Source organism: Burkholderia sp. Ac-20353 (assembly GCF_017104785.1).
In the GTDB taxonomy this organism is placed as follows: Bacteria; Pseudomonadota; Gammaproteobacteria; order Burkholderiales; family Burkholderiaceae; genus Burkholderia.
On sequence record NZ_JAAGPL010000029.1, the window covers coordinates 1 to 57,671 of the forward strand.

The following is a 57,671-nucleotide window of genomic DNA, read 5'->3' on the forward strand; positions in this document are numbered from 1 at the left end:
GAGATAGTTTCGTCCCCAAATGCGCCTGCAGGACGAGGCCTAAGATGACAGGAAATGTACTGATGGCATCAAAAGCCCGGAAGCCAAAAAAGCCTTGACTATTTTCTCCTCATAGAAGGCAACTGCTCGTCGTACAGCAGGTCCGCTCGATGAATCGGGAAACCATTGAAGCTAGATTGGCTCAAACTCTTTAACAACTTCTGAGACTAACGTGCGAAACCAGATATTTCCGGCATCTTGATCGTAGTATTCGTGCCAGTGCAGAGTCACCTCGGCTTCATTGAGCTCGACCGGGAGTTCATAGACTTTGAAAGTATTATCCTTATTAAATATGGAAGCCAGTCGGCGCGGCAGCGTGACATAGAGGTCTGAGGTTGCCAGCAAGCTCGGCAGGGCAACGAAATGCGCAATCTCAAGCACAACTTCCCTGCCCGCTCCTTTAGATTGAAGCGCCTTGTCAATGTCCATGTGACTTTGTTCGATCGACTTGACCCGCGCGTGCTGCACCTTCGAGAAATGTTGAATACTCAGGCTTTCCCCTTTGGGTATGCCAGGTCGCAATCTCGTCATACAAACGTATTTCTCTCGAAACAAGACGACGTGCAGCGTTGCTCCAATGAGTGACGGCAGATTCCCGATCGCGCAATCCAATCTGCCGGTACGCAGAGCGTCCTCAACCAATTCAACTGGCATTGGTTCGACGCTCAGTTTCACGTTTGGCGCAACGTTTCGCATTCGTTCCCAGAGCACTGGTATGTAGCCCATTTCACCTGCGTCAGAGACAAGGATACGGAAGGTTTTGTTACTGGACGCCGGATCGAACATCTCGGTGTACCGCAAAGCCTCCCTGACGGCATCCAGCGCCTTGTCGATGATAGGTGAGATCTCCAGAGCCCTCTCCGTCGGTTGCATCCCCGTCCGAGCACGAACGAAGAGCGGATCATCAAAAATCGTTCGCATCCGACCGAGCGAATAACTAATCGCTGGTTGCGAGAGCTTGAGTCGCTCGCCCGCACGCGTGAGGCTCTTCTCCTCAAGGATTGCGCTAAAGACGCGGAGCAAGTTGAGATCGATGTCTTCGATGGCGATCACGGCACTATCCATGGAATTTATTGTGAATCCATTTTAGATCTATTTGACCGATACTCAAGGGCTTCGCAGAATTTGTTGGCCGCAACCAACATGGTGAACCAAATGCCCCACACTAACGAGCCCAGGAGTCTGTGCGACCTCGTTCAGACTGACCGCGTGTCGCCCACGCTCTACAACGATGAGAAGATCTTTGAGGCGGAGCTTGATCGGATCTTTTACAACACCTGGGTCTGGGTGGCTCACGAGAGCGAACTTCCCAACCCAGGCGATTTCCGTACAACCACGATTGGCCGCCAGCCGGTTATTGTCGTCCGCGATAAGACCGGCCAAGTCAATGTTCTGCAGAATCGATGCCGCCATCGCGGCGCAACGGTTTGCGAGCAAGCCAAGGGCAACGCAAAAGGCTTCACATGCCCGTATCACGCATGGTCGTATGGTTTGGATGGCGCGCTTCGAGCACTTCCATTCGGGGACGGCTACGAGGGCATCGCGGAGAAATCAGAGCTGCCCCTGGGGAAACTCAAGGTCGGCATCTACCAAGGTTTGATCTTCGCTAGTTTCAACCACGATGTGGAACCGCTTGAGGATTATCTGGGTGGCGCTAAGCCGTGGATTGATCTGTTCATGAAGCAAGGCGCTGGCTTTCCGCTGCGCACAAACGGCGAGCACAAGTTCCGGTTCAAAGGCAACTGGAAGATCCAACTGGAAAACACCACCGATGGATACCACTTCCCGGTCGTCCATTCGTCGTGGTTGAAGTCGGTGGATCAGGAAACTGCTGACACGATTACCAGCTTCATGTCGAGCGACGCGGCAATCGTCCGATCATTGGGTAATGGTCACGGCATCTGCCTCATGGTGCCAGAACTGACCGATCTCGACGATGACAACGGCGCCCCTCTGCCGGAGCGTTTCAACGAACTCGCGGCATCTCTGGAAGCCGACTACCCCCCCGAACAGGTTCGTCGCATCATTCGGTCGGTGCTTGGAGTGGGTTTTAACGTGAATCTTTTCCCGAACCTCGCGTTGTCAATGTCGTTCTTGCGGGTATTGCGACCAATCTCGGTAAACGAAACCGAAATTCGCCATATCGCTCTCGCATTGGACGGCGGCCCGGAAGCCGTCAATCGTGAGCGTCTGCGTATCCACGAGCACTTCCAGGGCCCGTTCGGGTTCGGCAGCACTGACGATGCCGAAGCGTGGGAGCGTGTCCAGCGAGGTGCATCGGCCGGCCCTGACCTGCCAATCCTCGTCAATCGCGGCCTCAACCGCGAAGTGACGGAAGATAACGGTGAAAAAACGGCTCACGCAACGGATGAAACTGCGATGCGTGGCGCGTACGCCCAGTGGCTTAAAGTGATGGAGCAATGATGCAGACTCAACCCATTAGTTCGCCTCGACTCGGAGCGGCTGCCGAATTCATTTGGCGCGAGAGTGCCCTTCTCGATCAGAAACACTATGACGAGTGGCTCGAGCTCTGGGAGCCGAGTGGCATGTACGTCGTACCGATCGACCCGAAGACTGAAGACTTTGCATCGTGCTTGAACTACGTGTACGACAATGATGAAATGCGTCGCAAGCGCGTGCAACGGATGACATCCGGATATTCCGTGTCCTCGAACGACTCCGCTTCGACGGTTCGCACGGTTTCCCGATTCACCGTGTTTGCGGAAGACGGTGATGTGCTAAAGATTACATCCGCACAGATCCTGATCGCGTACAAGCGCGAGGTTACGACAATTTTCGCCGCCAACCTGTCCCATACTCTTAGCTTCGCGTCGGGTCAGCCGCAATTGAAGGAAAAGGTCGTTCGACTCATCAACGCCACAGATGCGCTGAACTCGACCGGGTTCCTTCTCTAAATCCAGACCGCGCACCAATTAAGCTCGGCATGCGAGCGCCGGCCTGGACATTCCCGGATGGAACTGCGCCCAGGTCGGCGCCCACGTAATCGACGCCCCTCCGGTTGCGGCGGACGGTTTTTTTGCGGTCGGTTCGTGCCGAATGACCTCGACTACACGTCGTCAATTCTGTAGGTTTCCTTAAGGATAGTACTACACCGCCCCAACATCATCCGGTTGGCGGTTTAGTCAAATCCATTGCACAAAGAACATCTCAGTCTCAACCAAGAAAGTTCCTCGTACGCTTTTTACGACCGCCACCCGCGGCAGGTCAGGCGGCGGTTAAAGTCCTAGCCCGGCATCGTCACGGCCGAATGCCTGACCACGCGCGCGTCAGCAGATTTTTGATGCCACTCTCTTCCAACGGCCTGGGATTCGGGTATTGATTTTTTAACGCCGCCTCGGATGCTGTATTGACGCCGCTCTCGGGCATGCCCAGATCGCGCAACGCCATCGTACATCCCAGATCATGCGCGAGGTCGTACAGTCCTGTTGCTGCGTCTTCAGCGCCCAATGCTCGTGCGATTCTGTACATCGCATCCTTAGCAAAACCACTGTTGTACGAGACAGCATGTGGAAGAACGGCAGCGTGAGTCTCGGCGTGCGGCAAGTCGAACGTTCCGCCCAGCACATGACATAGTTTGTGATGTAGTGCCATTCCGACCGATCCGAGGCAGATACCACTCAGCCACGCTCCATAGAGCGCTTTACTTCGTGCCAGCTGGTCACGAGGATTCTTTGCAATCGCTTTCAGTGCGCTACACAACGAGGAAATTGCGGCCTCTGCGTACATCGTAATGATTGGATTTCGATCAACCGCGTACAAGGCTTCGACAGAGTGTGCAATTGCGTTCAAGCCGCTTGTCACGGACACGCTCACGGGAAGCGCGAGCGTCTTGTCGACATCGTAGATAACCACTTCCGGAAGGATCCTTGGATCACTTCTTGTAATCTTTGCGCCATTCTCGGTTTCGCCCAGAATGGGGGTCATCTCTGAACCGGCATACGTGGTCGGAATTACAATCTGCGGCAAATCAGTTCTGTACGCAATCGCCTTAGCGAGGCCCGTGGTTGAACCGCCACCAATCGCCACGATGCCGTCAATGGCGTTACCTGTAACGAGTCGCATGGCGTCCTCGGTAACGCTCACAGGTGTGTGCATCCTTGCACCGAAAAATGATGCGACAGTCCTGTCAGGGAGCATCTGCATGACGCTCTCTGCTTGATCTCGTTGTTGCGATGTTGAAACGACGAGAAGCCTCGAGAGGCCGAGTCGGTCAACTTCAACACCTAACTGACTGATCGTTCCAGATCCAAATACAACCCGGGACGGCCAAGATGTGAAGACAAACGGGGAGAGCATGTCTACTTCGGCGATGTGTGCAAGCGGAGTCGTCATAAGTATCGCCTACAGTTATCGAATCGCGATGGCATTCGCAGGCGAGCCGACTCCCCCAACAATCGGCAAAGGTGCGATCGTAATAAGAAAACTGTAGCGACGGTCTTCCGCACACGCAGCCGATAACGCATCCAAGTCCCACAGTTCGCCGATCGGCATTCCCAGGAGTGGAATGATGGATCGGTGCATGATGCCGGCGTGAGGGCCGCATTGGCACGGATCGCTCTCGTCACTTGTGAAAAATGGACTGTCCGGTTGCGCCGGCCAACACTCCAAAGCGAAATTGTCAGCTGCAATCAGACTGATTCTGTTGTCCCAAAGCCACGCGACAGTTTCATGAGATTGCTTCAACCCGGGATGAAACTGTTCCTTAACCAGATTCTCTTTCACCTCCTCTGACGCAACGTGGCGATAGTAGTCAAGCCATCCAAATCGAAGAAGCACAATGTCGCCGTGATTAATCTCGACTCCCTGCGCCCGACGAGCCGCTTCCACCACGCTGATGGGTATGGCCTGCCCACCCGCCTGATCTATCGGCGTACCCTGACCCTCCATGTATCTAGCGATATCGATCAACACACCGCGACCCGCAATCGGCAGGGCTGCAAAATTCTGCATTCCTAGTGTTTCTGTACCAGGAAGGAAGAGCGATGCGCGATGCCCGTTGTAGAAGCCGTATTCCGGGTGACCAATATGACGAAAGCCATCAATTTGCGATCCATACTGCGTATACAGCCCATCGATCCACTCATCGCGGTGAAAATCATTACGTTGGAAGATGTGGTGATGCATCGGCTTTCGCGTTGGAGCCAGCGACGGGGAGATCACGTCAGATCTGAGATCGAGCGAAAACGCCCGCCCCTCATGAACCTCTTTTACTGCGGCCGCCCGGGTCTCCGCCGAAAGGAAGTTAAGCGTCCCGATCTGATCATTCTTACCGAATAGCCCCCAGCTTGACCCTGGAGGAGCATCGCTTCGCTGCAGGAGTTCGGCATAGCGTGGCAAAGCTTTCACATCGGATGGACTCATTTTGAATTCCTGTCTCATGGTGTACGGGCTGCCTCTAGGCAGCGACTCAATTGAGCTAGCGGAATTCGGTGGCAATCATTCATGATCGCGACCTCAGATCGTACGCATATCGTACGCCGCGTACGCATATTGTACGCTCCTAGTGCGTGGCGTCGCAACCCGGGTGAGAGAAGCATTCGACCGCAACACCAAGGACACCTGACCTTCTGGAGTTGCCGAACTAGGGGTCGAACTCAGGTCGGCTGATAGCGTCCAGCGCCGAGCGCATCACTGATCGTCCGAGCAGTCGCTAGCACGTGCGGTAGTACATCATCGATTAGCTGCTGGAAACGAAGCTCCCCGGTCCCACACGAAACGGAGAGAGCCGCAACCACTTTTCCGTTGACATCCTTGATCGGGGCCGCAGCCGATCGCCGCCCAATCTCCAGCTCCTGATCCACAGCGTCCCATCCGCGCGACCTAACCATTTCAAGTCGCTGGGTCAAGGCAGCGCGCGTGGTCAGAGTGTGCTCAGTCATAGATTTAAGTTCCGCGATGCGGAAATATTCGCTTAACGCTTGCTCTGACAAGTCCGCAAGCAATACATGTCCAGACGACGTTGCGTGTGCGGGCAACCGAGTACCAACTGCCAGCGTGATGCTACTAATTCGGTGTCTGTGAACGCGATTTATATATACGACGTCGGCGCCATCAAGTGCGACAAGCGCCGTACTCTCACTCAGAAAGTCGGTAAGAGACTCCATCATCGGCGTCGCTATTTCAGTGAGATTGAGGGACGAAAGATAGGCGTAACCGAGTTCGAGCATCTTTGGCGTGAGCCCGAACCGCGTACCTTGCGCTTGTGCATATCCGAGTCGCTGCAAAGTCAACAAAATCCGGCGCACTGTGGGCTTGCTCAGGCCCGTAATGGCTGCAATCTCGCTGAGACTCATCTGCGCGCGCTTCGAGTCTTTGAACGTGCTGATCACCGTCATACACCGCTCGATCGACTGAATGTAATCGCGATCCTGTGCATCTTCACTCATCGTTCCTCCTATTGACAGACCTGGCGCTACCATGCATATTGAGTACGCAATACGTATACGTCGTACGCATATCGTACGCCAGGTATGCGTACGATGCAACCCTCAGTAGTGCGGGAAGGCGCACGTACATCAATGAAGCGGCGGCTCAGCTTTCCACGTCGGCCGCAGGAGACAACCCATGAACAGCAATCGCCTCAGAACCGTTGTCGAGGATCTTGAGCAAGTACTTCTCACTTTCATGCGTAAGCACCGCATAACTCACGAGGAGTACCGGATCGCTACCGATCTTTTGGTAAGCACTGTCAAGGCAGGAGAGGAATCGCTTTTGTACGATGTATTTCTTGAGGCCCAAGCAACTGACATCGGTAATGAAGGTCGATCGGGCAGCCCGGAAGCGATCGAAGGGCCGTTTTACCTCAAAGGTTCCCCAAAATTGGAGCGTCCGTATGTCATGCCTCACAGGCGTGACGAGGCTGGCAACGTGCTGTTTTTCAATGGCACTGTAACCGATGAGGATGGCCGTCCGCTTAGCGGAGCCGTGCTTGATCTGTGGCACGCAGACGCGCTCGGCTTGTACTCCAATATTCACCCGGACATCCCGGACTGGAATCTCCGTGGTAATTTTTGCACCGATGAGAACGGTTGGTTCGAAGTCAAGACAATCGTCCCTCCTCCGTATGAGATCCCGAAAGATGGCCCAACGGGATCCCTCTTGAGCGCGCTGGGACGACACTTCTATCGCCCCGCCCATTTGCACCTCAAGGTTGAGCACGCTGGCTTTCGCAGTCTGACATCGCAACTGTATTTCACGGGCGACCAATATCTAGATAGCGACGTGGCCAACGCGGTTCGAGACGGGCTCGTGGTCGACCTTATCCAGCATGCGTCTGAGAAAGACCAACTTAATCGAAGCTTGAGCGTGCCGTTCTACGAACTCACCTACCACTTTGTACTGTCGCCCTCGGTGTCCCACGTATGACACAGACCTCGTCATTTTCCATCGCCCGCGTCCGGGTCCATCGGCTCGATATCCCTCTACGGCAACCAATCTCCATGTCCTTCGGGGTTGTGGACAAGCAAAATGTAGTACTTTTAACCCTTATCGACCGCGATGGAGTGGAGGGACACGGAGAAGCCGTCGCTTTGGGGGGGCCGTTCTGGGGATCGGAGAGTGCCGAGGGTATTTATGCGGCGGTTGAACGTTACATTGCTCCGGGTCTCTTGGATGTCACGCTGGGTGGAATCGAGGATGTTTCCCGTCGCCTAGATATGAGTGTCAGGGGCAACGCCGCCGCTAAGTCAGCGTTTGAGATGGCCGCGATTGACCTAATCGCACGCCAAGCGTGCGTGCCTGCCTCGACACTGCTTGGCGGCCTGTGCCATCGAGAGTTGCCCGTAGCGTGGACTTTGTCTACCGGTAGCGCCGAGAGCGATATCGAAGAGGGAGAGCGCGCGTTAGCGAGGCATGGCCACACACGCTTCAAGGTGAAACTCGCAAAGACTCGGATCGCGGACGACGTCAAACGTGTTACCAAGATTGTCGATACGTTTGCGGGACGCGCGTCGGTGATTGCTGACGTCAACCAAGGATGGGATGAATTGACAGCGTTGCGCTATCTTCCTGTGCTTCAGGAGGCAGGACTCGAGGCGATTGAACAGCCACTTCCATCCTCTGATCTGGCAGCGATCGCACGGGTGAAATCTAAACTGCATATCGACGTAATCGCAGACGAGGCGCTGGTACATATCCGCTCCGCACTATCGCTCATCGCTTGTGGCGGGGCCTCCGCTTTTGCCCTCAAACCGAATCGCGACGGTGGGCTTCTAGCTACAAAGCGATTGGCCAACCTTGCATACGCAGCTGGAGTAAGACTCTACGGCGGAACAGCGCTAGAGACGTCTCTAGGCACTGCAGCACTCGCGCACCTCTATGGAGGCATGCCGGAACTCCATCTCGGCACCGAGTTGTTTGGTCCAATGCGGCTCGGATGTGATTTAGTGACCACACCATTTGAAGTCCGTAATGGGTCCATTCGTGTGCCCGATGGGCACGGTTTCGGAGTTGTCCCAAGCAATGAAATCGTCAGGGAGCTATCGATAGTGAGCGCGGAAATAAATAGCTGATATAGCATCCTGCGCTTTCGGCATCAGCTCGAGAAATCCCCGCAGGCAATGCATCTGTTGAGAACCACGAACGCGGGACTCGATGTCGATCACTACATGTTCAGGAAGGCGCGGTAGTCGACATCGCACCGATTGTCGCGCATAGTTCGATTAAGATACGCGGTCGAGACCACCAATTCGGTATGTTGCGCGACCGACAACCAACAATAGTGCGAATGATTAATCCCCCCTTTTCTGTCTATTTGACGGTGAAAGTGGCTCCATCCACACTTCGCGTTCGATGTGCCGTTTTCGGACGGTATGCACATGCGACTTAGCTGTCGTGCATTTGCTGCCACGCCAGCTGCAGTGCGTCCAATTTGGACCGGAACGGGAAGACCGTGCGCTGACTGGAGGCGCAACTATGCCGCGCAGAGCAAGCTTGACGTCCTGGGATGCTTCGCAATGTTGTCCCCCGCGTTTCTCGTCGCGCAAGTGCTGCCGCGGTCCACGTCCGACTCGAGGTTCAGGCACCTACCATCTATCGCGAGTGTCACGGTTGTCGGAATCGATTCCCGTAGCCGCCACGACTCTCTGGAAAAATGTGGTGTGCCGCGGTGAGCGCGCGTCGCGGGGAAGCACGTCTGCCGCTTGTTCGAGTCGTCTCGCTCAATTGCAGCGACGGGCTGCCGACACGTACTTGGAGCGCAACGCTCACCGCCCCTCCACCTCACGTACTCGATCGAATACCGACGCCAGTCCCAGATGGTCGAGCAGGTCGGAAAACTCGCCCAATCTCTGCTTCGTGTACGCATCGATATCCACATCCGAGTAGTCGTGAAATCCGGCCCCCGTGCGCACGCCGTCGCGCCCTTCGTTCATGTTGCGCACTACGCTTCCAGCCGGCTGGAAGCGCGGGCCGAGCTCACGCGCCAGATACTTCGACCCATAGTAAAGGATGTCGCAACCGCCCCAGTCGATGAATTCCAGCAGGCCGAGGATCGCAAACCGCGGCCCGAAACCAGTCCGAATCGCCGTGTCGATGTCTGCTGCGCTCGCGACACCCTCTTCCACCATCCGGGCGGCCTCGTTCATTGCGAGCGCCTGAATGCGTGGGACGATGTAGCCTGGCGCAGGTCCGCAAATCACTGGCTTCTTGCCGACTCGTTCGAGCAGTCCCGCCATCGCGTCAACCACGCTCGAATCGGTGATGTCACTGCGGCTGATTTCGACGAGCGGCATCAGCAGCGCCGGATTGAGCCAGTGCGCGTTCAGCAGCCGAGACGGATACGTGACATACCGCTGAAGCTCAGTGACGACGATCGTCGAGGTCGTAGAGGCAATCACAGCATCGGCATCGATGTGATCGCAGAGCCAGCGAAACGCGTCGGCCTTCACTTCAGACACTTCCGGCAGGGCCTCAAACACAATGTCGCAACCATGCAGTGCCGCGGCAGCACCACTGCAATCGACGAGCTCGATACGCGACGCCACGACGGCCGCCTGATTGGCACTGATACGGCCGAGCGCGACCTGCACTTTCAGTTGCCGATCTATTTCGCCGCGTGCGCCCGCGACAAGATCAGTCCACGAATTGTGGTCGCGAACCTTAATATCGATCAGTGTTACATCGAGCCCAGAGAACGCGAAAACAAGTGCGATGCCCAATCCGATTCGCCCCGCGCCCAGCACGTGCACGCGTGTCACATCGCTAGCGGCCTTCATGCAGCACACCCGCCGTTAAGCAGCGAGCTCATTGCGTCTTTCGACAGCGTCGCGAGCCCCAACCGCTCGAGTGTGCGCCCTTCGGCGTACAGATCGCGCTCAGCAACGGCACTGGCTACGCTCAGCAGTCCTTGTGCGATGGGTGTCGGTACGCCGGCCCAGCGTCCACACGACACAATGAGTGACAGTCCGAGTCGAGTATCTTCGAGCATGTAGCGATGCGTCCTCAGATCAATCTTTTCACGCCAGTCGCCACTGTCTGTCGCCTTTTCGTGTGCACCTCGTCCGTACATCCATTCGTCGCCATCGGCAGAGTAATGATCAGCGAGCGGGAAATGCGGCGCTCGGTAGCCGAGCGCCTTGCGAACCACGACGCGCTCTGCGTCGAGTGCATTTGTCACACGGCGGATCGCTGGCTGGGTCCCCTCGTTGTGAATATCCCAAGAGTCAAAGTGCTCGAGCGGTCCTGCGTTCATCATGATGAGCGGCGGATGAATTATCGGCCCAGCGTTCATCAACGCGCCGGACAGCACATCCTCGACCGGCTCAACGGACTGATAGCCGGCCTTGAGTATCTCGAATGCCCACTCACCGGCATTGGCCGGAAACACGCCCGTCGGCAGGCGCGTCGCATAACCGCTGATCACTACGTCACTCTCGCCATGCTTGCGCACGAGATACGGCAGCGTACCCGTCTCGGCGAAGGCGACCCGTGCGCGATTGCCGGCGTCGGCTGCCGCACGTGCGAACACGTAACTTCCGAATGTGCCGGGCGGCAGGAACACTACCTGGCCATCTTCGAGCAACGGCCCGACTTGTGCAGCAAGCGATTCGTGCGCCGTGGCCGGCAGCGGAATCACGATCAGACGCGCGCCGCGCAGCGCCGTACCGAGATCGTCGGTCAAATGGATTGCCCCCGGCGTCTCACCAAGTGGGATCGTTCGCGATCCGCGGTAATCCTTGACGGTCAACGCACCGTGTTCACGCAGCGCGGCATGCCGCTCACTATCGCGACGCCACCACGTAACGTCGTGGCCTTTCGTCAGCAGATCGATCGCCGCAGCATAGCAGCCGTGGCCGCCGCCCAATACACATACTTTCATTGCCATCTCCGGCTAAGTTGGTCTTCCGGAGACTACGCGCCATCCTATGCGGCGTCGCTTCAAATTGCGCAACGCAGATCCGATTCGCGCAACGGAATGGCGATTAAGCTTCCCGACATGGCCGGCGAGGCTGGCTTCAGCAATGTCGTCGCAAGTGTTTCCAACACGAGGCAATAGAATGCATAACACTCTCTCCCGCAACGCCCTCAACCGCCTCGGCACACTGTACGCACGGGACGACATCGAACGAGAAGTCAAGCAATGGCTCGGACCGCATCGAATGGACGTGCGTGGCCACGATCCGATTCGTGCAGAGCTCTACACCATGGCGCTTCACCAGGGGACGCTGCTCGAGATCAGCTACGGCCAAGAAACGCATATCGACTTTGGTGAAAACGCCGATCAGTTCCTCTTCCGTCTGACGCTAACTGGCGGCTGCGAGTTACAGATCGGACGCAACGTGGTGCGGGCCGGTCCGGGCGAGCTGACCGTTTCCTCGCCAGCGCCTGCCGGCCGTCTAGTTACTAGCCCGGATTGCCGCAACCTCGTGCTGCGGCTCGATCGCCTTGCCCTCGAACGAAAGTTGCAGGACATGCTACAGGCGACGCTCAGGCGGCCGTTGCAATTCGAGCTCGCCGCTGGTACCCGGAACTCGAGCGCCGCGATCGTGTTGCCGACATTCGACTACCTGCGCCAAATCAGCACGCTTCCGGGCGTCCATGCGGGCTCCGCGCTTCGCAACGATTTGACAGAATGGCTAATGGCATTGCTGTTAACACACGTGCCGCATACTTACAGTGACGCGCTCGCACTTGGCACGCTGCCACCGCTTCCGACACACGTGCGTCGTGCGCGTGACTACATTGATGCTCATCTTGGCGAATCGATCGCGCTAGCCACTCTCGCGAAGGCGGTTGGAGTGTCGCCGCGCACACTGCAGAACGGCTTTCAGGCATTCATGCTGACGACACCGGCCGCGTACGTGCGTGACCGCCGCCTTGAGGCGGTACACGCTGCACTACAACGCGGCGAAGCCAGCAATGTTACCGACGTGCTGGTCGCCCACGGAATCCGCAGCTTTGGGCATTTCGCGAAAGCGTATGTGCAGCGCTATGGATACTCGCCATCCGCTACCCCGAAGCATTCGCGGTAATCCTCGCGCACCTCCCGAGGGCGACGTCCTCACCTCGCTTAGCGAATCGAATGTGCCGTCCTCAAATGGCTACATGCTGTACACATCGTCGACGCCATCAACCGGCCACTGAGTGGCAAGTTCCCGCATCCACTTAACGATCTCGACAGGTTTTCCGATTCACTACATGCAGCGTACCGGCGCGTACCTGACTTGGGGGACGACTGCGCACGTACATTGGGTAAGCATTTTCTTTATCCAAATCGGGAAATATCCTTACGGCGCTGCTGTCACTCCGCCTTTGTGTGGGGAAATTGATTGACTACGCTATCCCATCGATCGCCTGCCGCGACCTTTTCGATTGTTGAGCCGTCGTCCCGGGCTCACCGGCTGCGATCTCCACCGCCCCTTTCTGGAGAATCCGCATGTCCGCACCCACGGCCAACTCTTCTGCCGACAAGCGCTACACATACGAATGGTATGTCGTTGTAATCTGCATGCTGGCGTACATCTTTTCGTTCGTCGATCGTCAGGTGCTCGTCCTGATGATCGAACCGATAAAGCGTGATCTCCAACTCAGCGATACACAGTTCAGCCTGCTAAACGGATTTGCATTCTCGCTCTTCTACGCGGTCATGGGCATGCCAATCGCCTATCTCGCCGACCGCTACGCACGGCCCCAAATCATCTCGTTCGGCATCGCGCTGTGGAGCATCGCGACTGCGACGTGTGGGTTGAGCCAGCATTTCCTCCAGATGTTCCTCGCCCGGATGGGCGTCGGCGTCGGCGAGGCAGCGCTGTCGCCGGGCGCGTACTCGATGCTCGCCGACTACTTTCCGCAAGAGAAGCTCGGGCGGGCGATCGCCGTCTACTCGCTCGGCTCCTTCATCGGTGGCGGTACGGCGTTCCTGGTCGGCGGCTACGTGATCGCGCTCCTCAAGCACGCGAGCGCGTTCACACTACCGCTGGTCGGCCAAGTACACGCGTGGCAGGTCACGTTCCTGATCGTCGGACTGCCCGGACTGCTCGTCGCGCTGCTGTTCGCCGCGACCGTGCGCGATCCGCAGCGCAAGGGGCTTGCCCAGGATCACTCGGGCAGCATCCGGCGCGTGTCGATGCGTGACTCGCTGCGCTTCGTTGCGATGCACCGCAGCACGTTCACGTGTCATTACCTTGGCTTCTCCTGCTACGCGATGGCCCTGTACTGCCTGCTGAGTTGGACGCCAGCGTTCTACATCCGCCACTTCGGCATGACGGCCGTCGAAGCCGGCTACACGCTCGGCTCCGTGCTGCTGGTCGCGAACACCGCGGGCGTCTTCTGCGGCGGCTGGCTGAACGACTGGCTGCTGCGCCGCGGCTACGCCGATGCACCAATGCGCGCCGGCGCGATCGGCGCGGCATGCATGGTGCTTCCGGCTGCACTGTTTACGCAGGTCGATCATTTGCCGGCGTCGCTTGCACTGCTCGTTGTCGCAATGTTCTTCGGGTCGTTCCCAATGCCGACCTCCACTGCTGCAATGCAAACGCTCGCGCCGAATCAGATGCGCGCGCAGATTTCGGCCCTGTTCCTGCTGGTATCGAACATTATCGGGCTCGGTATCGGCACGACCGTCGTCGCATTGTTCACCGACCGCGTGTTTGGCACACCCGCGGCGGTCGGTCATTCGATGTCGCTCGTCAATCTGACAACGGCAGTACTGGCGGCGCTGCTGCTTTTTATCGGTCGCAGGCAGTACTGCCTCAGTCTTGAACGCGAACGCGGCCACGCTCAGGCGACCGACCACGCGCGCGGCCCCGCTGAAGACACGATGGTGGCACCCGGGTCATCAACGAGCTGACGCTTTGCGTGTTGCCTGGCGGACTCGCCCGGCCGACCAATCGCATGCCGGCGGCTTCGCCGCCGTCCGCACCCTCCCTGTCCTGTACGCATGGGCGTCACCACAACACCCAAAACTTTCACCTGAACACGACACGCCAATATTCTCCCTACTGGTTCCTTTCTTACCCGGTCTCGTGATGACTTCCGCAAGCGCCACATGCCTTGCACCTCCCATCGTCTCGCGCTAGTGCCACGCACGCTCAAATCTGTCGCGAATCGCCGTGCCAGCGCACGCAAGACCCCGTTCCACCCTCCATCGCGTGAAATGACAAGCAGTGTGAGAAAGCAATCACACTATCAACCAGACTGATGTTTACGTCATTTTTAGTCTATTTGATTTATGTGGCGCAAGCCCCTATCCTCAATCTCAGGCTTCCCCGCGGTGCATCATCGCCGCGCTTTTCCCCCATACATTCGTCACGAGATTTCCAATGCAAGCGAACCGTCACAAAGTCCGGATCGACGCGCTAATCGACGAAGCGCAAGACATCCGCTGTTTCCGGGTCTCACGCGTCGACGGCCAGCCGTTCGATGCTTACGAGCCCGGCGCCCACATCGACGTCACCGCGCCGTCCGGCGTCACGCGGCAATACTCGCTGTGCGGTGACCCCGACGAACGCTCGAGCTATCTGTTCGCTGTGAAGAAGGAACCCCAGTCGCGTGGCGGATCGCGCTCACTGCACGATGACGTGCGGGTCGGCACGGAACTTTGGATCGGCTCGCCGCGCAATCTGTTCCGGCTGGCCGTCGACGCAAGCGAGCACGTGCTGGTCGCGGCGGGCATCGGTATCACGCCGCTGCTATCGATGGCCTACCGCCTCGAGCAAAGCGGCGCACGCTACCGGTTGCACTATTTCGCGCGCAGCGGCGAACACGCGGCGTTCCGCGCGCAGTTGTCGGCCGCGCCTTTCGAATCGCGTGTCACCTTCCATTTGGGCATCGAACCGGACCGGCTTGCGGCGGAACTCGATCGTTGTGTCGCGACGCTCCACGCGGGCGCGCACGTGTACACGTGTGGGCCATCGCCGTTTATGGACCAGGTGGTAACCACCGCATCGAAGCGCCTGCCGGACGACGCGATCCATTTGGAGCGCTTCGCGGCTGAGCCGCCGCAGTCCGCCGATGCAGCCGCCGACGGATTCGAAGTGCGCCTGAAACGCAGCGGTCAATCCGTGCGAGTCGAGCGCGACACATCGATTGTCGACGCGCTCGCGGGCATCGGCATCGAAATCGACACGTCGTGCGGCGAAGGCTTATGCGGCACCTGCATGATTCCGGTCGTGGAGGGTGAACCGGACCATCGCGACCATTGCCTGAGCAAGGCGGAACGCGCGAGCAATGCGGTCATCTGCTGCTGCGTGTCGCGCGCCCGTTCGCCGGTGCTCGTGCTCGATCTCTGACGCATGCCGCCGGCGTAAAGACCGCCACGCCGGCGCCCCCATCACATCTGCTCGAAGCGCTGTACGATCCCGGGCATCAGGTCGCGCATCCACGCGATGCCGTCGTCCTTGTGGAAGTGCTCATGCCAGTGCATCGTCACGGGCGCGTCCGGCAACGGCACCGGCAGTTCATTGCAGCGAAACGCGTTGTCGCGGTCCAGGATCTGCGCGAGGCGCTTCGGCAGCGTCGCACACAGGTCGGTGACGGTCAGGAAGTTCGGCAGCGTGATGTTACGGCCGACGCTCTGCGCGGAGCTCGTCGTCGAGCGCGTGATGGCTGTGCTCGACCGATTTCACCTGCACGCATCCGCTTGACGCTAGCTCACAGATCGTCGGCCGCATCGGCGTCGACGAACAGGCTTGTGCGATCGCGGCGCGTTTCGAAGCGACAGTCGACGGATTCCATTTCTGCGCCTTCGCAATACGGTCACGTCCCTACGGATGCAATCGCGTAAGGTCTTCAAAACGCATGGCCACCGGCGTGCATATTGACCTGGCCGAAGAAATTTAACGTCGTTAGCAACTTGACCGCAACTAGACATGATTGAAAAAGCCTCGTGCCCTTAGTCACCGGACCTTTCCTGAATCGTCTCGATGCCAGAATCCGACTTTCGATCTCCCTCAGACGGCGGACAGACAGTCTCCGGTAGTAAAGAACTGCATCGCGAGTGCTAGCCTGCTTGCCTCTTCCTGCAATGCGTTCGCTGCGGCGGAGGCCTCCTCGACAAGTGCGGCGTTCTGCAATGTCGTCTGCTCGATCTGTCCAAGTGCGATCTTGGTACGGTTAATGTCGCTGTTCTGTTCGGCAGACACCTCTGCAATTTCTCTCATCATGACACTTGCTCCCCGAACTGCTTCCGCGATCCGATCCATCCGTTGTCCCGCCGCGCCTACGAGTTCACTTCCTCGGCCAATTTCATTCGACGAATTGCGAATCAGATCACTGATTTCACGCGCGGCCGCTGCGGAACGCTGAGCCAGACTCCGTACTTCGGAGGCAACAACGGCAAACCCTCTGCCATGCTCACCCGCGCGCGCCGACTCGACCGACGCGTTGAGAGCAAGAATATTGGTTTGAAAGGAGAGAGACTCGATGGTGCTGATGATTTCGTTCATTCGCAACGAGCCTTGAACGATGACGTTCATCGTAGAGACGACCTTATTCATTTCCTCGTGTCCGCTGGTCGCTATTTCGGCAACGTCTGAAACCACGTCCATGGCCATGCCCGCGCGCTCCGAGTTCTTCTCAACCCTCATCGCAAACTCCTGCAAATCTGCAACCACCCCCTGTAGTACGGCAGCCTGCTCTTCTGTGCGCTGAGACAGATCAATATTCCCCAACGCGATCTGTCCGGTGGCGTTCGCAACTGACTCGCTTCCACTTCGAACCCTTCCCACGATTTCGTTCAGACTCACCTGCATGTGCGTAAAAGCATCAAACAGCCTCCCGATTTCCCCCCCATGAACCGACGTCGGTCGAGTCATACACAGATTTCCTGAGGCGATTCGTTCGCAATCGGCTGCGGCATCACTCAATGGCCGGATCACCTTTCTCGACAACGAAACGTAGCTAACGGACGCAACCAAGAATCCGCACACGCTTATCAGAATAAGAAGCACGAGCAGGCGCCTCACCTGCAATTGAGTCTCCACAAACCTGGCGTCGGCATCATCCTTTCGAAGGCTTATCAATTTCTCGATTGATTCCTGAAAAGCGACATACGTACCCAGTCCTTTTGACATCTCCGTGGCTAGCGCAGCCGAATCGCTGATCGCCTGTGTCGCCTGCATTCCGTCCAGGAACGACCTCACCTTGCGTAGATTACGAACAAACTTATCTTGTTCAATCTGGTGTGCCCCCGTATCCGCTAAACCCAGATACGCATCACGATTTCGCTCAATTCTCTTCATGTCGTTCGCCACGCTTTCGAGCAATCCTTTTTGCTCCGCACGACTAAATGAATTAACCGATGAATAGGACGCGACGACATCGAGTGTGTCCGCCTTAATTCCCGTCAGGAGTTCAACTCCAAGAGCATCGTTGCGATAAATCTTCTCCATCGCGACCAATCCACGGTACCCTCCCCAAATCCCGAGTACATTTCCACCAAGCATCAGCGCCGACAGTAGTGCGAGCGTACGCAACAGATGAGCCTTGACGGTCTTTCCTCCGATCATTATCTCCTCCAGTCCTGTTCTTCTATATCACCGCAAAACGACACTTACACACTACACTGGCAGCGTCAAAGAGGAAGTCAGCGAGAGTGTTTGAAAGAGCACCTATCCGAATCGCGATCACGGTTAGCCACAAGCAGAAATCGAGAAATATTTCGGCTGGCTTATACCCGTAGCAGACGATCACGTACGAACCGAGTCCGCTCTTTCAATCGAGCAATGGCATTTGCGCCATCAGAGCTTGTGACCATTGTGAAATCGTCACTGGTCAACCATGGGAGTACATTGGCAACATCCTCATTGACTAAAGCCGGTCGAACGTCCAAGGCAAGACGCGATCCAACGGCGATTGCCTCGAAACGTGCACGACGTGTCGCCTTACCTTTTCTATTTTTTCTGAATCCGTATGGAAAAACACGTCCGATAAAATTGATTGTCTCGTGGAAGCGTACGCGGTAGAGGTTGATCAACGCGGGCGACTTTCCCATTTCAATGTTCATATTCTTCACATAGTTGAAAATGAACTCCGACGGGCGATCTCGGTAACCGTCCAGCCCGTCGGTATACGCAAAAAAGCGAGCCACAAGCTCTTCGCGTTCCCACCGGCCATGTCCCATCGCAGAGACGGGAGCGAGCACTTCAAAATTCGGGAGGATGGCGAGTTCGATAATGAGATCCGTGAAAGCTCCCTCCAACGTTTCTCTACGAACTTCCTGCATATTTCCGATTCTGCCGCCGGTGTTGATACGCTCAAAAACGTCGAATCGAGTCTGCTCATGCACATTTTCGCTCAACACGATCCCGTACATCGGGTGCTTTCTTATTTTTCTCTGCCTCGGCTTTGGTAGATCGGCGAATCTGAACCCCGACAAAGCAGTAAGGCCGTCCAATCTTCCGAGTCTCATGTCACCAAGTAAAAACTCTTCGATCGAACGCAGTCGCTGGAAACCGTCGATAATTTCTAGCCTGCCATCCTTCATCTCACAGAAGAAAAGAAGTGGAATCGGAAATCCCAGCACCATTGATTCAATGAAACGTGACTTGCGCCCGTGCTCCCAAGAGTACTTGCGCTGATAGGCTGGGGCGACAAAGTCACCCGTCCTCATTTTATTGGCCAAAAGCTCGACGGAATATTCCGTCGGGCAGAACTCTGTCCGCTTCGAAAGCTCCTCAATCTGGGCCTCGCTCCGCGTGATCTCTTCTACTGTTTTGGGCAGTATATCCTTCGGCTTCTTCATGGGTCTTTAATTAATACCTCGATCCGCCAGTCCGAAGTCGCAGCTTCCGACACTGCGGCGCTACACGTCTTTCCCGTCTCCGCAGTTTCTTCACTCCACCTTGCAGGTTGTTGCTCCCGTTGGACAAGGCAGCATGCGCAAATTGCGTGGAAAACCACCTTACCAATTCTCACCGATCACAACTCTCAAGTTCAAGGCCGAACACCAGCTCAGCGTCGGCCAACCGCATTCGGCTCGCCAACTCACAATGCCACGGCTCGAATGAGGAATGTCGTTTGACCGCCGTGTGCGAGATCGAGCACAGCCATTCACGCCCCCATCTGCGGTGCTCTTGGGACCAGGCGATAATCCATTCGGGGGGCAAAATGTACGCTGCGTGACATCATGCGAATTGTGCATGACGTCACGCGGAGGCCTTACACCACGACCGTCACAACTTTCTCTTGCAGATAGGCGTCGAGCGCAGTCTTCGAAAGATCGTGTCCAAGACCGCTGTCCTTACGCCCGCCCCATGGCAACCTCGCATCCAGTGGACTCCATCCGTTGATGGCTACCGCCCCAACATCGAGTGCCTTAGCGGTGCGGTGCGCAATCGAGAGATCCTGCGTCCAGATCGTGGCAGACAAGCCGTAGGCCGCGTCGTTAGCAAGGGCGACCGCGTCCTCCCAGTCCTCAAACGGAATAACCATGCCCACCGGCCCGAAGATCTCCTCCTGGGCGATGCGCATTCGATTGTTTACATTTGCAAAAACAGTCGGTCGCACGAAATTTCCCACCTCGGGTACCGGTTCGTCACCCGCCACAAGTCTTGCGCCCTCACTTTTTCCGATCGAAATGTATTCCTGAACGCGGGACTTGTGCCGCTCATTGATCAACGCGCCCATCGACACGGCGCCATCCAGAGGATCGCCTAGCACAATCGACTTTGCAGCGGCAGCAAGCCCCTCGACTACCGAAGCCTCGATCGATCGATGGACCAGCACTCGCGAACCGGCCGCACAAGTCTGCCCCTGATTCACGAACAGCCCCATTGCGATACCAGGAATAGCCGCGTCCAGATTTGCATCCGGAAATACAATCTGAGGCGCCTTCCCTCCGAGTTCTAAAGTCAGTTTCTTGAACGTGCCCGCCACATCCGCTGCGATGGATCGACCAACCGCGGTACTCCCCGTGAAACTAATTTTGTCCACGCCCGGGTGGTTGACCAACGCTCGCCCAACACTCGGCCCAATACCATTGACAATATTGACAACCCCGGCCGGAAAACCTGCTTCTTCGATCAACGCGCCGAGGGAGGTCACACTCAATGGTGCGTCCTCCGATGGTTTGATAACAACCGTGCATCCCGCAGCGAGCGCCGGCGCCAGCTTCCAGATGCAGATCATCAGCGGGGCATTCCACGGAATGATCTGTGCTACAACGCCGACTGGCTCAAGCACCGTGTAATTGACAGTTTGCCGTCCCATATAGCCGGCCGTCGGAACACTTCGACCTTCCAGCTTGTCAGCCCACCCTGCGAAATATCGCAACGTATCAATCGAGACAGGCAAATCCATCATCCGCATCTCGTAGATTGGTCTTCCCTGTTCCCGCGCGAGGCTGATCGAAAACGCATCCGCGTTTTGCTCGAGCAAATCAGCGAGCTTGAACAGCAATCGCGCCCGGTGCGCGCCACTCATAGACCGCCAAGGTCCATGATCGAACGCTTCGCGAGCTGTACAAACGGCTTGGTCGACATCTTGAGAAGTTGATGCCACGACGTGAGACAGCACTTCCCCGGTCGCTGGTGCTTTTTTTTCAAAGTACTCGTTTGATACGGATCGGCAGTGCGCGCCACCGATGAAATTTCTAGTTTCCACAGGTTCCGTCAATTTCATTCTCTCCACCATTTAATCTGAAATTCCCATCTCATTCGACAGAAACTTAATTTTCAAAAAAATTAACGCAACTACATGATGGCGCGCAAAGTTTCCATCGATGCGGAAGTCACTAAATCCATAATAAAAATATAGACCGCCTCGCCGCAATTCTGGATTTACGGATGAATTATTACTTCACGCTTCCGCCAACGCCAATATCGCCGTAACCGCCTCCTCCTCGATCCCTCGAATGTCAGAGGGAAATCTGTTGCGCTGCGGAATAAGCAACATTAATCCTTCGATTTGACAGCCAATGAGAGCCGCGCGACACATTCTTTGGCGTTTGTCCAACTTCGGATTCACTTCTTGCACGAAACGCGCGAGCATTTTCCGCTCCTCGACATACATTGCATCCATCAAGCTTCTGGCAAAATCGTGCGTTTGCGCAAGTGCCCAAATGGCACCAAAGAGACTCTGAACCTTAGGCTGCTTAATATCATTTATGAGAAAGCGAACCATCGCTTCGAGGTTCTCGCGAGGCGATCGAGACGGATCGAAGAATGTCGAGGCAGTAACAACGTACTGCTCGATCGTCGTCTGGATGACCGTCGCCATCAGATCGTCCCGAGTTTTGAAATAATGCTGAAGATTGGAAAGTGACATGCCAACCTTCGCGGCCACTTTCCGCATCGTCAATGCGTCATACCCTTCATACACAACAAAATCAATCGCCGCCTCAATAACTCGAGCCGCTGTGTTTCTCCCCTTCTCGGTCAATACGCGGTTTTCACCGGGCGTCGCTCCAGCAATGTCAATGAGTTCGTCGGAACCATTCCGGTCGCCTTCTTTATCTATGACGGTAGCACTACTCCGAGTTGCCATGGCACACCCTTACAATTAATTGACAGGGCATTGTGGCCCAACAAGGACCAAGTTGCAATCCGATCTAGGTCGGGCGACCTTCACAAGCCACCGTCCGAACCGCGCTCGAGCGACGAGGCGGCGTCCGAATGGTCACTTATTTCCGCTGAGACACGTAAGCTTCATCTACTTCCGCCTCGGTAATCACTCGTCCAATTCAACGCCGCTCTTCGCGAACACCACCCGATGACCGCTCCCGGTCACCACAATCGCCGTGAGTGCCTGGTGCCCCTTCAGACGGTGAGGCACGAACGCCGAAGCGCCATTCCTCATGAGCGTGACGAATCCGTCGAGCGCGACCCCCGCCACTCCAGCCGATGATGCCGTCAGGTCCGTGATAGATCCCATAACACCAGAATCCACCGAGTGCCAGTTCGCTCCGTCATCGGTACTTGCGAACATATGCCCTCTCAACCCACCAACATAGATCGCCCCATCGTCCGCCTGTACTCCCGTCCACAGCGTTCCGCTATAGCCCGTGTGGGTCGCCCCCCAAGTTACCCCATCGTCGGTTGACTTTAAAACGACCCCTTGCTCGCCTACCGCGTACACGGTCCCTCTTGTTCCAGGGAATACGCCATACAGATTCAGTCCATCCTTACCAGCACCAGATGCCTTATCAAGCGTACGGGTTGCCCACGTGTGCCCACCATCATCGGTAGTGAGAATCAACGACCACAGCCCGACCGCCCATCCATGATGCGCATCCCGGAACGCTACCGAGAACAGCGGTTGATCAACTGTTGTGGCTGAGCGTTGGAGAGTCCACGACTCTCCGCCGTCGCTTGTTTGAAGAACTACTCCCCAATGGCCGACCGCCCAACCGTGTTGCGCATCAATGAAAGCAACCGATGTCAGCGTCGAGTTTGCGGGTACCTTCTTGGCTTGTCGAAAATGTTGCCCGTCATCGTCTGACAAGATGATCAATCCGTGTTCGCCAACCGCGACGATGCGACGACCGGCAAGTGCTGCGCCAAGCAACATCGCGCCCGTAGGGTCCGACTGCTTTTCGGCGTCAGACAAAGTTACGGTACCCACCGGTGCTGAAACGCCAGATGCTGCTTGCGCAAACGCATCGATGTTCGCGGTAAGCGCTCCTGCAAACAGAGCGACGCCGAACAATGCGGTAAAAGCCCTTTTCGATCCCATCTTCATCTTCCTAGTGACTGAACAGGCTAGACGTTTTCACAGCCTTCTTGCGGGGGAAAGCTTTCTCGAGTACTACTGCGAGTGCTGGCAACGCTGTCATCGCCATGACGAGATTAACCACGAACATGAATGCCAAGAGTTTCCCCATATCAGCCTGGAATTTCAACGCCGAAAAACTCCAAGTCGCAACGCCAACCGCAAGCGTGATCGCAGTAAAGATTGTTGCAACACCAACTTCCAGTATCGATTGCTCGACCGCCTTGACGATAGGAATATTATTCGCGAGATGAACTTGCAACCGATTGTAGATATAGAAGGCGTAGTCCACGCCGATACCCACCGCAAGCACCATCACCGGAAGCGTCGCGACCGTCAACCCGATTTCCAACTCCTTCATGAACCAATACCCAATGAATGTGGCAACGGTCAAAGGGAGACAACACGCAATTACCGCACGCATATCACGATATGCGATGAACACGAGCACAACGATTGCAGCATAGACATAAAGCATCATGCTAAGTTCGCTATGAGCGACTTCGTCATTCGTCGCCGCAAGCACGCCCGCATTACCGGCCGCAAGGCGGATCGCTAGCCCCGGCGGCGGGGTCTGAGTCGATCGGTAGGCCTTCACCGCATCGATCACGCGCGTAATCGTCGTAGCCTTGTGATCTGCGAGATACAAGTGAACGGCGGTCATCTTGCAATCTTTTGTCATGTAGCCGCGGACACGATTAATCTCCGCGCTTAACGCTGCGTAGTTCGTCGAATCAATCGGAATCACCGACATCTTGGGATTCCCCTCGTTGTAGCCCTCGCTGTAGTTCTTTAACATTTGAGGATACGAACTCACAGAAACCACGCCGGGCACGTGGCCCATAGTTGAGACAAACTTGTCCTCAAATAAGCCGACACGCGGATCCGTACAACCGGTCGAATCCTTGGATTCGAAGACGATAGTCATCCAATCCAACCCAGCGTCGTACCCATTGGCGATGGCAACCGCATCACGATTAAAGCGTGAATCGGCACGCAGCTCCGGTGCGCCAGGCTGCAGCGTGCCCACGACACGATCCCGGCTTTGCCATGCGGCCACGCCGAATACGAGTACCGTCGCCGCCAGGGTCAAAACTGCATTCTTTGGTTCGGCAATTTTCGCCAGCATGCGCAACCAATGTGCTCTCCGCTCGCGAGTTGCCAATGCAGCGTCGGCGTACCCTTTCGTGAAATGAAGGCACGACGCGACGACCGGCAGCATCACAAGATTGGTAACAATCTTGTATCCAACGCCGAGCGACGCAGTGATTGCCAGTTCGCGAACCATCGGAATTGGAATCAACAAGAGAGTGACAAACGATACAAACGCAGTGATCAGTGCGAGTGTGCCAGGAATCAGCAGGCTACTGAAACTGTGCCGCGCCGCGTCAAACGAAGTTCTTCCGTAAGAGAGTTCCCGGACAATAGAATTGATCTGCTGAACACCGTGCGATACCCCAATCGCAAAGACTAGAAAAGGTACGAGAACCCCTAAAGGGTCCAATCCAAATCCGAGCAATCGCAGTGTGCCGAACTGCCAGACGAGCGACGTTAGCGAGCACGCAATCGGCAGAATCGTAAAGCGAACAGACCGGCTATACCAGTAGACTGCCGCTGCAGTTAGCACGAGCGCCAGGCCACAGAATGCAAGCACGCCCGATGCGCCATCCGCAATGTCACCAATCTGCTTCGCAAAACCGATCATCTGGATTTGGAAGTTCGAATCCTCGAATCTTTTTCGAATTTTTCCTTCGAGGAGACGATTGAAACTTACATAATCCAGAGATTTCCCTTGCGCATCTCGCTCATTCAACTCGGCAGTGACCATCGCACTGGTTTGATCTTTGGAAACCAGTACCCCGATGTAGCCGCCTGCTGAGGTAGACTGTTTGATCGCTTGAATTTTGTCCGCGGTCAGGGCATCGGGCGTAATCGTTCCCTCGATCAACGGATCGGCTCTGAAGCCGTCCTCGGTGATCTCGTTTACGAATGAATTTGGCGTCCACAATGACTGAACGCTCCCTCGATCTACAAAAGGAAGATAGCTCACCTCTTGCGTTACTTGAAAGAGACGTCGAAGTCCCTCTTGCGACCAAATGGAGCCATTCCTTGCTTTGACCACTACCGTGATCCGATTTGCACCAGGCAACGCATCACGATACTGCTGGAAGGTTTTGACGTACTCGTGACCGATCGGGATTTGCTTCTCAAACCCTGCATCCATTCGCAATTGGACTGCGAAAGCAGCCATAAGCGCCGTGAAGATTCCAATTACGGTTAGAGTTAACACACGATGGCTGAATAGCCACGCCTCTATCTTGCTTACCATCCGGTTTAGCACGTCGCACCTCGTTGATATACATATTTAAGGGAAGCACTCTAATCACCACGAGGCTCCCTTTTTGCACTTTCTAGATTAGAAATTTCGTGTCACGAACACCCCGACGAAATTCCGGTCCGCGAATGGCTGGCCGACCGTCTCGTGCCCACCCCAGAACATCGTGTAGTTGATGCCCGCCTGCCATTTCGTCGGGTTCTGGTTGAATAGCAGGTAAAAATTCGCCGACTTTGCACCCTGCGAATAGTTTGCGCTAAGCGTCGGCGTATAGCCGTAGAGACCCTGCGTGTATGTAATGCCCGGCGTGACTTGCCAGCCGGGAATCACCGTCCCGTCATAAGTCCAGTTGAAATCGATCGTCATGCCGACCGAACTCGCAGTGCCCTTTGATTCGGCAATCGGGTAACCGAGGCCCGAATTGTTGTCGAGCCACGGGAAATAGCCGGCGGCCGGCGCCTGCTTCACCGGGACCCCGTTGACGCTTCGTACGAAAGTGCCGTTTGACGGTAAGCCCGGATAGTAGATCCATGTCAGCTCAGCGGTCAGGACCGCCATGTCGGCCTTGATCAGCTTCAGGAACGGGTAGTCGCTTTGCGTCAGGTTAAGCTGACCGTTGATGTCGTACTGGAACTTTTTGCGATCGATCCACTGGTCGCACTCGAAACCGGACACACCGTTCGTTATCAGGTCGAGCGGTCCGTTCGCACCATAGCAACTCGACAACGACACTGCGTCGCGCGGTCGATAGGACAGCTCAGTGCCGATAGCCCAGTCTCCGAGTGCAAAGTTGGCGCTCACGCCAAACAGTTGACGATTCTGAAGATAACGAAACTGACTGCTGCCGTCGGCCAGCGTCGCGAGTACTGGCGACTTGTCGGTGTAGTTTTCGTAATAGAAGCCGAAGTTCACATCGAGTGACTTTGGCTTGTAGTTAAGCTTCACGCCAAACTGGGGATGCGTCGATTGTGGCAACACGACCGAGACAGGCACGCCGATCGAGTTGAACGGTGGGCCGGCATACACCCCGTTCACTAGTCCATTGCTGACGTTGTTGACGGCAGTTAGATTGCCCTGGTTGGGTCCAGCGATCGTGCCAGCGTCGACGCCTCCCACGTTGGGATTCACGCTGCTGATAGTGGTCGGCAGCGCGCCGCGGCCAAAGTTGTTCGTCAATGACCAGAAGCTACCGACGGGCGGATAGCGGTTGCCATTCCACTGGAACTGATAATAAGCCTCGACATTAAACCCGTGTCCGAGTCCGGACGCGAAGCTCACCATCGGTGCAGGCAGCAGCGCCTGCTTTAGCTGCGTTCCCGGGATCAGCAACTTCTGGATGTCGACCGAGTTAGTCGCATTGATGCCTCCCGTTGCGAAATAGCTCTCACCCCAATTGATCACCTGGTTGCCAAGCCGTACATGCGCCGCCTCGCCATTCAGCGTGAAGTCCTTCTGCGCCCACAGGTCCAAGAGTTGTGCGTTGTAAACAATTTGGGCTGCTGCGGTACTGGTCAGAGGGGTTCGCGCAGTGTTCCCCGCGAGAAAATCATACATGCCGGTACCACGGATCATGAACTTCAGTCCCTGGCTCGGCATCGCGAGCAGCAATTCGCTTGTCGCGCTGACATACGTGGAGAACGGTTGACCCTTGCGGTAGTTCAGGTCACCCATATCCGCGAAACCCCATTGATTGACGTTCGCAGCAGCGCCACAGCCATAGGAATTCGGGTCACCCGTTAGCGAGCAGCTCGGGCTTTTCGTACGAATTGCCGCTCCGGCCGTCAGGTTTGTCACCCACGATCCCGTGATAGTCCCGTCCGAAATGGAAAAGTCATAGGCATATGCATGAGCAGATGCCAATAGCATTCCAAACTGAACAGCCCGCTTCGATACATACGCTGACATTCTCCCCCCTGCCGTGTGCACTATTCGATGATTACGGGGTGGATTTCACCCCGCGATGTCTTATCGTTCACTTACATTCTTGAGACTTTCAGCCGTGTAGAAGTCGTCCTTGAATCGAGGATCATCGCTCGATTCGAACCAATGGACGTCCGTCCCCGTTCCAATAGTTTCCTGGTCGGTGACATAGCGGCCATTCGCCAGGTCATATTGAGTAAAAGGCTCGACATCACACGCGCCATGAAGCTCGTAGACCGGAATCGGGTATGCTTCTTTGACCTTCCACATCTTGCCTTGCGCATCGTAGTCTTCGCCAGCAAGCGCCAAGCCACTGTCTTCGTCGATGTAGAACACTTTCTTCGATGCGACATGACGCACGCCTGATTTGACCGTCGCCTCAACTACGTAGACACGATGCAGTTCGTATCGACGCGCATCGGCGTTGACCTCGGTAGGCTTGAAGACGTCGTCGAACTTTCTTTTGAAGTTGAACATGCCAAAGCCGTTGTACGGCACGTAGATCTCTTTCTTGCCGATGAGCTTCCAGTTGAAGCGATCGAGAACCCCGTTAAAAACCCAGGGCTCGTCGACAAGATACTCGTTCTCATAGCCGATCTGCGGCGCGTCATAGGCATACGACGGCATTCGGCGGACTCGGCGCTGACCGGCAAAGTAGTAATAGGAGTCGCTGGCTTTGTCGAAGTAGTCGCGCTGGACCAAACCTTGGCCCGCCAACGCGGCCGGTGTCTCATAGCCAAAGTAGATGCCGAACAACATACCTGCTTGTTCCGGCGACATGCTGCCTTTCTTTCCCCACGGCATGAAGAGGGTCTGCTTTGACTGCGCGAAAATCCATTCGCTCGAACCCGGCCTCGGCGACACCGCCGTATTTACCTTCTGGAATTCAATTGCCACTCCTCGATAGCGAGCAAGGTGATTCCACATTGCTTCGGCACCGTTCTTCGGTGCCGGGAACGGCATCCCAGGAAGGCTAGCACTCTGGAGCGACTCACCAGCGGAATCAAGCTTCGCACCAGACGCATTCTTTTCCATGTTCGCCGCGACGAAATCCGGGATGCCGCACTCGCGATGCGTCGGGTACACATCCATGCGGTACCCCTTCTTCGTTTTGATCAGTTGGATCTGCCCGGGCGTGAGGTTGCTCGAGTATTTGTCAACATTGCTCGCGTCAATCGAGAACAGGGGCTTCTCTTCCTTGTGCTTCCAATAGTCACCTCTCACTTTCCCGAAGGACCAGCCTGGCATCGGCGATTGCGCGCCGACATACGCTGGAATTTTCCCGTCAGGGCTCGCGCCCTTGTCTGCTCCGACAGCTTGCGCATAAGCATGGAACGACGCCATGCCAAAAATGCCAGTGAGCGCGAATGCTGCATTGATGGCTGCCGCCTTTGCCTTCCTGTTCATCGTCAACGTCCTGATTTCTGGTGGATGGGTCCATATCAGCCGCCTCCCGCCACTCCCCTCGGGAGTTGATGCATCTGGAGCCGCACGCCGATCCCGCGCGGGGTGATATCGTGAATTCATTGTATAGGTCGCTTGACCTTATCTCAATGGTTCAAAAGTCCGTGAAAACACCTAGCGCCTCGCTGCGGCTCGCTAACACCGATCCCGGCTCGAGGATTCTTCACAGAACCCCATATGGGCCGGGGATTCCACGGTACACACACGCACCGCGGCTCCTCAACGCTTCCCCCGCGGCCTCAATCGAAAGCGCTTGCGCACGCGTATCTGGTCAGATATAAATGCACATAAGGTCACTCGACCTATTTAATTCCGGAGATGATGGGTATGAACATTGATGATGGCGGCGTAAAGTCGCGCCGGCACTTCCTTAAGGGCGCGGGGGTCGCGATGGCGGCAACAGCCATTGCGCCGCTCACCGCCAGCGCCACGGAGAAGAAACATTCGACCTCGCCGACTGGGGCACGTGAGTTTGACGTCATCGTCATTGGCGGCGGGTTTGCAGGCCTAACAGCTGCGCGCGATTGCTCGCAGAAGGGTATGAAAACCCTACTTTTGGAAGCTCGGACCCGTATAGGGGGACGGACATTCACCAGCCAATATCGGGATCACCACGTTGAGCTGGGGGGCACGTGGGTACACTGGGCACAGCCACACGTGTGGGCTGAAATCACTCGGTACGGGCTCACGCTTGCGGAGACCCCAGGCGCATCGCCTACGGATTTCGCTTGGCGATCCGAGGGTGCTATTAAGCGAGCCGATGGGCAGAAGGCGTTTGCGATGCTGACGGACGCAATGGTGAAGTACTGCGACGTCGATGGTCAGCTTGGAAGGTCCGTATATCCGCGAGCGCCGGAACCGTTACTTCGTGCGGATATCGTGGCGAAATACGATCGGATGTCCTTGAACGATCGCCTCGGTCAGATGAAGTTTACCCCCGAGATCCGCGATCTGCTCGCACCGCAGTACACCATTAATGCTCATCGCGATCCCAGCACCAGTTCATTCGCCGAGCAACTTCATTGGTGGGCACGTGGTGATTTCGACATTGGCCTCCTTTTTGACCGCTGCGGTCATTACAAGATCGAGCAGGGAACTGCCGGTTTGGCCAACGCGATCCGCCAGGATGGTGACTTTCAGATGCTGACCGGTACACCGGTCAAATCTGTGATGCAGGGCCGCGGCAAGGCTTTGGTCGGGACAGACCAGGGCACGTTTTCGGCCGGAGCGGTGATTTGCGCGGCCCCCATCAATACGCTCAAGGATATTCGTTTCGAGCCAGGGCTGAATGCGGCAAAGATGGCAGCGTCCAAGCTTGGCGTAACGGGTAAGGGAAGGAAGTGTTACATCCACGTAAAACAGAAGCTCGGGGTCTGGATGGGTTGTGCCCCCTATCCCTATCCCATCACTCTTGCGTTCACCGAACAAGAACGCGACGACGGCACACTCATTGCGTGCTTCGACTCGTCCGGCACGCTCGACGTCAATGATGAACAAGCGGTTCAAAGTGCACTTCGCGGCCTGATTCCGGGTGCCGAGGTCGTATCGGTCATTTCCTATCCGTGGACGGACGATCCCTTCTCGCAAGGCACCTGGGCCTTCTATCACCCCGGCCAGCTTACGGGAAGCCTAACTGCGCTGCGTGCAAATGAAGGGAACTTCTTCTTTGCAAGTTCGGATAGCGCAATGCTTTGGCGCGGCTTCATTGACGGCGCAATCGAGAGCGGCATTCACACCGCGACGCAAGTGTTTAACAAACTAAATACAAAGGCTCACGTATGAAAAAGCAAGTCCCTCTACAGCGTCTTGCTGCGGTCGTTGCAGCGGCCGCCATTTTCTCAGCGATTTCCCCGGTTTATGCGGCTGGTGAAGCCAGTCAACCGATGACCAACGGGAAGCATGAGTTCGAGAACAAGTGCGCAATGTGCCACGCGGTGGAACCGAGCAAAGGAACAATTGTCGGACCCAATCTTTTCGGCGTATACGGCCGAAAGGTCGGGAAGTTTCCCGGGTTCTCCTATAGTTCCACTCTTCGGAGTTCGAGTGCCACCTGGGATGCCGCAACACTGGACGCGTTCCTAAAATCACCCCAGACCGCGATGCCAGGTACTGCTATGCCTTTCTCGGGAATCAAGGGCGACCCGGATCGAGCAGCCCTGATCGATTACTTGAAGTCATTGCATTAACTCCTTCTGTCCTGGAGAGCATATGAAATCGTCCGGAGCATGTTTTTTGCGCATCCTCGCGCTGTCCATTCCTCTTACGTTGCTTGCCGCCCAAGCGTGTGCCGCAGGCGATTCGATTGATCTTCAATTGCGACCACGTCTCGATGCCATACAAGACGCCTGGTCCCATCAAAGTGCCACGGGCGTCGCAGATGTGTATTCAAGCGATGCTCTTGCGACAGGCGAAGGTGTAGCCGACGTCGCCGCCGGCCGCGCAGGCATTGCGAAGCTTGTCAAAGAGTTGATGAATGGCACGAAAGACGTACATATCGACATTTATCGCGCAAAGCAACTTAGCACGAACGCGGCGATGAGTTGGGTGACGTGGACGGTTACGCCTTCCGATCAGACGAAACCGGTTTTTAAAACAAGAAGTCTGTTTATTTGGCAGAAGGTAGATGGGCGATGGCACATTTCCTCCGATATGTGGGCAATGGGAGGCCTACCGGAGAAGTGAGCGATGCCCGGAGCAAGTGATTAGCTGGACACCAGACGCCTATCGCCCTACTCGCATTTTTAGGTGTCTGGATTGCGACTCTGCGTGGCTTTTGCCGAGATCTGCATGGTGTACTCAATCCACACCAGCCTGGAATTTGCTGGCTGGAAAGACCGCGACCCGTCGCTCAAACGCTGCGTACGATCTAAGCGGCGATTGGTGAAGGCGCTCCACAGCAGGCTCAGCAAGCTTGCTCCGACGTCGGCGACTCCCGCGTCGTTCGCACTGAATAAATGTCACTGATGTCAGATTGAATTTTAATCAATTTGAACAACCAGGGCCGACGCCTTATCCTGCCGAACGACGCCAACTTCCTTCTGGAACCAATGAAATTACCCACGTTGGCGCATCGACAGGCGTGTCGATCGTTGCCTCGCTCGTAGTGGCGGGCATCAAAATTGAGACTTACTGCAGTGAAAGTCTCCGCGGGGCATTCGTAGTCGATTTGATCGTGGAGTCTGTCCATCCCGAACATTGACTTAGGCGCAGCAAGAAGCAAGCGCCAAAGTGATCGCCTGCTGCATTTCTCGCTCTGGATTGCGGAAACTGGAACTGGATTCCTCGCCACGAGCAGCGACGATCGTGGCGCATTAGCCCGGTGCCTCGTCGCATTGCCGCGATTTGCTCACAGGGCTCAGCCCAAACACAAGAGGAATGATCATGCCTACAGTTCAGATACACCTTCCTGCTGGTCAGGAAGAGGCGACAAAAGCCAGTTTGATCCAAGGACTGACGAAGGCCACCGTCGATGCGCTATCCGCGCCGATCGAGGCCGTCCGAATCATGATTGAGGAGTATTCGGCAGCCAACCAAGCCCTAGGTGGCGTGCACGCATCGGCGGTACCACCTGTCATGTTCGCTATCCTTATCGCCGGCCGCACCGACGCCCAGAAAGCGGCTCTGGTTGCGCGTCTGACCGAGGCTTGCACTACCTCGCTGGGCGTGCCGGCGGCTGACGTCACGATCTTCGTGAAAGACATCCCCAATACCGATTTCGGCTTGGGAGGCAAGACGGCCAAGTCACTCGGTCGGTGACCGCGATACCGTTTCTCATCGCACCACGAACTGGACACCGGTCTTATCATGCAATGCTTCTCATAACGGGCACATCGGACATTACTGGTGAAAAATCGAGGTCTTCGCCGGACGAAACGATATACTGCGCCGCGCTTGAATATTGAGTTGCGGCTTTCCCATAGTCACGATCGACCATTTGAGAATTTGGTTGGTCTCAATTTTTCGAAGGGACACCAATGTCAATTCCCGACAAAGATTATGACACTTTGATTCGCCGTATAGAGACATTGGAGGCCGAGTCAGAAATTCGAAAAATACAGGCCCGCTACATGCTCCTTTGCGACACCCCTCTACCGGAATACGGTGTTAAAAACGACGCCGAACGTATCGATCTGATCATGCAACTCTATACGGATGATGCTATCTGGGAGGGGGTCGGCGAGTATTATGATAATCAATTTGGCCGAGCTGTCGGTTCCGCAGCTATTCGAGAGCATTTTGAGGAATTCTGGTTCAAGAAAAAAGATCCTGAATTAATTTTGAATTGCCACTATTTGACGTCGGAACAGATTCACGTTAACACAGACGGAAAAACCGCGGATGGTCAATGGGTACATATGCAGCCATGGCTTTTTTCAAATGGAAAGGCGCTGCTTCGTTCCTCCAGACTGAACAACACATTCCGCAGGGAATCGGATGGTCACTGGAAAATCACCCGTACTCGCACAGAAAATTTGTTCGTCGCGCCGCTGTCGCCAACATGGGCATCCGACTATCCGTCAACATCCGTTCTTATGAAGCCTTAACGCGACTCGCTCCGAATCAGTCGCCGGCTCGCGCTTCCGCCATTCCCGGCCTGCATGTATCGAGGACTCCTGCAGGTGGGGATCGGCTCAACACCATCGTCTCTCCGGTTTCACGGATGAAGTCCAATCGGGAGTTCGCTCATCAATACGACTGCGTTCGATCATTCCCGCCCAGCGATGCGGGCAAGATCTGACCGGTCAGCCGCCCGCTCGCCGCGCGACGCGGCGACTGCGTCCATTTGTTACGCGAGCTGGCGGCAGAGCGAAACGGCAGTCGAGGCCACCGCCTTCGACCGGACTTGCCACGATCCGGCCACCGTGCCGCATCACGATGCTCTTGCACAGCGACAACCCGATCCCGTTTCCGCCCGCCTTCGACGACGAAAAGCCATCGAACAGGCGTTCGTGTGCACCGTCGGCAACCCCTGGGCCGTTATCGATTGCCCGCAGCTCTGCCTCGCCGTCAACTGTCAGTGCGGTGCCCAGAATCAGCGTGCGCGGCGTGCGCTCGACCCCGGAGAACGCCTCGATCGCATTGAATGCAAGGTTCAGAATCACCTGGCCAATCAGCACGCGCTCGCAGCGAATCGGCAACGGAGAGGCGGATTGCGCAATCGAAATCGCAACCCCCGCTTCCTTGGCGCGCAATTCGATGAAATACGCGACGTCTGCGAGAATGTCGCGCAGGTCCACCACCGCCTCGACCTGCTCGCGCTTGACGATGTATTCGCGCACGCTCTTGATGATCAACGCCGCATGCTCCGCCTGACGATCCGCGCTGCGCAGTCCCCAGATGGCGTCGTCGACGGCACCGCCCACCTTCAGGCGCTGAATCGCACCCTCGATGAAATTGCGCACCGCCGCGAGCGGCTGGCTCAATTCATGCGCAATCACGGTCGCCATCTCGCCCATTGCATTGTAGCGGCCGGCGTATTCAAGCATTCGCGCCTCTGCGCGCCGCGCGTCCTCGATCGCGACTTCGTCGCTGATATCGCGGAAGTGGATCAGAAGGCCGTCGAGATCGCCTTCGATTTCGACTTGCCGGCACGTGATTCGCAACCAGCACACCGTGCCATCGCGCCGTACGATCCGATAGCGTTGTGGCCCCGAAGGCCGCACGCTCGGTGCGTCGTGCAGTTGCGTGATCAGCCTGTCGCGATCCGCCTCGGTGCAGTAGTCCAGTACGTCGCCGAGTGCTTCGCCGGGCGCGAGTCCGAGCACGCGGCGGCCCGATTCGCTGATGAACTGCACGCCGCCGCCCGGTGTCACTACCGCCACGCCTTCGTCAAGGTCCTGCATGAATTCGCGGAGTCGCGCCTCGTAGCGCCGCAACTTCTGGCGAGTGGCCTCTTCTGCACTGATGTCGCGAAACTGCACCATCACCACATCACGCCCGCGCAGCGGCACGTACGTCGCGACCGCCTCAGACAGCATATCGACACCCGTGCGCGACCTGTAGCACCACTCGAACACCTGCGGTCCTTCAGTGATAGCGCGGTCCATCGTGCCCACACCAATCTCCCGCCGGTATTTGAGTTCGGGACGCGTCATGTCCGGCGCCTTCAACGGCAGCAACTCCTCAACAGAAAAGCCGAGCGCCATGCACGCGGCACGGTTCGCCCACACGATGGACTTGGTTTGCGCATCGTGCAGCAGCACGCACGTCGTCAGCGCGTCGAACAGGCAATGGAAATCGTCTTCGTCGGGAAAACTCATGATCAGACTCGAAGGATCGCATGCGGAATCTGCATGACTGACTCTACTCGCACCATAGCACCGAGGAACTGCGGCCGCACCTGAAGATTTCTTTAGTAAGCCGCGGAACTTCACCAGTTGCGCCACCCAACGCACCAATTGATGCCCGTTATTGGTGTTCCTAAACTGGGTTGGTCATTGTGCTCCATATCCAAAGCGGAGCATCTGTTATCCGATACGCAAACGAAATCTATTTTTGACCAGGAGCCTGCCATGTCCACCGCCACACACGCTTTCGACACTGCCCCGTCGTCGTCGCTCCCCGCAGACCACGCGTCGGGCGGGTCACATTTGCCGCTCGAGGCGGTGATCGATATCGTGGCGGCTCGACGAGAAGAATTCGACCGCCTGTCGCATGTGCCGCGCGACGTGATCGACCTGTTCAAGCAGGCCGGCATCTTTCGTGCGGGCACACCGCAGCGCTTCGGCGGCGATGCGCGCGCGCCAACCGAATTCCTCAACATGATCGAGCAGATCGCCACTGCTGACGGTTCGGCTGCCTGGGTCGCGAGCTTCGGCTCCGCGAACGTCTATCTCGCCGCGCTGCCGCTCGACACGCAGGCCGAGCTCTACGCGACCGGCCCGGACCAGGTGTTCGCGGGCGGCCTGTTCCCGGTGCAGGTGGCACAGACCACCCCTGGTGGCTGGCGTGTCAATGGTACGTGGAAATTTGCGAGCGGCTGCAAGGGCGCAGACTGGCTCGGCGTCGGCATCAGCGTGCCGGGCGCACAGGACGAGGCGCCGGGCAAGCCGCGCATGGCCGTGTTCCGTCCCGAGCAGGTCGAAATCGTCGAGAACTGGAGCGTCGTCGGCATGCAAGGCACGGGCAGCCACGACCTGCGCGTCACCGATCAGTTTGTGCCCGAGGCGTGGACCTTCGTACGTGGTAGCGCGCCGACCGTCGACGAACCCCTGTATCGCTATCCGACCATTGCCTATGCGTCGCAAGTGCTCGCTGTCGTCAATCTCGGCCTCGCACGCGCCGCGCTCGACGTCGTCAACCGAATGTCCGGAGGACGCATCACGACGACCGGCGCGCCGCGCCTCGCCGATCGCGCCTACTTTCGCATCGAGCTCGCGAAAGCCGAAGCGCAATTGCGCTCCGCGCGCGCGTTCTTCTATGAAGCGACTGACGCCGTATGGCGCTCGATCCTCGCCGGCGACCCGGTGACGTCCGAACAGGTCAGCCTGCTGCGCCTTGCCGCGACGCACATCGCGCGCGAAGGCGCGAGTGTCGTCGAGCGGGCCTATCGCCTTGGCGGCACGCCCGCCATCTATCGCGCGCATCCGCTGCAGCGCCTCTTGCGCGACGCGATGGTCGTCACACAACACGCGTTCCTCGCTGAAGGTAACTTCGACGGCGCAGGCGCGGTATTCACCGGTGTCACGCCGATCCCGGGTTATCTGTAACTCGACAACCATTTCATCGATCTCAAAAGGGAGCCCACCATCATGTCCGATTCCAACCCGCTGCCGCTTCGCGTGCTGTTTTGCTGCGGCGTCACACAAAATTTCTTTGACCTGCCGCGCGAGAAGATCGGCGAAGTCTGGCAGGCGTATGGCGCGATGCTCAATGCGGTCGAAGCGATGCCTGGCGTGCGCGTGCTCGGCGTGATGGACGACGACCGCCTCGTTGTCGGCCAAGCCGACGGGGCGCCGTGGACCTTCTACATCATGGCTGACGTCGCCGATTTCGACACTGCGGTCGCCGTCTGCAACCTGTACCGAACGACGCCGGTCGGCGAATACAACCTGTGGCGCTACGGAAAGATCGAAGCGCGCGTCGGCCGCCCCCTGAGCGTGCCGCCCGCAAAGTGAGGGACACATTGCAACACGATACGGCCGTTAAACCGATCTCGCTTGGCGCGCTCGCAGTGGCTTCCCATTCCTGAGTTCAACCCAACGCTAACCCGCGACATCGACCCATGACAGGTTTCATCGACAGATTCACTCTGGGCGGCCCCGGCCCGACGATTGCGATCAAGGACACGATCGACATTACCGGCTATCCGACCAGGGCCGCGAGCCGCGCGCTCGCCGACGCGCCGTCCGCCTCGCGACATGCCGACGTCGTGCAGCATTTGCTCGACGCCGGCTGGCAAATTACCGGCAAGGCCAACATGCACGAGTTGGCGTTCGGCATGACTGGCATCAACGATTACACGGGCACGCCACTCAATCCGCAGGATGCGTCGCTGATTCCCGGTGGCTCTTCTAGCGGCTCGGCGTCGCTCGTCGGATTCAGCATTGTTGATGCGGCTCTCGGCACCGACACTGGCGGTTCGATTCGCGGCCCCGCCGCGTGTTGCGGTGTGCTAGGCCTGAAACCGACCTTTGGCCGTGTGTCGAGGCGCGGTGTCGCGCCCGCGGAAACCACGCTCGATTGCGTCGGGCCGTTCGCGCGCGATGTGAACACGCTGGCAGCCGTGATGGCAGCGATCGAGCCGGGATTCGACCATACGCGTGCGCTGCGGCCAATGCCGGAATGTACAGTCGGGCAAGTCGCCGTCGAGGCGGACCCAGCCATCCTCGCCGCGCTCGACAACGCCGTCCATCAGGCCGGATGCCGGTCGCAATCGATCGTGCTTGATGATCTTCGCGCGGCGTTCGATGCGGGACTCACCGTGATCAATGCAGAGACCTCACAGGCGTTCGGCCATCTCGTCGCCTCCGGCAAGCTTGGCTCGGATCTCGATGCCAGGCTGCGCGCTGCCGCGACGACGACGTCCGCGGCGCTCGCGCTAGCCGAGCAGGTGCGCGTGCGCATCACGCAACAGATCGACCGCGCCCTGGCCGATGTCGAGGTCCTGGTGCTGCCTACGCTGCCTGCGCTTCCAATCACGGTCGACGCCGCGCGCAGCGGCACGTCGGTGATCGCGATGTCGTCGCTGATTCGTCCGTTCAACCTGAGCGGGCATCCTGCACTCAGCATGCCGCTGCCACTTGCCGGCTCGCCGCTGAAGGCCGGGTTGCAGATCATCGGCCGCAAGGGAGCCGACGAACAGGTCTGCGCGGTCGCGGCGCGATTCGAGGCGGCTTTCGCCGCATGACACTCAACCGGTGCACGTACCGCGCACCTCATCAAAGGAACCACGATCCATGTCCGATCGAGTCGTACTCGTTACCGGTGCCGCCCGCGGGCTTGGCGCCATCATCGCAGAGAAATTCTATTCGGCAGGCTATCGCGTCGCGCTCGCCGACATCGCGCACGACGCCGTGCAGGCACATGCGCACACACTCGACCCGAGCGGCGCACGTGCGATCGGCCTGAAGCTCGACGTGACGTTGAAAGACGACTTCGCAGCAGCGCGCGATACGCTCGTCGCGCGCTGGGGACACGTCGACGCGCTCGTCAACAATGCAGGAGCCTCGAAGGTGGTGCCGGTAATGGAGATCACGGCCGAACAGTTCGACCAGGTGATCGACGTGAACCTGCGCAGCGTGCTGTTCGGCTGCCAGGTGTTCGGCCACTACTTCGCGACGCGCGGCGAGGGTCGAATCGTCAACATCGCGTCGCTTGCCGGACAGAACGGCGGCTCGGCGACGGGCGCACACTACGCGGCTGCGAAGGGTGGCACGCTGACGCTGACGAAGGTGTTTGCGCGCGATCTCGCGGCGCAGGGTGTAACCGTCAACGCGATCTCGCCCGGCCCGCTGGACTTGCCGATCGTGTACGAAAACGTCACGCCGGAGAAGCTCAAGCAAGTGCTGACGAACCTGCCCGGCGGCCGGCTCGGTTCAGCCGGGTTCGTCGCGGATGCGGCCGTGTTGCTCGCGTCTGGCGATGCACATTTCGCAAACGGTGCGTGCTGGGACATCAACGGCGGCTTGTATATGCGTTGAGCGTATCGCGGCGCCGGCGGCTAGCGCGGTGGGGTTGCGTCGTCGCCCCACACCGCCATCACGTCACGCACGAGCGCCGCGATCGATCCGGTACCGAGCTTTTCCTTAATGCTCGCCCGATGGACGTCGACCGTCTTCACGCTGATATCCAGGTCCGACGCGATCTGCTTGCTGCCCTTGCCGTCGATAACACCGCGCAGCACCTCCTTTTCCCGCGCGGTCAGTGCCTCGAGACGCTGTCTCAGTTCGCGATGCCGCTGACTTGTCGCGTGCCGCTGCTGTGCGAGGCGGATCGCGCGCTGCACGCGCTCTAGCATCTGCTGCGAGTTGTATGGCTTCTCAACGAAGTCAATCGCGCCGTGCTGCAGCGCACGAACGGACATCGGAATGTCGCCATGTCCACTGACAAAAATCACTGGCAGTGTCGCGCCACGCGCATTCAGCTCGGCTTGCACGTCGAACCCGCTGATTTCCGGCATGCGCACGTCGAGCACCAGGCACGCGGGAATCGTCGCGTCGAAGCGCGCGAGGAAGTCCGATGCATTCGCGAAGCCCTCGGACCGGATGCCGACCGAATCGAGCAACCACGATAGCGACGTTCGCATGCCGCTGTCGTCGTCGACGATATATACGATCGGAGCTGGTGATGTCATCGAGTGTCTCACGAAACGTTGGAAGGATTTTTGGTCGCGACGCAGATCGCCCGTTCGGGGGCTCGTCGCGTCACGATTACCGGGGAGCACATCATAACGAGCCGAAATCTTGATGAAAACCCCCTTTACGGCCGACAGAAACTCATGTTCACACGTTTTTTCCAGCGGCGCGTGATTTAACTAGGTAGAACCTTTACCGGCATTGGTGGCAAGGCCATCTTCGACGTCAATCATGCGAATGTTTTTCCGATTCTGCGTGACGTACGCTTTCATCATCCGCGGTCGCCGACGCGCATGTAGCCCGCGATCGCCGTATTCGTCATTTCAGGAGCGAACATGTCCGACATCCAGCGAGCGCCCGTAGCCCCCCTTCCTTCCGACGCGCAAAGGAATTTCCGGCAGGCGATGGCCCATCTCGGTGCCGCCGTCAACGTGATCACCACCGCGGGGACGCATGGCCGCTGTGGCATCACGGCGAGCGCAGTATGCTCCGTCACCGATACGCCGCCGACACTGCTCGTCTGCATCAACCGATCAAGCGCAATGCACGCGGCCTTCGAACGGAACCGCCGCGTATGCATTAACGTGCTGCCCGCGGAGCACGAATTGCTCGCGCGCCACTTCGCGGGGCAAACCGAACTGCGGATGGAGCGACGCTTTGACCTGCCGATCTGGGACGATGGCGCACACGGCGTACCGGTGCTGCGCGATGCGCTCGCAAGCCTGCAAGGCACGATCGTCGAGATGAAGGAGGTGGGTTCGCATTCTGTGATGTTTGTCGAAGCAACGGATATTCGCGTACGCGACGACGGCGACAGCCTGATCTACTTCAGCCGCGCGTTTCATCGGGTCGCGCGAACCGCTTGCGGACGTTGACACCCCACGGATCGCAATGCGAACCGGTACGCTTTCGCGCCACACGCGAGTGGGTGCGATCGCGTCTAAGACGGTACACGGGATCCACAACAATGCCACCCGACGGCGCATCGGGCAAAATCGGACTACCGACGGGAAATATCGCCGCATTGTCTTCCCTGATATTTCCAGATCTCTCGATCGGTGAATTTCAGCACCCGTGAATCGTCTGTCAGAGCACTGCCCCGACGACACCCACCCCATGCAACTCAAAGATCACGCTTGCACCGACGGCGACGAACATGCGGCGTTGCTCGCCGGCGTAGATCTGGTGGGGGTGATAGGCCAGCAACGTCGCGACGGTCAGTTCCTCCATCTTCTCGACGGCGCCCGCCTGTATCGACATCATCGCGCCGCAGGCCAGCACAATTATCCATCTCCGTTCTCGTTTCATCTCGTTTCCGCTTGCAAATGCGTTTGCATTTGCGAAAAATCCGCGGCAGAAAAATCACGAGACAGCTCCAAAATCGGCTGTCACGGGATCTGCTCAAGCAGCAGAATATTGGCATTGAGGATCGAGGAGAAATCGATCATGGTTCGGCACCTTAATTCCTGGCTCGCACTAATTCTTTCCTTCCGCAAACGCGATGGCTTCCCCAAGCGCATGCACGAACTGATCGATCTTGATCGGCTTCGTCAGATAGCGAAAAAAACCCGCCTTCAGGCCCTTCTCGACGTCACGCGGCATAGCATTCGCGCTGAGCGCCACAACGGGAATACCCGCCGTCGCGGGATTCTTGCGCAAAATTCTCAGCGCTTCGATGCCGCTGATGTCGGGCAGATTGATATCCATCACGATCACCTGCGGCAGCGCAGTGCACGCCAGTTCCACACCGAGTTGTCCCGTCACGGCGCTGAGCATGCGCATGTCCGCGTGCCTGGCGATCAGTTGCCCAACAAGTTTCAGGTTAGCCGGGTTGTCCTCGACATAAAGCACGGTATGTGCGCGCGCCTCGGCACCAGCCTCCTTGGCCACACCCTTGGCTGGTGTGGCGAGTTGCGCGGCGTCCATCGTTGCCATTTCCGGAAGGGGCGCCGCATCGAGCTCAATCCAGAAGACACTTCCCTTCCCCACGGTACTTTCGACGCCGATGGTGCCGCCCATCAGTTCCGTTAGCCGCTTGGCCACCACCAACCCTATACCTGTGCCCTCCTCAGTCCCGGCGTCTTGTCCCAGGCGATTGAATGGCTGGAAGAGCTGGCCCAACTGGGCCCGCGACAAACCCAGGCCCGTGTCACTGACGCTGACGCAAACCCGATCCGGTATGTGCGTGCTGTAATCGACATGGACCGCTCCCGACGGGCAGTTGTATTTGATGGCATTCGAGAGCAGATTGATCAGGATTTGTTTGAGCCGAGTCCGGTCTGCGCGGACATGGCAGAGCGGATCGACGTATGGAAAGCTCACACGAATGCCTCGTTGCTGCGCCTGGGGCCCGATCATGGATTCGCATTCGTGCAACATATTGCTCAACGATACTGGCTCAGGCGAGATCGATACTTGTCCGGATTCGATCCTTGCCAAATCAAGCACTTCGTTGATCAACTCGAGCAGGTGCCATCCCGCATTCAGAATCTGATCGATGCTCGACTGTTGCGACGGCGTCGGAGGCGGCGAGTCAGACGCCATGAGCTGGGCGAAACCCAGGATCGCATTTAGCGGGCTGCGCAGCTCGTGGCTCATACTGGACAGAAAGTCCGATTTCGCACGGTTGGCGCGTTCGGCCGTGGCCAGAGCCTGCTTGCGGTCTTCGATGTCGGTGACGGTCCCAACCCACATCTCGACGTTTCCTTCCTCATCTTTTATCGGGGATGCGCGATCTAGATGCCATCGGTAAGTGCCGTCGGATTTTCTTTTTATCCGCAGTTCCATTTCATATTCCGCGCCGCTCGTGAGCGCGGTGGTCCAATTCGCGATCGCCAGCTGCAAATCATCGGGGTGTACCGTTGACGTCCAGTTCCAACCCTGCACTTGCGCGAAATCGAGTCCTGTATACGTTTCGAGCCGCCGGCTAACGTAGTCAATCGAACCATCCGGCGCTGCGGTGTATACGATATGGGGTATCGCATCGGCGAGCGACCTGAAACGCCGTTCAACATCGTCGACCTCGGTTTCTGAACAAGAATGTTTTTCCGACAAAGGTTGCTTTTGCATGATCCAACCCCAAAGCAAGGACCGACGCACCTGCAGCGCGGAGCCAAAATTGCGGCAATCCAGGTGACGGAATGCCTCGATGGGAGTTCGCGTGGGCGGTGCGCCCGCTCCCCCCTGACCGAATATCCCAAATTTACTTCCCGATTTCGAAACTGAAGTGGATGCTTCGCGATCGGCCTCTCTCCGGCTTAAGCTCACGCCGCGGGTATCTATTCGTCCAATAGTACTGCTGGGAAGACCCAGAGTGGACAGTGGGGAAGAAAGCCCCCGGGAATGCCTGGCAAAGCGTAGCAAGATGACCGTGCTCATACCGTCCCAAAGGATCGATGCCTGCTCGATAAAATTTCACCAAAAGTGAACATCATCTACCGGGCGTCCCACCGCCGGCCGGGCTGGCGACGGGGTTAAAGTGAATTTGCCAACATCTTTAACCATAAGGATACCAAATTGAACTATAGCGGCATTGACCTGCATTCGAACAACAGCATGGTCAACGTGATCGACGAAACAGACCATGTCGTGGCGGAAAAGCGCCTGCACAACGACGTGACGAGGATTCTCGCGTTTCTGGGTCTATGGCAAGCAGGGCTCGCCGGCGTCGTGGTTGAATACGTACAACTGGTACCGGTTCGTCGATGGGCTGCAGGCCGCGAATGGCAGCGCATGCCCCGATATAACCTTCGCACGGGGACGTCAACGCCATGTCGACAACGCGCGTGACAGCGAGCTCGTGTTCTTCGACAAATGAAGGGGAAAGCCAGCGGTTTCGTACCGCGCCTTCAAGTGCACTCATGCCGTGTTCGCGCACGGTAGCGGCGCGCGCGTCCCAGGACTCAGGGGGACGTAGGCAGCCGTGTTACATAGGACAAGCTTGGCTACACGTTCGGGATGGTGCGTGGCGATCCACATACCGACCATCCCGCCAAGCGACAGGCCGCAAATGTGCACCTTTTCCAGGTTGAGGCAATCCAGCATCGCGATTAAATCCGTTGCGAAGCCTTCGATCGAGTAGGGACCTTCCGGCACTCCTGAAGCCCCTTGGCCGCGAGCGTCGTAACGCAGCACACGCACGGCCTTCGCCACGATAGCCGCTACGTTGTCCCAGATCGACAAATCTGTAGCGATGGAGTTAACAAGAACGACTGTGTCGCCTTCCGCCGGGCCCTCGACCTGGAAATGTATGCGGGTGTCTTGAACGTCTAAAAACGGCACGCTGCGGTTCTCCTATGGTTCTCTTTCTTCCGGCTCATTGCTCAAATATCGCGGTCGATGCCGCGGGTCACGATGCGCTTCGCCAGATTCATGTCACCAATTCTGGGAATAGGAGTAGTATCCGTCAATCAGATAGGTGGATTTGCCAAATCAATGCGATGGATAATATATGGACGTAGACACACTCGATCTGAATCTGCTGCGCATCTTCGACGCGTTGATGCGCACGAGAAATGTGACCTCGGCGGGCGAGGCGGTTGGTCTGAGTCAACCTGCGGTGAGCTATGCGCTAGCGAAACTACGGACAGCTCACGGGCGACGAGTTATTTGTACGCAGCAGAGGAGGAATGGAACCGACACCGCGGGCGATTCACATGGGCGTGCCGGTTCGACAAGTGCTTGACATGATTCGGCGAGAAGTCTTTCAGACAGATCACTTTATTCCGTCAGAAGCCGATCGCGTCTTTACTCTGAGCCTGTCTGATATTGGCGAAATGGTGTTCTTGCCTAGACTTCTGCGGCGTCTTCGGACCGAAGCGCCACATGTCACGGTCAAATCCGTGTCGTTGTCCCCTGCAGACCTTCAGGAGGCGATGGCTTCGGGAGACGTCGACCTGGCGGCCGGCTATTTCCCCGACATCATCAAAGCGAATTTCTACCAGCAGCACCTATTCGCGCACACATTTGCTTGCCTGGTGAGAGAGGGGCATCCGACAATCCGAAAACGGATGACTATGAAACAGTTCATGGATGCCACGCACATCGTGATACGAGCTGAAGGGCGAAGCCAAGAGATCTTCGAACGACATCTCGAGGAGAAACGCATCACCCGACGCGTCGGCCTGGTGATTCCCCACTTCATGAGCGTGCCTCATTTGCTTCAGGCCACCGACATGGTTGCGACGGTGCCCCTTTCACTCGCAGAGGCGCTCGTCAGTTTTGGCACTGTACGCATGTTCGATCTACCATTTGAAACACCAAGGTTTGATCTCAAGCAGTACTGGCATGCAAGGTTTCATCGTGACCCGGCTAACCAATGGCTCCGGCAACTCGTCTACGAATCGTTTATCCAAGGGATTTAGTTTTTAGCGCATTTACCAGAGAATTCGGACAAGTAAGCCGAACGAGGCTGCGCGAGCTGTATGCAGGGAAACCTGCACGTACAGTTCTTCGGGGGCCCTGTGTCCGGGAGGACATGGGGCTACCCACTATCACGATCGCATCAAGCTGAAACTAAGGGGGCTGGGTGCCATGCAGTACCGGACTCAACTCGCGAAAGCATAGTCGTCAACCTTCCACCTCTGCCGGGTCAGTTCAAAGCACTATGGACATGAGTCGTACTAGCTCGCGCCTTTGCTGACAAGGCTTTTGCTTGTGTCCATGGAGCGTCGATTCTCGGTTGCAAGGACAACCGCAGACAGCACAGCAGCGCACAGTAACCGATATTCCGTTATCGTCCGACATTTTTGCGTATACGTATGCGTATACACAATCAATTTTCTTATGAAAAACTATTTATATTCAGTAAGTTAAGTGATAAATTCGAGTCCTCTCCTGGCACCATCTGTTTTCAAAAAAGGTCAGCGCTAGCTGACCTTTTTTCATTTCCAGCCCAGGAAACAAAGCGCCTGCACGCTTTGCACGAAGCCCCCCTCCTGAAAGACCGGCATCCCGCCGGCCCTCCTTCTTTCCGATCGCACCCATCTGAAATCCGGTCGCCGCCTTCCCGGCAGACGGGAATCGCCGCATCGCGTCCGCCCCGCCCCCCCTGCCCGGGATTTCCCTAGGCTGACATCCCGCGCGCCACGCGGTTAAATAAATCAACGTGATTTATTTAATGCACCACCACCCGGCGCCCCCACCCGGCGCCCCATGGAAGGAGACACCATGCGAAGCCCGCACATCGGCCAGGGAAGCAATTCGGCCAACGTGCGCCGTTACAACGAGCGCCTGTTGCTGAAAGCCTTGCGCCGCGCGGGCAGCGCGTCGAAAGCCGATCTCGCGCGCCTCGCGAACATGACCGGCACGGCCGTCGGCAGCATCATCACGTCGCTCGCCGACGCGAAGCTGATCGAATTCACGGGCCGCCGCGTCGAAGGCCAGCGTGGCCAGCCCGCGTCGCTGATCCGTCTCGACCCGCGCGGCGCGTTCGGGATCGGCGTCCACCTCGACCGGATGCGGATCGAGACGGCGCTCGTCAACTTCGACGGCGACGTGCTCGGCCGCGTCACGCACGACACGCTGCTGCCGCCGCCCGCCGACGTGCTCGAGATCGTCCGGCGCGACGTCGACGCGATGCAGGCCCTCCTGCCCGCGCACGAGCGGGAACGACTGACGGGCGTCGGCCTCGCGCAGCCATACAACCTCGGCAGCTGGATGCGCGAGCTCGGCCTCGCCCCCGACACGTTCCGTCCGTGGGAAGACGTCGATTTCGCCAGCGAACTCGGGCGCGCGCTGTCGCTGCCGGTGTTCGGCGAAAACGACGGCAACGCGGCCGCAATCGCCGAGCTGTTCTACGGCTTCGGCCGGCAGCAGGACGATTTCATCTACCTGTTCATCGGCCCGGCGATCGGCGGCGGCATCGCGATCGATGGCGACTGCCTGCGCGGCGTCACCGGTAACGCGGGCGACATCGGCGTGATGCCGGTGCCGCCGAGCCGCCTGCCGTCGGCGCCGCCGCCGCGCGGCCCGTGGGACATCCTGCTTGCGCGCGCATCGCTCCATGCGCTCGTGCGCCACCTGCGCTACAGCGGCGAGACGGTCGACAACCGCGCGGATCTCGAAGCGTGCATCGCACGCGGCCTGCCCGCCGTCGACGAATGGATCGACGATTGTGTCGACGCGCTCGCCCCCGCGCTGCGCGCGGTGCTTTGCGTGATCGACGCACCGGTGGTCGTACTCGATGCGGACACCGACGCAGGCCTGATCGACGCGATCGCGAAGCGCCTGCACACCGCGCTCGTCGCGACCGCGCCGGAAGCGCGCGGCACACCGACGCTCGTGCGCGGCACCTTCGGCGCGGACGCCGGCGCGATCGGCGCGGCGACGCTGCCGATGTTCTTCAACTTCTCCCCGCGGGCCGGCATCCTCAAGGGTGCGAGCGCGGAATCGCAGGAGGTCAACCATGTCGCGATCTGAGTCGCCCCGTCCGCTGCTCGAGATGCGCGGGATCAGCAAGACGTTCCCGGCCGTGCGCGCGCTCGACAACGTGAGCCTGACCGTCTATCCGGGCGAGATCCATTCGCTGATGGGCGAGAACGGCGCGGGCAAGTCGACGCTGATGAAGATCCTGTCGGGCGCGTACCAGGCCGATGCGGGCGGCGAGATCCTGATCGACGGCGCGCGCATCGACGTCAATGGTCCGCTCGCCGCGCGCGACGCGGGCGTCGCGGTGATCTACCAGGAGCTGTGCCTCGCGCCGAACCTGACGGTCGCGGAAAACATCTACGTCGGCCGCGAACTGCGCCGCGGCAACCGCCGCTGGGGCACGATCGACCGCGCGGCGATGGCGCGCGGCTGCCAGGACGTGCTCGCGCGTCTCGGCGCGCCGTTCGGGCCCGATACCCTCGTCGGCACGCTGTCGATCGCCGAGCAGCAGCTCGTCGAGATCGCGCGTGCCGTCCATACGCGTGCGCGCATCCTCGTGATGGACGAACCGACGACGCCGCTGTCGTCGCGCGAAACGGAACACCTGTTCCGGCTGATCCGCCAGCTGCGCGAGGAAGGACTCGCGATCATCTACATCAGCCACCGGATGGCGGAAATCTACGAGCTGTCCGACCGCGTATCGGTGCTGCGCGACGGCACTTACGTCGGCACGCTGGATCGCGCGTCGCTGTCGTCCGAGCGGCTCGTCGGGATGATGGTCGGCCGCGACATCTCCGGTTTCTACAAGAAGGAACATGCGCCGTACGACCGCGGCCACCTGCTGCTGTCGGTGCGCGACGTCGCCGACGGCGGTCGCGTGCGCGGCTGCAGCCTCGACCTGCACGCGGGCGAAGTGCTCGGCATCGCGGGCCTCGTCGGCGCGGGCCGCACGGAACTCGCGCGGCTCATCTTCGGCGCGGAGCCGCGCACGCGCGGCGACGTGACGATCGGCGAGCGGACCTTCGGCGCGCATTCGCCGCGCGACGCGATCGACGCAGGCCTCGTCTACCTGACCGAAGACCGCAAGCGCCAGGGCCTGTTCCTCGACATGAGCGTGCGCGACAACATCAACATCTCGGTGTGCAACCGCGACGCGCGGCTCGGCGCGCTCGATCTCGCGCGCGGCGCCGCACGCGCACGCGACGCGATCACCGCGCTGTCGATCCGCGTGCCGCATGCGAACGTCAACGTCGGCGCGCTGTCGGGCGGCAACCAGCAGAAGGTGCTGTTGTCGCGGCTGCTCGAAACGAAGCCGCGCGTGCTGATCCTAGACGAGCCGACGCGCGGCGTCGACATCGGCGCGAAATCCGAGATCTACCGGATCATCAACGACCTCGCCCGCGCGGGCGTCGGCGTGATCGTGATCTCGAGCGAGCTGCCGGAGATCATCGGTGTCGCCGACCGCGTGCTGGTGATGCGCGAAGGCGAGATCGCAGGCGAACTCGGCGGCTACAGCGGCACGCCGATCACGCAGGAAGCGATCATCGCGCTCGCAACCGGCTCGCAAACGGAACTGGCGGACGCGCACTGAGCGCCGCCGCTCATTTTCCACCTTACACTTAGGCTACCGAAATGATCAACCCGACCAAGCAACGGAACCTCGCTTCCGCGCCGGCCCATCCGGTACAAGACCGCGCGCCGCAGACGCGCGTCGCCGACCACCGCGCGCGCATGCAGTCGCTGATGCGCACCGCCGGCATGCTGCCGGTCCTGCTGCTCCTGTGCATCGGCTTCGGCTTGCTGACCGACGGCTTCCTCACGCTGCAGAACCTGTCGATCGTCACGCAGCAGGCATCGATCAATATCGTGCTCGCCGCCGGAATGACGTTCGTGATCCTGACGGGCGGCATCGACCTGTCGGTCGGCTCGGTGCTCGCCGCCGCGGCGGTCGCCGCGCTGCTCGCATCGAACATCCCGAACTGGGGCTGGCTCGGCGTGCCGGCCGCGCTCGCGGTCGGCCTCGTGTTCGGCGTGATCAACGGCGGGCTGATCGCGCTGCTGCGCCTGCCGCCGTTCATCGTCACGCTCGGCGCGCTGACGGCCGTACGCGGCGTCGCGCGCCTGATGGGCAACGACACGACGATCTTCAACCCGCAGCTGCCGTTCGCGTTCATCGGCAACGGCTCGATCCTCGGCGTACCGTGGCTCGTCGTGATCGCCGGCGCGGTGATCGTCGCTTCGTGGTTCATCCTGCGCCGCACGGTGCTCGGCATGCGGATCTACTCGGTCGGCGGCAACCCGGAAGCGGCACGCCTGTCGGGCATCAACGTGCGCATGATCCAGATGTTCGTCTATGCGGCGTCGGGCCTGCTCGCCGGCCTCGGCGCGGTGATGTCGGCCGCGCGGCTCTATGCGGCCAACGGCCTGCAGCTCGGCCAGTCGTACGAGCTCGACGCGATCGCCGCGGTGATCCTCGGCGGCACCAGCTTCGTCGGTGGCGTCGGCTCGATCGTCGGCACGCTGATCGGCGCGCTGATCATCGCCGTGCTGACCAACGGGCTCGTGCTGCTCGGCGTGTCCGACATCTGGCAATACATCATCAAGGGGCTCGTGATCATCGGCGCGGTCGCGCTCGACCGCTACCGCCAGCGCGACTCGGCACGCACCTGACGCGCGCCGCCCCACCCGCTCACCCATCGGGGCGCAGGCAGGTCCGCCTGCGCCCGGCGCCTGACGAACCTCACGGACCCTCGAACCAATCGAACCAATCGAACCAATCGAACCAATCGAACCACTCGGAGACAACGACATGTTCAAGCACAAAGCTGTCCTGACCGGCATCGCCTGCGCGTTCGCCTTCGCGGCATCCGCCGCCCACGCGGACAGCAAGCCGCTGAAGTCGATCGGCATCACCGTCGGCTCGCTCGGCAATCCGTATTTCGTCACGATCGCGAAAGGCGCCGAGGCGCGCGCGAAGCAGATCAACCCGAATGCGAAGGTCACGGCCGTGTCGGCCGACTACGACTTGAACAAGCAGTTCACGCAGATCGACAACTTCATCTCCGCGCACGTCGACATGATCCTGCTCAACGCCGCCGATCCGAAGGCGATCGAGCCCGCGGTGAAGAAGGCGCAGGCGGCCGGCATCACGGTCGTCGCGGTCGACGTCGCCGCGGCCGGCGCGAATGCGACCGTGCAGACCAACAACGTGAAGGCCGGTGAGCTCGCGTGCGACTTCCTCGCGAAGAAGCTGAGCGGCAAAGGCAACGTGATCATCGAGAACGGCCCGCAGGTGTCGGCAGTGATCGACCGCGTGAACGGCTGCAAGTCGGTGCTCGCGAAGAACCCGGGCATCAAGCTGCTGTCGAGCGACCAGGACGGCAAGGGTTCGCGCGAAGGCGGGATGAACACGATGCAGGGCTACCTGACGCGCTTTCCGAAGCTCGACGGCGTGTTCACGATCAACGATCCGCAAGCCGTCGGCAGCGATCTCGCCGCGAAGCAGCTGAACCGCAGCGGCATCGTGATCACGTCGGTCGACGGCGCGCCCGACATCGAGACCGCGCTCAAGAGCAACACGCTCGTGCAGGCGTCCGCCAGCCAGGACCCGTGGGCGATGGCGCAACAGGCCGTCAATGTCGGCTACGGGATCATGAACGGCCAGAAGCCCGCCAATCCGATGATCCTGATCGAACCGACGCTCATCACGCGCGACAACGTGAAGGGCTACAAGGGCTGGAGCGCCCCGCACTGACCATTCCCAACCCGAACGACGCCAGCCAATCATGACTCCGTTGACCCAGACGCCCGCGTGGCGCGCCCTCGCCGACCATCGCGACACGCTGGCCGGCATCCCGCTGACCGAGCTGTTCGCGCGCGACTCCGGCCGCGCCGCGCGCTTCTCGCTCGAGGCGGCCGGCCTCTTCGTCGACTTCTCGAAACATCCGGTCGTCGACGAGACGATTGCGCGACTCGTCGCGCTCGCCCGCGCGACCGGCGTCGAAGCGCAGCGCGACGCGATGTTCGCCGGCGAGCCGATCAACCGCACCGAGCACCGCGCGGTGCTGCACGTCGCGCTGCGCGATCGCTCGGGCACGCCACGCGTCGTCGACGGCACCGACATTGCCCCGCAGGTCGCGGCCGTCCTCGCGAAGCTGCGCGGCTTCGCCGACGCGGTGCGCGACGGCGCGTGGCGCGGCCATACGGGCTGCCCGATCACGGACGTCGTCAACATCGGCATCGGCGGATCGGACCTCGGCCCCAAAATGGTCTGCGAGGCGTTGAAGCCCTACGCGCACCCGCGCCTGACGATGCATTTCGTGTCGAACATCGACGGCGCGGACATCACCGAGGTGCTGAAGCACGCGAATCCCGACACGACGCTGTTCGTCGTGTCGTCGAAGACCTTCACGACGCGCGAGACGCTCGTCAACGCGCACACCGCGCGCGCGTGGCTGCTCGCGAGCGGCGCGCCGGAGGCCGCGGTCGCGCAGCACTTCGTCGCCGTGTCGACGAATGCGGACGCGGTCGCCGCGTTCGGCATCGATCCGGCCAACATGTTCGAGTTCTGGGACTGGGTCGGCGGCCGCTATTCGCTGTGGTCGGCGATCGGTCTGCCGATCGCGCTGCAGGCCGGGATGGATGCGTTCGAAGCGCTGCTCGACGGCGCGCATGCGATGGACCGGCACTTCGCCACCGCGCCGCTCGAGCGCAACCTGCCGGCGCTGCTCGCGCTGATCGGCATCTGGCATCAGAACTTCCTCGGCGCGACGAGCCACCTGATCGCACCGTACGACCGCTACCTGCACCGGCTGCCTGCGTACCTGCAGCAGCTCGACATGGAAAGCAACGGCAAGTCGGTGACGCTCGCGGGCGAACGCGTCGACTACGCAACCGGCCCCGTGATCTGGGGCGAGCCGGGCACCAACGGCCAGCATGCGTTCTTCCAGCTGCTGCACCAGGGCACGGCCGTGATTCCCGCCGACATGATCGTCTGCATGCGGCCGCAGCACGCGCTCGACGAACACCACGACATCCTCGTCGCGAACTGCTTCGCGCAATCCGAGGCGCTGATGAACGGTGCACGTTCGGCCGACGAGCCGCACCGCCATTTCGAAGGCAATCGCCCGACCAGCACGATCTGTGTCGACCGGCTCGACCCTCCATCGCTCGGCGCGCTGATCGCGCTGTACGAGCACAAGGTGTTCGTGCAGGGCGCGGTCTGGCAGATCAATTCGTTCGACCAGTGGGGCGTCGAGCTCGGCAAGCGACTCGCGGTGGCGATCGAGCGCGAGCTCGGCGAACCGGGCACCGTCGAGTCGCACGACGGCTCCACCAACCAGTTGATCAACCGCTACAAGGCACGGCGCGACGCAGCGGCGTGATCTGACATGACGACGAACCTCCCCCGACTGGTCGTATTCGGCGAAGCGCTGACCGACTTCATCCGCGACGACGCGCAACACTGGCACAGCGTCGCCGGCGGCTCGTGCTGGAACGTGGCCCGCGTCGGCGCCCGCCTCGGCGTGCCGACCGGCTTTGCCGGCACGGTCAGCAGTGACACTTTCGGCGACGAGCTGATCCGCAAGAGCGCGGAGGCCGGGCTCGACATGCGCTTCATGCGGCAGGTCGACCGCGCGCCGTTCCTCGCGATGGTCGTGTCGAAGCAGCCGCCGCACTATTTCTTCATCGGCGAGAACAGCGCCGATCTCGCGTTCGATCCGGCCGCGCTGCCCGTCGGCTCGCTGGACGCCGCCGAGATCGTGCACGTCGGCTCGCTCGGTGTCGTGCGCGAGCCGCTCGCGTCGCGCCTGATCGATATCGCGCAGGCCGCGCGCGCAGCCGGCAAGCGGATCTCGTTCGATCCGAACTTCCGCGCGCCGATGGCCGAGCCGTCGTATCGCGCAACGCTGCGCCGGCTCGCCGGCCTCGCCGATTACATCAAGGTGTCCGACGAAGACCTGAGCGGCCTGTTCCCCGAACTCGACGAAACCGCCGCGCTCGCGCAATTGCGCGCATGGGCGCCCGACGCGGCCGTGCTCGTCACGCGCGGCGCGTCCGGCATGCACCTGTTCCATCGCAACGACACGCTGTTCCAGCCGGCGTTCCCGACCGATGTCGCCGACACCGTCGGCTGTGGCGACGCAAGCGTCGGCGGCTGGATGGCGAGCCTCCTCACGCGGCCCGATGCGCCGGCCGCCGAGCATCTGCGCTACGCGGCCGCGTGCGCGTCGGTCGCCTGCGCGCATCCGGGCGCGTACGCGCCGACGGCCGCCGAGGTCGCCGCGCTGCTCGACGCATCGCGCGTCGCGGCGGAGCTGCCGCGATGAATGCGGCCCACACGTCAGCCGCGCGCGATCCGTCGGCGTTCGCCTTCGTGCTGTTCGGCGGCACCGGCGATCTCGCGATGCGCAAGATCCTGCCGGCGCTGTATGCCGCACATCGCGACGGCCTGCTCGCGCCGTCCGGACGCATCGTCGCTGTCGCGCAGAATCCGTTCGACGCTGCCGGCTACCTGCGCTGGGTCGACGCGTCGGTGCGTCCGCACGTCGAGCGCGCATCGTTCGACGATTCATCATGGCGCAGCTTCGTCGAGCGGCTCGCGTATGTCGAGCTCGACGCGAGCCGGCCCGACGCGTTCGCGCGCCTGCGCGACGCGCTCGAGCCGATGCCCGGCCGCCGCATCTTTTACCTCGCGACGGGACCGTCGCTGTTCGTGCCGATCTGCCGCTCGCTCGCTGGCGCGGGCCTCGCGCCAGCGTCGTCGCGCATCGTGCTCGAGAAGCCGCTCGGCTACGATCTCGCGTCGTCGGCCGCGATCAACGACGCGGTCGGCACGATCTTCGCGGAGGAGCAGATCTACCGGATCGATCACTACCTCGGCAAGGAAGCGGTGCAGAACCTGTTCGCGCTGCGTTTCGGCAACGTGATGTTCGAGCCGCTGTGGCGCCGCGAATGGATCGAGAACATCCAGATCACCGTCGCGGAGGAACTCGGCGTCGGCGGTCGCGGCCCGTTCTACGACCAGACCGGCGCGCTGCGCGACATGGTGCAGAACCACCTGCTGCAACTGCTCGCGATCATCGCGATGGAACCGCCGCAATCGATGGAAGCGGACGCGGTGCGCGACGAGAAGCTGCGCGTGCTGCGCGCGTTGAAGCCGCTCACCGCCGACGACATTCCCCGCAGCGTCGTGCGCGGCCAGTATCGCGCGGGTGCCGTGCGCGGCAGCGCAGTGCCTGCGTATCACGACGAACCGGGCGTGACGCCTGACAGCGCGACCGAAACCTTCATCGCGCTGAAGGCCGAGGTCGACAACTGGCGCTGGGCCGGCGTGCCGTTCTTCCTGCGCACCGGCAAGCGGCTGGCGGACCGCGTAGCCGAGATCGTCGTCAACTTCCGGGCGGTCCCGCATTCGGCGCTAGGCGCCGCCGCGCTGCGGCCCGGCTCGAACCGGCTGACGATCCGCCTGCAGCCCGACGAATCGATCCGGCTCAGCACGCTCGCGAAGCAGCCGGGGCTCGGGATGTCGCTGCAGGGCGTGCACCTCGATCTCGCGTTCGACCGCTTCTTCCAGCAGAACCGGATGGAAGCCTACCAGCGGCTGCTGCTCGACGTGATCGCCGGACGTCTTGCGCTGTTCGTCCGCCGCGACGAACAGGAAGCCGCGTGGCGCTGGGTCGCACCGATTCTCGACGGCGCCGCGCAGCACTCGCCCGCGCCGAAGCCTTACGCAGCCGGCAGCTGGGGGCCCGCGCCGGCGAGCGCGCTGCTCGCGCGGCACGGCACCTGCTGGCGCGAGGAAGAAAACTGACCGGTGGCACACCAGATCGCGCCACACCAAGCCACACCACTACCGCACTCACGCATCGACTTCATGGACTCAGTCTGGCATTTCGAATGGGCGCACGGCGCGTTCGACCTCCATGCCCGCGGCGGCATGCTCGGCGGTGTCGCCTTTTTCAACGGCGCGCGCGTCATCCGGCCATTCTACGAACCGCCGTGGCTCGGCGAACCGGCCGCTCGGCCCGACGGGCTGCTCGGCGTGATGCGCAGCGAATTCCCGTGTGTGCCGTTCGGCGTGCCATATGCGCACACCGGGCTGCCGGAGGACGGCCTCGCCGACGGCTGGCGCGACGCGCTCGCGCCGCCGGTCGCCGCGGATGGCGTGCGCGACGTACATGGCGTGCACATCATGCATGACGCACCGCTCGACGCAAGCGACGATCTGCAGCACGGCTATGGCTGTATCGCAGACTGGACCTGCGTGCGGCGCACATCGCACGACATCGAGATCGCGCTCGACTATCCGGCCGGCTCGCCGATCGCGCGTGTCACGCGCACGATCCGCGCCGATCCGCACCGCGCGGCGCTGGAATTCGTGCTGCGGATCGACGCGCGCACGGCCGCGCGCCGCCCCGCCGGCCTGCATCCGAATCTCGCGCTGCCGTCGCTCGCCGGCGCGTTCCGGATCGAACCCGGCGCGTTCCGGTTCGGCGTCGTTCACCCGGGCGGCCCCGAACCCGGCGTGTCGCAGGGCCGGCCTGGCGCGACGTTCGAGACGCTCGACCGCGTGCCGCTCACCGACGGCGGATATCGCGCGTTCGATCGGCTGCCGTTCACGGACGCCACCGAGGAAATCGTGCAGCTTTGCGGGATCGATGGCGGCGTGACGCTGCATGACGAGGTCGCCGGCACCGCGTACCGGCTGACGTGGGATGCGGCCGTGCTGCCATCGCTGCTGCTGTGGATCAGCAATCGCGGCCGCACGCATGCGCCGTGGAATGGCCGCAACCTGTGCGTCGGCGTCGAGCCCGTCGCGAGCGCGTTCGAGCTCGGCTGCCAAGCGTCGCTCGCGCCGAACCCGATCAATGCGCGCGGCGTCGCGACCGCGCTGACGCTCGACCCCGCGCGGCCGCTCGAGATCGCGTACCGCTTCGACGTGCTAGACGCGCTTGAGTGACTTGCCGCGCGCTTGAAGCCCGCTAAAGCCTGCTGAAGCCCGTCAGCCCCCCGCCGTCGCCACGCCGCCGGATGCCTGCAGTTGCTGCAGGCTCTCGTCGACGCTCAGCTCGGACATCGCGTCCGCGCGCAGCGTGCCGTCCGCCGCGCGATGCAGCGCATTCAACGTGTGCAGCTTGAGCCGCACCATCGCGAAACGCTGGCCGCGCGCCGCACATTCCGCGGCGAACGTGCGCAGCGATTCGATCGTCGTGCCATCGACGTCGGGCGTTTCCTCGAGGCTCAGCATCACCGTGTGCGTGTCGGGCGCCGCCTTCACGAGCGCGCGCACGCGGTTCAGCATCCGGTCGGCATTCGCGAAGAAGAGCTGTGCCTCCGGTCGCGCGATCAGCACGCCAGACACCGGCTTCGCATCCTGATGGATCGATACGTCGACGAAGTCGTGGCTGTCGCGCAACCGGCCGAGCACGCTGACGTTCGGCTCCGACAGCTTGCGCAGCGTCACCAGCAGGCTCACGCCGATCGCGGCGAGCAAGCCGTGCAGCACGCCGAGCACCAGCACCGCGAGCAGCGCGGCGATCACCACGAGCCGGTCGCGATGCCAGACCCAGTAGGGCTTGAACACGGACGGATGCAGCGAATGGCTGACCGCGAAGATCACGATCGCCGCGAGCACGGGCTCCGGCGTGCGCGCCAGTTGCGGCAGCAGCAGCCAGACGATCAGCGCTATCACGCCGGCCGCCCACAGCCCGGCAAAGCGCGACTGCGCGCCGGCCGCCTCGTTCGCGGACGTCGCCGAATAGCCGGCGCCGACCGGCATCCCGTGCAACAGCCCCGACACGAGATTCGCGCAGCCGAGCGCGACGAGGTCGCGGTTCGGCGACACGGCATCGCCGTGCTTCAGCGCGAAATTGCGGATCGAGCCATACGATTCCGCGTAGAGGATCAGCATCAGCGCGAACGCCAGCTCGGTGGTCTGCATCCACGCGTTGCGGTCGAGCTGCGGCAGGCCGAACGCGATGTTCTGGAAATCGATATGCCCGACGATCGCGATCCCGTAGTGCTGCCAGTCGACCACGTAGCCGGCCGCGATCGACAGCACGATCACGACGAGCGTCGCCGGCACGCGCGAGCCGCGCCCGAGCAGGAACAGCAGTGCGAGCGCGCCACCGCCGAGTGCGACGCTCGCAAGGTTCGCGTGCGGCGCGCCGACGATCAGGTCGAACGCGACGCGCGGCGCGTCGCTGTGCTGCACCTTGACCGCGAGGATCTTCGGCAGTTGCTTGACGACGATCGTCAGCGCGAGCCCGAACGTGAAGCCGCGCAGCACGGGCCGCGCGACGAAATCCGACATGCCGCCGAGCCGCGCGACGCCCGCGAGGATGAACAGCACGCCCGTCATCGCGACGAGCGCCGCCGCGAGCGCGAGCTGCGCAGCGAGGCCCAGGCCCGACTCGGCGAACACGGTCGCCGCGAGCACCGCGGCCGACGACGACGTCGACGACACGATCGCGAAGCGGCTGCTGCCGGTGAGCGCGTAGACGACGAGCCCCGACAGCAGCGCGATCAGGCCGGCCTGCGGCGGCAGGTTCGCGAGCCCCGCATAGGCGACGGCTTCCGGA

47 protein-coding genes and 1 pseudogene (1 of these 48 running past the window's edge) are annotated in these 57,671 nt (G+C 59.7%); 27 read left to right on the forward strand and 21 right to left on the reverse strand.

The window, feature by feature from the left end; all coding sequences use genetic code 11:
* Positions 1 to 171: 171 nt before the first annotated feature.
* Positions 172 to 1,092 (reverse strand): LysR family transcriptional regulator, encoded by a 921-nt coding sequence (locus G3N94_RS12290; protein ID WP_205792658.1) that lies wholly within the window; start codon positions 1,090 to 1,092, stop codon positions 172 to 174.
* Positions 1,093 to 1,185: 93 nt separating this feature from the next.
* On the opposite strand from G3N94_RS12290, the gene G3N94_RS12295 reads away from it, so the two are divergent.
* Positions 1,186 to 2,463: an aromatic ring-hydroxylating dioxygenase subunit alpha gene (locus tag G3N94_RS12295; protein WP_205792708.1), complete on the forward strand. Its 1,278-nt coding sequence runs from the start codon at positions 1,186 to 1,188 to the stop codon at positions 2,461 to 2,463.
* Positions 2,460 to 2,954: an aromatic-ring-hydroxylating dioxygenase subunit beta gene (locus G3N94_RS12300; RefSeq protein WP_205792659.1), complete on the forward strand. Its 495-nt coding sequence runs from the start codon at positions 2,460 to 2,462 to the stop codon at positions 2,952 to 2,954. Before G3N94_RS12295 ends, G3N94_RS12300 begins: the two co-directional genes overlap by 4 nt.
* Before the next feature lie 343 nt (positions 2,955 to 3,297).
* Here G3N94_RS12300 and G3N94_RS12305 read toward each other — a convergent pair whose 3' ends face one another.
* The 3 genes from G3N94_RS12305 to G3N94_RS12315 all read right to left on the reverse strand — a co-directional run bounded on the left by G3N94_RS12305 (position 3,298) and on the right by G3N94_RS12315 (position 6,446).
* Positions 3,298 to 4,392, reverse strand: coding sequence for a maleylacetate reductase (locus tag G3N94_RS12305; protein WP_241021787.1), 1,095 nt, complete (start codon positions 4,390 to 4,392; stop codon positions 3,298 to 3,300).
* A 15-nt stretch (positions 4,393 to 4,407) separates the two neighbouring features.
* Positions 4,408 to 5,421, reverse strand: coding sequence for a cyclase family protein (locus tag G3N94_RS12310; protein WP_205792660.1), 1,014 nt, complete (start codon positions 5,419 to 5,421; stop codon positions 4,408 to 4,410).
* A 233-nt stretch (positions 5,422 to 5,654) separates the two neighbouring features.
* A complete protein-coding gene (locus G3N94_RS12315; RefSeq protein WP_205792661.1) occupies positions 5,655 to 6,446 on the reverse strand; it encodes an IclR family transcriptional regulator C-terminal domain-containing protein in 792 nt (263 codons plus the stop codon).
* 178 nt (positions 6,447 to 6,624) lie between these two features.
* Between G3N94_RS12315 and G3N94_RS12320 the strand changes: the two genes are divergently transcribed.
* Together G3N94_RS12320 and G3N94_RS12325 are read left to right on the forward strand one after the other, a co-directional pair.
* Positions 6,625 to 7,425: a dioxygenase gene (locus G3N94_RS12320; RefSeq protein WP_205792662.1), complete on the forward strand. Its 801-nt coding sequence runs from the start codon at positions 6,625 to 6,627 to the stop codon at positions 7,423 to 7,425.
* Positions 7,422 to 8,570 carry an enolase C-terminal domain-like protein gene (locus G3N94_RS12325; protein WP_205792663.1) on the forward strand — a complete coding sequence of 383 codons (1,149 nt, stop codon included), beginning with the start codon at positions 7,422 to 7,424 and terminating at the stop codon, positions 8,568 to 8,570. Before G3N94_RS12320 ends, G3N94_RS12325 begins: the two co-directional genes overlap by 4 nt.
* 693 nt (positions 8,571 to 9,263) lie before the next feature.
* Here the strand turns inward: G3N94_RS12325 and G3N94_RS12330 are convergent.
* Together G3N94_RS12330 and G3N94_RS12335 are read right to left on the reverse strand one after the other, a co-directional pair.
* Positions 9,264 to 10,274 carry a 3-hydroxybutyryl-CoA dehydrogenase gene (locus G3N94_RS12330; protein ID WP_205792664.1) on the reverse strand — a complete coding sequence of 337 codons (1,011 nt, stop codon included), beginning with the start codon at positions 10,272 to 10,274 and terminating at the stop codon, positions 9,264 to 9,266.
* Positions 10,271 to 11,377, reverse strand: coding sequence for an NAD/NADP-dependent octopine/nopaline dehydrogenase family protein (locus tag G3N94_RS12335; RefSeq protein WP_205792665.1), 1,107 nt, complete (start codon positions 11,375 to 11,377; stop codon positions 10,271 to 10,273). The genes G3N94_RS12330 and G3N94_RS12335 overlap by 4 nt, the downstream gene beginning before the upstream one ends.
* A gap of 178 nt (positions 11,378 to 11,555) precedes the next feature.
* Between G3N94_RS12335 and G3N94_RS12340 the strand changes: the two genes are divergently transcribed.
* The 3 genes from G3N94_RS12340 (at position 11,556) to G3N94_RS12350 (ending at position 15,788) form a co-directional block, all read left to right on the forward strand.
* Positions 11,556 to 12,530: an AraC family transcriptional regulator gene (locus G3N94_RS12340; protein ID WP_205792666.1), complete on the forward strand. Its 975-nt coding sequence runs from the start codon at positions 11,556 to 11,558 to the stop codon at positions 12,528 to 12,530.
* 404 nt (positions 12,531 to 12,934) lie between these two features.
* Positions 12,935 to 14,347 (forward strand): MFS transporter, encoded by a 1,413-nt coding sequence (locus tag G3N94_RS12345; RefSeq protein WP_205792667.1) that lies wholly within the window; start codon positions 12,935 to 12,937, stop codon positions 14,345 to 14,347.
* A 472-nt stretch (positions 14,348 to 14,819) separates the two neighbouring features.
* Positions 14,820 to 15,788, forward strand: a complete 969-nt coding sequence (locus G3N94_RS12350; protein WP_205792668.1) for a PDR/VanB family oxidoreductase — start codon at positions 14,820 to 14,822, stop codon at positions 15,786 to 15,788.
* Between the two features lie 41 nt (positions 15,789 to 15,829).
* Here G3N94_RS12350 and G3N94_RS12355 read toward each other — a convergent pair.
* From G3N94_RS12355 to G3N94_RS12395, 9 genes and pseudogenes are all read right to left on the reverse strand, one after another.
* A pseudogene (locus G3N94_RS12355) lies at positions 15,830 to 16,130 on the reverse strand (LysR family transcriptional regulator); the annotation flags it as partial.
* A 318-nt stretch (positions 16,131 to 16,448) separates the two neighbouring features.
* Positions 16,449 to 18,005, reverse strand: a complete 1,557-nt coding sequence (locus G3N94_RS12360; protein ID WP_205792669.1) for a methyl-accepting chemotaxis protein — start codon at positions 18,003 to 18,005, stop codon at positions 16,449 to 16,451.
* A 161-nt stretch (positions 18,006 to 18,166) separates the two neighbouring features.
* On the reverse strand, positions 18,167 to 19,240 hold the full coding sequence (locus G3N94_RS12365; RefSeq protein ID WP_205792670.1) for a DUF262 domain-containing protein: 1,074 nt from the start codon (positions 19,238 to 19,240) through the stop codon (positions 18,167 to 18,169).
* Positions 19,241 to 19,656: 416 nt separating this feature from the next.
* Positions 19,657 to 21,117 carry an aldehyde dehydrogenase family protein gene (locus G3N94_RS12370; RefSeq protein WP_205792671.1) on the reverse strand — a complete coding sequence of 487 codons (1,461 nt, stop codon included), beginning with the start codon at positions 21,115 to 21,117 and terminating at the stop codon, positions 19,657 to 19,659.
* A 177-nt stretch (positions 21,118 to 21,294) separates the two neighbouring features.
* Positions 21,295 to 21,981, reverse strand: coding sequence for a TetR/AcrR family transcriptional regulator (locus G3N94_RS12375; protein ID WP_205792672.1), 687 nt, complete (start codon positions 21,979 to 21,981; stop codon positions 21,295 to 21,297).
* A 183-nt stretch (positions 21,982 to 22,164) separates the two neighbouring features.
* On the reverse strand, positions 22,165 to 23,169 hold the full coding sequence (locus G3N94_RS12380; RefSeq protein WP_241021788.1) for a YCF48-related protein: 1,005 nt from the start codon (positions 23,167 to 23,169) through the stop codon (positions 22,165 to 22,167).
* 10 nt (positions 23,170 to 23,179) lie between these two features.
* Positions 23,180 to 25,546, reverse strand: coding sequence for an efflux RND transporter permease subunit (locus G3N94_RS12385; protein WP_205792673.1), 2,367 nt, complete (start codon positions 25,544 to 25,546; stop codon positions 23,180 to 23,182).
* 75 nt (positions 25,547 to 25,621) lie between these two features.
* The gene (locus tag G3N94_RS12390; RefSeq protein WP_205792711.1) at positions 25,622 to 27,406 is read right to left on the reverse strand and encodes a DUF1302 family protein; all 1,785 of its coding nucleotides are present in this window, start codon (positions 27,404 to 27,406) and stop codon (positions 25,622 to 25,624) included.
* A gap of 99 nt (positions 27,407 to 27,505) precedes the next feature.
* Entirely contained in the window at positions 27,506 to 28,804 is a 1,299-nt protein-coding gene (locus tag G3N94_RS12395; protein ID WP_241021793.1) for a DUF1329 domain-containing protein, read from the reverse strand.
* A gap of 447 nt (positions 28,805 to 29,251) precedes the next feature.
* Between G3N94_RS12395 and G3N94_RS12400 the strand changes: the two genes are divergently transcribed.
* From G3N94_RS12400 to G3N94_RS12420, 5 genes are all read left to right on the forward strand, one after another.
* Positions 29,252 to 30,706, forward strand: coding sequence for an NAD(P)/FAD-dependent oxidoreductase (locus tag G3N94_RS12400; RefSeq protein ID WP_205792675.1), 1,455 nt, complete (start codon positions 29,252 to 29,254; stop codon positions 30,704 to 30,706).
* Positions 30,703 to 31,110 carry a c-type cytochrome gene (locus G3N94_RS12405; RefSeq protein ID WP_205792676.1) on the forward strand — a complete coding sequence of 136 codons (408 nt, stop codon included), beginning with the start codon at positions 30,703 to 30,705 and terminating at the stop codon, positions 31,108 to 31,110. The genes G3N94_RS12400 and G3N94_RS12405 overlap by 4 nt, the downstream gene beginning before the upstream one ends.
* A gap of 22 nt (positions 31,111 to 31,132) precedes the next feature.
* Complete coding sequence (locus G3N94_RS12410) at positions 31,133 to 31,606, forward strand: nuclear transport factor 2 family protein (RefSeq protein ID WP_205792677.1); 474 nt, start codon at positions 31,133 to 31,135, stop codon at positions 31,604 to 31,606.
* Positions 31,607 to 32,305: 699 nt separating this feature from the next.
* Entirely contained in the window at positions 32,306 to 32,680 is a 375-nt protein-coding gene (locus G3N94_RS12415; RefSeq protein ID WP_205792678.1) for a tautomerase family protein, read from the forward strand.
* Positions 32,681 to 32,898: 218 nt separating this feature from the next.
* Positions 32,899 to 33,468 (forward strand): nuclear transport factor 2 family protein, encoded by a 570-nt coding sequence (locus tag G3N94_RS12420; protein WP_205792679.1) that lies wholly within the window; start codon positions 32,899 to 32,901, stop codon positions 33,466 to 33,468.
* 198 nt (positions 33,469 to 33,666) lie between these two features.
* Here the strand turns inward: G3N94_RS12420 and G3N94_RS12425 are convergent, their stop codons facing one another.
* Positions 33,667 to 35,184: an ATP-binding protein gene (locus G3N94_RS12425; protein WP_205792712.1), complete on the reverse strand. Its 1,518-nt coding sequence runs from the start codon at positions 35,182 to 35,184 to the stop codon at positions 33,667 to 33,669.
* Between the two features lie 252 nt (positions 35,185 to 35,436).
* Between G3N94_RS12425 and G3N94_RS12430 the strand changes: the two genes are divergently transcribed.
* The 4 genes from G3N94_RS12430 to G3N94_RS12445 all read left to right on the forward strand — a co-directional run bounded on the left by G3N94_RS12430 (position 35,437) and on the right by G3N94_RS12445 (position 39,066).
* On the forward strand, positions 35,437 to 36,633 hold the full coding sequence (locus tag G3N94_RS12430; protein WP_205792680.1) for an acyl-CoA dehydrogenase family protein: 1,197 nt from the start codon (positions 35,437 to 35,439) through the stop codon (positions 36,631 to 36,633).
* A gap of 42 nt (positions 36,634 to 36,675) precedes the next feature.
* Positions 36,676 to 37,041 carry a hypothetical protein gene (locus G3N94_RS12435; protein WP_205792681.1) on the forward strand — a complete coding sequence of 122 codons (366 nt, stop codon included), beginning with the start codon at positions 36,676 to 36,678 and terminating at the stop codon, positions 37,039 to 37,041.
* 107 nt (positions 37,042 to 37,148) lie between these two features.
* Positions 37,149 to 38,273: an amidase gene (locus tag G3N94_RS12440; RefSeq protein ID WP_205792682.1), complete on the forward strand. Its 1,125-nt coding sequence runs from the start codon at positions 37,149 to 37,151 to the stop codon at positions 38,271 to 38,273.
* Between the two features lie 49 nt (positions 38,274 to 38,322).
* Positions 38,323 to 39,066, forward strand: coding sequence for an SDR family oxidoreductase (locus G3N94_RS12445; protein WP_205792683.1), 744 nt, complete (start codon positions 38,323 to 38,325; stop codon positions 39,064 to 39,066).
* Between the two features lie 20 nt (positions 39,067 to 39,086).
* Here G3N94_RS12445 and G3N94_RS12450 read toward each other — a convergent pair whose 3' ends face one another.
* Positions 39,087 to 39,719, reverse strand: coding sequence for a response regulator (locus G3N94_RS12450; RefSeq protein WP_205792684.1), 633 nt, complete (start codon positions 39,717 to 39,719; stop codon positions 39,087 to 39,089).
* A gap of 336 nt (positions 39,720 to 40,055) precedes the next feature.
* On the opposite strand from G3N94_RS12450, the gene hpaC reads away from it, so the two are divergent.
* Positions 40,056 to 40,595 (forward strand): 4-hydroxyphenylacetate 3-monooxygenase, reductase component, encoded by a 540-nt coding sequence (hpaC, locus tag G3N94_RS12455; RefSeq protein ID WP_205792685.1) that lies wholly within the window; start codon positions 40,056 to 40,058, stop codon positions 40,593 to 40,595.
* Positions 40,596 to 40,806: 211 nt separating this feature from the next.
* On the opposite strand, the gene G3N94_RS12460 is transcribed toward hpaC, so the two are convergent.
* Together G3N94_RS12460 and G3N94_RS12465 are read right to left on the reverse strand one after the other, a co-directional pair.
* Entirely contained in the window at positions 40,807 to 41,028 is a 222-nt protein-coding gene (locus G3N94_RS12460) for a hypothetical protein (RefSeq protein WP_205792686.1), read from the reverse strand.
* Between the two features lie 168 nt (positions 41,029 to 41,196).
* Positions 41,197 to 42,789 carry a PAS domain-containing hybrid sensor histidine kinase/response regulator gene (locus G3N94_RS12465; protein WP_205792687.1) on the reverse strand — a complete coding sequence of 531 codons (1,593 nt, stop codon included), beginning with the start codon at positions 42,787 to 42,789 and terminating at the stop codon, positions 41,197 to 41,199.
* A gap of 447 nt (positions 42,790 to 43,236) precedes the next feature.
* Between G3N94_RS12465 and G3N94_RS12470 the strand changes: the two genes are divergently transcribed.
* Positions 43,237 to 43,509: a hypothetical protein gene (locus tag G3N94_RS12470; RefSeq protein ID WP_241021789.1), complete on the forward strand. Its 273-nt coding sequence runs from the start codon at positions 43,237 to 43,239 to the stop codon at positions 43,507 to 43,509.
* A 69-nt stretch (positions 43,510 to 43,578) separates the two neighbouring features.
* Here the strand turns inward: G3N94_RS12470 and G3N94_RS12475 are convergent, their stop codons facing one another.
* Complete coding sequence (locus tag G3N94_RS12475) at positions 43,579 to 44,001, reverse strand: alpha/beta fold hydrolase (RefSeq protein WP_205792688.1); 423 nt, start codon at positions 43,999 to 44,001, stop codon at positions 43,579 to 43,581.
* Positions 44,002 to 44,348: 347 nt separating this feature from the next.
* Between G3N94_RS12475 and G3N94_RS12485 the strand changes: the two genes are divergently transcribed.
* From G3N94_RS12485 to G3N94_RS12525, 9 genes are all read left to right on the forward strand, one after another.
* On the forward strand, positions 44,349 to 45,083 hold the full coding sequence (locus G3N94_RS12485) for a LysR substrate-binding domain-containing protein (protein ID WP_205792690.1): 735 nt from the start codon (positions 44,349 to 44,351) through the stop codon (positions 45,081 to 45,083).
* Positions 45,084 to 45,888: 805 nt separating this feature from the next.
* A complete protein-coding gene (locus tag G3N94_RS12490; RefSeq protein ID WP_205792691.1) occupies positions 45,889 to 47,139 on the forward strand; it encodes an ROK family protein in 1,251 nt (416 codons plus the stop codon).
* Positions 47,126 to 48,679, forward strand: coding sequence for a sugar ABC transporter ATP-binding protein (locus tag G3N94_RS12495; RefSeq protein WP_205792692.1), 1,554 nt, complete (start codon positions 47,126 to 47,128; stop codon positions 48,677 to 48,679). The genes G3N94_RS12490 and G3N94_RS12495 overlap by 14 nt, the downstream gene beginning before the upstream one ends.
* A gap of 41 nt (positions 48,680 to 48,720) precedes the next feature.
* On the forward strand, positions 48,721 to 49,758 hold the full coding sequence (locus G3N94_RS12500; RefSeq protein WP_205792693.1) for a ribose ABC transporter permease: 1,038 nt from the start codon (positions 48,721 to 48,723) through the stop codon (positions 49,756 to 49,758).
* A 139-nt stretch (positions 49,759 to 49,897) separates the two neighbouring features.
* Positions 49,898 to 50,842 carry an ABC transporter substrate-binding protein gene (locus G3N94_RS12505; protein WP_205792694.1) on the forward strand — a complete coding sequence of 315 codons (945 nt, stop codon included), beginning with the start codon at positions 49,898 to 49,900 and terminating at the stop codon, positions 50,840 to 50,842.
* 31 nt (positions 50,843 to 50,873) lie between these two features.
* Positions 50,874 to 52,472 carry a glucose-6-phosphate isomerase gene (gene pgi, locus G3N94_RS12510; RefSeq protein ID WP_205792695.1) on the forward strand — a complete coding sequence of 533 codons (1,599 nt, stop codon included), beginning with the start codon at positions 50,874 to 50,876 and terminating at the stop codon, positions 52,470 to 52,472.
* A gap of 6 nt (positions 52,473 to 52,478) precedes the next feature.
* Positions 52,479 to 53,417, forward strand: a complete 939-nt coding sequence (locus G3N94_RS12515) for a carbohydrate kinase (RefSeq protein ID WP_205792696.1) — start codon at positions 52,479 to 52,481, stop codon at positions 53,415 to 53,417.
* The gene (gene zwf, locus G3N94_RS12520) at positions 53,414 to 54,901 is read left to right on the forward strand and encodes a glucose-6-phosphate dehydrogenase (RefSeq protein WP_205792697.1); all 1,488 of its coding nucleotides are present in this window, start codon (positions 53,414 to 53,416) and stop codon (positions 54,899 to 54,901) included. Before G3N94_RS12515 ends, zwf begins: the two co-directional genes overlap by 4 nt.
* Positions 54,902 to 54,964: 63 nt before the next feature.
* The gene (locus G3N94_RS12525) at positions 54,965 to 56,050 is read left to right on the forward strand and encodes a hypothetical protein (RefSeq protein WP_205792698.1); all 1,086 of its coding nucleotides are present in this window, start codon (positions 54,965 to 54,967) and stop codon (positions 56,048 to 56,050) included.
* Positions 56,051 to 56,092: 42 nt separating this feature from the next.
* Here the strand turns inward: G3N94_RS12525 and G3N94_RS12530 are convergent, their stop codons facing one another.
* Positions 56,093 to 57,671, reverse strand: partial view of a SulP family inorganic anion transporter gene (locus tag G3N94_RS12530; protein WP_205792699.1) — the 3' portion only. 155 nt of this gene lie beyond the right edge of the window; only the last 1,579 of its 1,734 coding nucleotides appear in the window; its start codon lies off the right edge, out of view; its stop codon occupies positions 56,093 to 56,095.

Coding starts and splice junctions, on each gene's coding strand:
- G3N94_RS12330 (WP_205792664.1), bottom strand. CDS start 10,274: ATGAAGGCCGCTAGCGATGTGACACGCGTGCACGTGCTGGGCGCGGGG.
- G3N94_RS12505 (WP_205792694.1), top strand. CDS start 49,898: ATGTTCAAGCACAAAGCTGTCCTGACCGGCATCGCCTGCGCGTTCGCC.
- G3N94_RS12410 (WP_205792677.1), top strand. CDS start 31,133: ATGAAATCGTCCGGAGCATGTTTTTTGCGCATCCTCGCGCTGTCCATT.
- G3N94_RS12345 (WP_205792667.1), top strand. CDS start 12,935: ATGTCCGCACCCACGGCCAACTCTTCTGCCGACAAGCGCTACACATAC.
- hpaC (WP_205792685.1), top strand. CDS start 40,056: ATGTCCGACATCCAGCGAGCGCCCGTAGCCCCCCTTCCTTCCGACGCG.
- G3N94_RS12495 (WP_205792692.1), top strand. CDS start 47,126: ATGTCGCGATCTGAGTCGCCCCGTCCGCTGCTCGAGATGCGCGGGATC.
- G3N94_RS12490 (WP_205792691.1), top strand. CDS start 45,889: ATGCGAAGCCCGCACATCGGCCAGGGAAGCAATTCGGCCAACGTGCGC.
- G3N94_RS12320 (WP_205792662.1), top strand. CDS start 6,625: ATGAACAGCAATCGCCTCAGAACCGTTGTCGAGGATCTTGAGCAAGTA.
- G3N94_RS12325 (WP_205792663.1), top strand. CDS start 7,422: ATGACACAGACCTCGTCATTTTCCATCGCCCGCGTCCGGGTCCATCGG.
- G3N94_RS12310 (WP_205792660.1), bottom strand. CDS start 5,421: ATGAGTCCATCCGATGTGAAAGCTTTGCCACGCTATGCCGAACTCCTG.
- G3N94_RS12395 (WP_241021793.1), bottom strand. CDS start 28,804: ATGGCGTCGTTCCATGCTTATGCGCAAGCTGTCGGAGCAGACAAGGGC.
- G3N94_RS12445 (WP_205792683.1), top strand. CDS start 38,323: ATGTCCGATCGAGTCGTACTCGTTACCGGTGCCGCCCGCGGGCTTGGC.
- G3N94_RS12440 (WP_205792682.1), top strand. CDS start 37,149: ATGACAGGTTTCATCGACAGATTCACTCTGGGCGGCCCCGGCCCGACG.
- G3N94_RS12365 (WP_205792670.1), bottom strand. CDS start 19,240: ATGAAGAAGCCGAAGGATATACTGCCCAAAACAGTAGAAGAGATCACG.
- G3N94_RS12435 (WP_205792681.1), top strand. CDS start 36,676: ATGTCCGATTCCAACCCGCTGCCGCTTCGCGTGCTGTTTTGCTGCGGC.
- G3N94_RS12460 (WP_205792686.1), bottom strand. CDS start 41,028: ATGAAACGAGAACGGAGATGGATAATTGTGCTGGCCTGCGGCGCGATG.
- G3N94_RS12500 (WP_205792693.1), top strand. CDS start 48,721: ATGATCAACCCGACCAAGCAACGGAACCTCGCTTCCGCGCCGGCCCAT.
- pgi (WP_205792695.1), top strand. CDS start 50,874: ATGACTCCGTTGACCCAGACGCCCGCGTGGCGCGCCCTCGCCGACCAT.
- G3N94_RS12515 (WP_205792696.1), top strand. CDS start 52,479: ATGACGACGAACCTCCCCCGACTGGTCGTATTCGGCGAAGCGCTGACC.
- G3N94_RS12450 (WP_205792684.1), bottom strand. CDS start 39,719: ATGACATCACCAGCTCCGATCGTATATATCGTCGACGACGACAGCGGC.
- G3N94_RS12335 (WP_205792665.1), bottom strand. CDS start 11,377: ATGAAAGTATGTGTATTGGGCGGCGGCCACGGCTGCTATGCTGCGGCG.
- G3N94_RS12315 (WP_205792661.1), bottom strand. CDS start 6,446: ATGAGTGAAGATGCACAGGATCGCGATTACATTCAGTCGATCGAGCGG.
- G3N94_RS12390 (WP_205792711.1), bottom strand. CDS start 27,406: ATGCTATTGGCATCTGCTCATGCATATGCCTATGACTTTTCCATTTCG.
- G3N94_RS12300 (WP_205792659.1), top strand. CDS start 2,460: ATGATGCAGACTCAACCCATTAGTTCGCCTCGACTCGGAGCGGCTGCC.
- G3N94_RS12350 (WP_205792668.1), top strand. CDS start 14,820: ATGCAAGCGAACCGTCACAAAGTCCGGATCGACGCGCTAATCGACGAA.
- G3N94_RS12340 (WP_205792666.1), top strand. CDS start 11,556: ATGCATAACACTCTCTCCCGCAACGCCCTCAACCGCCTCGGCACACTG.
- G3N94_RS12405 (WP_205792676.1), top strand. CDS start 30,703: ATGAAAAAGCAAGTCCCTCTACAGCGTCTTGCTGCGGTCGTTGCAGCG.
- G3N94_RS12425 (WP_205792712.1), bottom strand. CDS start 35,184: ATGAGTTTTCCCGACGAAGACGATTTCCATTGCCTGTTCGACGCGCTG.
- G3N94_RS12525 (WP_205792698.1), top strand. CDS start 54,965: ATGGACTCAGTCTGGCATTTCGAATGGGCGCACGGCGCGTTCGACCTC.
- G3N94_RS12380 (WP_241021788.1), bottom strand. CDS start 23,169: ATGGGATCGAAAAGGGCTTTTACCGCATTGTTCGGCGTCGCTCTGTTT.
- G3N94_RS12375 (WP_205792672.1), bottom strand. CDS start 21,981: ATGGCAACTCGGAGTAGTGCTACCGTCATAGATAAAGAAGGCGACCGG.
- G3N94_RS12370 (WP_205792671.1), bottom strand. CDS start 21,117: ATGAAATTGACGGAACCTGTGGAAACTAGAAATTTCATCGGTGGCGCG.
- G3N94_RS12485 (WP_205792690.1), top strand. CDS start 44,349: ATGGAACCGACACCGCGGGCGATTCACATGGGCGTGCCGGTTCGACAA.
- zwf (WP_205792697.1), top strand. CDS start 53,414: ATGAATGCGGCCCACACGTCAGCCGCGCGCGATCCGTCGGCGTTCGCC.
- G3N94_RS12360 (WP_205792669.1), bottom strand. CDS start 18,005: ATGATCGGAGGAAAGACCGTCAAGGCTCATCTGTTGCGTACGCTCGCA.
- G3N94_RS12420 (WP_205792679.1), top strand. CDS start 32,899: ATGTCAATTCCCGACAAAGATTATGACACTTTGATTCGCCGTATAGAG.
- G3N94_RS12465 (WP_205792687.1), bottom strand. CDS start 42,789: ATGCAAAAGCAACCTTTGTCGGAAAAACATTCTTGTTCAGAAACCGAG.
- G3N94_RS12400 (WP_205792675.1), top strand. CDS start 29,252: ATGAACATTGATGATGGCGGCGTAAAGTCGCGCCGGCACTTCCTTAAG.
- G3N94_RS12415 (WP_205792678.1), top strand. CDS start 32,306: ATGCCTACAGTTCAGATACACCTTCCTGCTGGTCAGGAAGAGGCGACA.
- G3N94_RS12305 (WP_241021787.1), bottom strand. CDS start 4,392: ATGACGACTCCGCTTGCACACATCGCCGAAGTAGACATGCTCTCCCCG.
- G3N94_RS12430 (WP_205792680.1), top strand. CDS start 35,437: ATGTCCACCGCCACACACGCTTTCGACACTGCCCCGTCGTCGTCGCTC.